At 33.5% G+C, this 57,671-nt stretch carries 53 protein-coding genes and 4 tRNA genes (1 of these 57 running past the window's edge); 24 read left to right on the forward strand and 33 right to left on the reverse strand.

The window, feature by feature from the left end; all coding sequences use genetic code 11:
* Positions 1 to 244 precede the first annotated feature (244 nt).
* The 4 genes from Q0K76_RS02705 to Q0K76_RS02720 form a co-directional block, all read right to left on the reverse strand.
* Positions 245 to 320, reverse strand: a tRNA-Gly gene (locus tag Q0K76_RS02705).
* 71 nt (positions 321 to 391) lie between these two features.
* Positions 392 to 649: a DUF1145 domain-containing protein gene (locus Q0K76_RS02710; RefSeq protein WP_294610890.1), complete on the reverse strand. Its 258-nt coding sequence runs from the start codon at positions 647 to 649 to the stop codon at positions 392 to 394.
* Positions 649 to 1,212: a 16S rRNA (guanine(966)-N(2))-methyltransferase RsmD gene (gene rsmD, locus Q0K76_RS02715; RefSeq protein WP_294610893.1), complete on the reverse strand. Its 564-nt coding sequence runs from the start codon at positions 1,210 to 1,212 to the stop codon at positions 649 to 651. The genes Q0K76_RS02710 and rsmD overlap by 1 nt, the downstream gene beginning before the upstream one ends.
* Positions 1,213 to 1,225: 13 nt before the next feature.
* A complete protein-coding gene (locus Q0K76_RS02720) occupies positions 1,226 to 3,808 on the reverse strand; it encodes a PBP1A family penicillin-binding protein (RefSeq protein WP_294610896.1) in 2,583 nt (860 codons plus the stop codon).
* A gap of 269 nt (positions 3,809 to 4,077) precedes the next feature.
* Between Q0K76_RS02720 and Q0K76_RS02725 the strand changes: the two genes are divergently transcribed.
* A complete protein-coding gene (locus Q0K76_RS02725; RefSeq protein ID WP_294610899.1) occupies positions 4,078 to 4,482 on the forward strand; it encodes a protein YgfX in 405 nt (134 codons plus the stop codon).
* Positions 4,483 to 4,530: 48 nt separating this feature from the next.
* On the opposite strand, the gene tusA is transcribed toward Q0K76_RS02725, so the two are convergent.
* The 6 genes from tusA to Q0K76_RS02755 form a co-directional block, all read right to left on the reverse strand.
* Complete coding sequence (gene tusA / locus Q0K76_RS02730; RefSeq protein WP_294610902.1) at positions 4,531 to 4,767, reverse strand: sulfurtransferase TusA; 237 nt, start codon at positions 4,765 to 4,767, stop codon at positions 4,531 to 4,533.
* A 20-nt stretch (positions 4,768 to 4,787) separates the two neighbouring features.
* A complete protein-coding gene (locus tag Q0K76_RS02735; protein WP_294610905.1) occupies positions 4,788 to 5,594 on the reverse strand; it encodes a Cof-type HAD-IIB family hydrolase in 807 nt (268 codons plus the stop codon).
* Between the two features lie 127 nt (positions 5,595 to 5,721).
* Positions 5,722 to 7,026, reverse strand: coding sequence for a hypothetical protein (locus tag Q0K76_RS02740; RefSeq protein ID WP_294610908.1), 1,305 nt, complete (start codon positions 7,024 to 7,026; stop codon positions 5,722 to 5,724).
* A gap of 13 nt (positions 7,027 to 7,039) precedes the next feature.
* On the reverse strand, positions 7,040 to 7,408 hold the full coding sequence (locus Q0K76_RS02745; RefSeq protein WP_294610911.1) for a hypothetical protein: 369 nt from the start codon (positions 7,406 to 7,408) through the stop codon (positions 7,040 to 7,042).
* Complete coding sequence (locus Q0K76_RS02750; protein WP_294610914.1) at positions 7,409 to 7,879, reverse strand: hypothetical protein; 471 nt, start codon at positions 7,877 to 7,879, stop codon at positions 7,409 to 7,411.
* Positions 7,869 to 8,819, reverse strand: coding sequence for a PilN domain-containing protein (locus Q0K76_RS02755; RefSeq protein ID WP_294610917.1), 951 nt, complete (start codon positions 8,817 to 8,819; stop codon positions 7,869 to 7,871). Before Q0K76_RS02755 ends, Q0K76_RS02750 begins: the two co-directional genes overlap by 11 nt.
* A gap of 203 nt (positions 8,820 to 9,022) precedes the next feature.
* On the opposite strand from Q0K76_RS02755, the gene Q0K76_RS02760 reads away from it, so the two are divergent.
* From Q0K76_RS02760 to Q0K76_RS02780, 5 genes are all read left to right on the forward strand, one after another.
* Positions 9,023 to 9,098, forward strand: a tRNA-Val gene (locus tag Q0K76_RS02760).
* Between the two features lie 35 nt (positions 9,099 to 9,133).
* A tRNA-Val gene (locus Q0K76_RS02765) sits at positions 9,134 to 9,209 on the forward strand.
* Positions 9,210 to 9,229: 20 nt separating this feature from the next.
* Positions 9,230 to 9,305 (forward strand) — tRNA-Lys (locus Q0K76_RS02770).
* A 441-nt stretch (positions 9,306 to 9,746) separates the two neighbouring features.
* Positions 9,747 to 12,713, forward strand: a complete 2,967-nt coding sequence (locus tag Q0K76_RS02775; RefSeq protein ID WP_294610920.1) for an autotransporter outer membrane beta-barrel domain-containing protein — start codon at positions 9,747 to 9,749, stop codon at positions 12,711 to 12,713.
* A gap of 473 nt (positions 12,714 to 13,186) precedes the next feature.
* On the forward strand, positions 13,187 to 13,813 hold the full coding sequence (locus Q0K76_RS02780) for a tetratricopeptide repeat protein (protein WP_294610923.1): 627 nt from the start codon (positions 13,187 to 13,189) through the stop codon (positions 13,811 to 13,813).
* A 33-nt stretch (positions 13,814 to 13,846) separates the two neighbouring features.
* On the opposite strand, the gene Q0K76_RS02785 is transcribed toward Q0K76_RS02780, so the two are convergent.
* The 3 genes from Q0K76_RS02785 to Q0K76_RS02795 all read right to left on the reverse strand — a co-directional run bounded on the left by Q0K76_RS02785 (position 13,847) and on the right by Q0K76_RS02795 (position 16,439).
* Positions 13,847 to 14,467 carry a LysE/ArgO family amino acid transporter gene (locus Q0K76_RS02785; RefSeq protein WP_294610926.1) on the reverse strand — a complete coding sequence of 207 codons (621 nt, stop codon included), beginning with the start codon at positions 14,465 to 14,467 and terminating at the stop codon, positions 13,847 to 13,849.
* Positions 14,468 to 14,563: 96 nt separating this feature from the next.
* Positions 14,564 to 15,907: an APC family permease gene (locus tag Q0K76_RS02790; RefSeq protein ID WP_294610929.1), complete on the reverse strand. Its 1,344-nt coding sequence runs from the start codon at positions 15,905 to 15,907 to the stop codon at positions 14,564 to 14,566.
* A gap of 118 nt (positions 15,908 to 16,025) precedes the next feature.
* Positions 16,026 to 16,439 (reverse strand): OsmC family protein, encoded by a 414-nt coding sequence (locus Q0K76_RS02795; protein WP_294610933.1) that lies wholly within the window; start codon positions 16,437 to 16,439, stop codon positions 16,026 to 16,028.
* Positions 16,440 to 16,720: 281 nt separating this feature from the next.
* Here Q0K76_RS02795 and Q0K76_RS02800 point away from each other — a divergent pair, with 281 nt between their 5' ends.
* A complete protein-coding gene (locus Q0K76_RS02800; protein WP_294610936.1) occupies positions 16,721 to 17,527 on the forward strand; it encodes a sulfite exporter TauE/SafE family protein in 807 nt (268 codons plus the stop codon).
* A gap of 110 nt (positions 17,528 to 17,637) precedes the next feature.
* Here the strand turns inward: Q0K76_RS02800 and mltB are convergent, their stop codons facing one another.
* A complete protein-coding gene (gene mltB, locus Q0K76_RS02805) occupies positions 17,638 to 18,708 on the reverse strand; it encodes a lytic murein transglycosylase B (RefSeq protein WP_294610939.1) in 1,071 nt (356 codons plus the stop codon).
* A 63-nt stretch (positions 18,709 to 18,771) separates the two neighbouring features.
* Positions 18,772 to 19,761, reverse strand: a complete 990-nt coding sequence (locus tag Q0K76_RS02810) for a 2-hydroxyacid dehydrogenase (RefSeq protein WP_363322384.1) — start codon at positions 19,759 to 19,761, stop codon at positions 18,772 to 18,774.
* A 287-nt stretch (positions 19,762 to 20,048) separates the two neighbouring features.
* Here Q0K76_RS02810 and Q0K76_RS02815 point away from each other — a divergent pair, with 287 nt between their 5' ends.
* From Q0K76_RS02815 to fdhF, 9 genes are all read left to right on the forward strand, one after another.
* Positions 20,049 to 21,311, forward strand: a complete 1,263-nt coding sequence (locus Q0K76_RS02815; RefSeq protein WP_294610945.1) for an AmpG family muropeptide MFS transporter — start codon at positions 20,049 to 20,051, stop codon at positions 21,309 to 21,311.
* Between the two features lie 8 nt (positions 21,312 to 21,319).
* Positions 21,320 to 21,982, forward strand: a complete 663-nt coding sequence (locus Q0K76_RS02820; protein WP_294610948.1) for an NAD(P)H-dependent oxidoreductase — start codon at positions 21,320 to 21,322, stop codon at positions 21,980 to 21,982.
* Between the two features lie 616 nt (positions 21,983 to 22,598).
* On the forward strand, positions 22,599 to 23,552 hold the full coding sequence (trxB, locus tag Q0K76_RS02825) for a thioredoxin-disulfide reductase (RefSeq protein WP_294610951.1): 954 nt from the start codon (positions 22,599 to 22,601) through the stop codon (positions 23,550 to 23,552).
* A gap of 15 nt (positions 23,553 to 23,567) precedes the next feature.
* A complete protein-coding gene (cydD, locus tag Q0K76_RS02830) occupies positions 23,568 to 25,283 on the forward strand; it encodes a cysteine/glutathione ABC transporter permease/ATP-binding protein CydD (RefSeq protein ID WP_294610954.1) in 1,716 nt (571 codons plus the stop codon).
* Positions 25,277 to 26,908: a cysteine/glutathione ABC transporter ATP-binding protein/permease CydC gene (gene cydC / locus Q0K76_RS02835; RefSeq protein ID WP_294610957.1), complete on the forward strand. Its 1,632-nt coding sequence runs from the start codon at positions 25,277 to 25,279 to the stop codon at positions 26,906 to 26,908. Before cydD ends, cydC begins: the two co-directional genes overlap by 7 nt.
* Before the next feature lie 621 nt (positions 26,909 to 27,529).
* Positions 27,530 to 28,180, forward strand: coding sequence for a hypothetical protein (locus tag Q0K76_RS02840; protein WP_294610960.1), 651 nt, complete (start codon positions 27,530 to 27,532; stop codon positions 28,178 to 28,180).
* A 480-nt stretch (positions 28,181 to 28,660) separates the two neighbouring features.
* Complete coding sequence (gene aegA / locus Q0K76_RS02845) at positions 28,661 to 30,724, forward strand: formate-dependent uric acid utilization protein AegA (RefSeq protein ID WP_294610962.1); 2,064 nt, start codon at positions 28,661 to 28,663, stop codon at positions 30,722 to 30,724.
* Complete coding sequence (locus Q0K76_RS02850) at positions 30,721 to 31,257, forward strand: 4Fe-4S dicluster domain-containing protein (protein WP_294610965.1); 537 nt, start codon at positions 30,721 to 30,723, stop codon at positions 31,255 to 31,257. Before aegA ends, Q0K76_RS02850 begins: the two co-directional genes overlap by 4 nt.
* A 90-nt stretch (positions 31,258 to 31,347) precedes the next feature.
* Positions 31,348 to 33,507: a formate dehydrogenase subunit alpha gene (gene fdhF, locus Q0K76_RS02855; RefSeq protein WP_294610967.1), complete on the forward strand. Its 2,160-nt coding sequence runs from the start codon at positions 31,348 to 31,350 to the stop codon at positions 33,505 to 33,507.
* A gap of 46 nt (positions 33,508 to 33,553) precedes the next feature.
* Here the strand turns inward: fdhF and mltG are convergent, their stop codons facing one another.
* Together mltG and alr are read right to left on the reverse strand one after the other, a co-directional pair.
* Complete coding sequence (gene mltG, locus Q0K76_RS02860) at positions 33,554 to 34,573, reverse strand: endolytic transglycosylase MltG (RefSeq protein ID WP_294610969.1); 1,020 nt, start codon at positions 34,571 to 34,573, stop codon at positions 33,554 to 33,556.
* A gap of 6 nt (positions 34,574 to 34,579) precedes the next feature.
* The gene (gene alr, locus Q0K76_RS02865; protein ID WP_294610971.1) at positions 34,580 to 35,665 is read right to left on the reverse strand and encodes an alanine racemase; all 1,086 of its coding nucleotides are present in this window, start codon (positions 35,663 to 35,665) and stop codon (positions 34,580 to 34,582) included.
* A 349-nt stretch (positions 35,666 to 36,014) separates the two neighbouring features.
* On the opposite strand from alr, the gene Q0K76_RS02870 reads away from it, so the two are divergent.
* Positions 36,015 to 36,416 (forward strand): hypothetical protein, encoded by a 402-nt coding sequence (locus tag Q0K76_RS02870; RefSeq protein ID WP_294610973.1) that lies wholly within the window; start codon positions 36,015 to 36,017, stop codon positions 36,414 to 36,416.
* A 292-nt stretch (positions 36,417 to 36,708) separates the two neighbouring features.
* On the opposite strand, the gene Q0K76_RS02875 is transcribed toward Q0K76_RS02870, so the two are convergent.
* Positions 36,709 to 37,038, reverse strand: a complete 330-nt coding sequence (locus tag Q0K76_RS02875; protein WP_294610975.1) for a nitrous oxide-stimulated promoter family protein — start codon at positions 37,036 to 37,038, stop codon at positions 36,709 to 36,711.
* A gap of 70 nt (positions 37,039 to 37,108) precedes the next feature.
* On the opposite strand from Q0K76_RS02875, the gene Q0K76_RS02880 reads away from it, so the two are divergent.
* The gene (locus Q0K76_RS02880; protein WP_294610977.1) at positions 37,109 to 37,942 is read left to right on the forward strand and encodes a shikimate 5-dehydrogenase; all 834 of its coding nucleotides are present in this window, start codon (positions 37,109 to 37,111) and stop codon (positions 37,940 to 37,942) included.
* 109 nt (positions 37,943 to 38,051) lie between these two features.
* Here the strand turns inward: Q0K76_RS02880 and fba are convergent, their stop codons facing one another.
* The 6 genes from fba to ycaO all read right to left on the reverse strand — a co-directional run bounded on the left by fba (position 38,052) and on the right by ycaO (position 44,408).
* Complete coding sequence (gene fba, locus Q0K76_RS02885) at positions 38,052 to 38,912, reverse strand: class II fructose-1,6-bisphosphate aldolase (RefSeq protein WP_294610979.1); 861 nt, start codon at positions 38,910 to 38,912, stop codon at positions 38,052 to 38,054.
* Between the two features lie 38 nt (positions 38,913 to 38,950).
* The gene (locus tag Q0K76_RS02890; RefSeq protein WP_294610982.1) at positions 38,951 to 39,910 is read right to left on the reverse strand and encodes a PfkB family carbohydrate kinase; all 960 of its coding nucleotides are present in this window, start codon (positions 39,908 to 39,910) and stop codon (positions 38,951 to 38,953) included.
* Between the two features lie 115 nt (positions 39,911 to 40,025).
* A complete protein-coding gene (locus Q0K76_RS02895; protein WP_294610985.1) occupies positions 40,026 to 41,408 on the reverse strand; it encodes a PTS ascorbate transporter subunit IIC in 1,383 nt (460 codons plus the stop codon).
* Positions 41,409 to 41,434: 26 nt separating this feature from the next.
* Positions 41,435 to 41,716 (reverse strand): PTS sugar transporter subunit IIB, encoded by a 282-nt coding sequence (locus Q0K76_RS02900; RefSeq protein ID WP_294610990.1) that lies wholly within the window; start codon positions 41,714 to 41,716, stop codon positions 41,435 to 41,437.
* 11 nt (positions 41,717 to 41,727) lie between these two features.
* Entirely contained in the window at positions 41,728 to 42,180 is a 453-nt protein-coding gene (locus Q0K76_RS02905; RefSeq protein ID WP_294610993.1) for a PTS sugar transporter subunit IIA, read from the reverse strand.
* Positions 42,181 to 42,641: 461 nt separating this feature from the next.
* Complete coding sequence (gene ycaO / locus Q0K76_RS02910) at positions 42,642 to 44,408, reverse strand: 30S ribosomal protein S12 methylthiotransferase accessory factor YcaO (protein ID WP_294610996.1); 1,767 nt, start codon at positions 44,406 to 44,408, stop codon at positions 42,642 to 42,644.
* Positions 44,409 to 44,535: 127 nt separating this feature from the next.
* On the opposite strand from ycaO, the gene Q0K76_RS02915 reads away from it, so the two are divergent.
* Positions 44,536 to 44,886 (forward strand): DUF4282 domain-containing protein, encoded by a 351-nt coding sequence (locus tag Q0K76_RS02915; protein ID WP_294610999.1) that lies wholly within the window; start codon positions 44,536 to 44,538, stop codon positions 44,884 to 44,886.
* Positions 44,887 to 44,980: 94 nt separating this feature from the next.
* Here the strand turns inward: Q0K76_RS02915 and tsaD are convergent, their stop codons facing one another.
* The 4 genes from tsaD to coaE are packed head-to-tail and all read right to left on the reverse strand — an operon-like array spanning position 44,981 to position 47,607.
* Entirely contained in the window at positions 44,981 to 46,006 is a 1,026-nt protein-coding gene (tsaD, locus tag Q0K76_RS02920) for a tRNA (adenosine(37)-N6)-threonylcarbamoyltransferase complex transferase subunit TsaD (protein ID WP_294611002.1), read from the reverse strand.
* A complete protein-coding gene (yacG, locus tag Q0K76_RS02925; protein WP_294611005.1) occupies positions 46,006 to 46,224 on the reverse strand; it encodes a DNA gyrase inhibitor YacG in 219 nt (72 codons plus the stop codon). The genes tsaD and yacG overlap by 1 nt, the downstream gene beginning before the upstream one ends.
* Positions 46,225 to 46,258: 34 nt before the next feature.
* A complete protein-coding gene (gene zapD / locus Q0K76_RS02930; RefSeq protein WP_294611008.1) occupies positions 46,259 to 46,996 on the reverse strand; it encodes a cell division protein ZapD in 738 nt (245 codons plus the stop codon).
* Positions 46,993 to 47,607 (reverse strand): dephospho-CoA kinase, encoded by a 615-nt coding sequence (gene coaE, locus Q0K76_RS02935; protein WP_294611011.1) that lies wholly within the window; start codon positions 47,605 to 47,607, stop codon positions 46,993 to 46,995. The genes zapD and coaE overlap by 4 nt, the downstream gene beginning before the upstream one ends.
* Positions 47,608 to 48,002: 395 nt before the next feature.
* Between coaE and lexA the strand changes: the two genes are divergently transcribed.
* Both lexA and Q0K76_RS02945 read left to right on the forward strand, forming a co-directional pair.
* Positions 48,003 to 48,629, forward strand: a complete 627-nt coding sequence (gene lexA, locus Q0K76_RS02940; RefSeq protein ID WP_294611013.1) for a transcriptional repressor LexA — start codon at positions 48,003 to 48,005, stop codon at positions 48,627 to 48,629.
* 51 nt (positions 48,630 to 48,680) lie between these two features.
* Positions 48,681 to 49,067, forward strand: coding sequence for a hypothetical protein (locus tag Q0K76_RS02945; protein WP_294611016.1), 387 nt, complete (start codon positions 48,681 to 48,683; stop codon positions 49,065 to 49,067).
* A 78-nt stretch (positions 49,068 to 49,145) separates the two neighbouring features.
* Here the strand turns inward: Q0K76_RS02945 and Q0K76_RS02950 are convergent, their stop codons facing one another.
* Genes Q0K76_RS02950 through Q0K76_RS02960 form a run of 3 tightly spaced genes read right to left on the reverse strand, consistent with a single transcriptional unit; the run spans position 49,146 to position 51,358 of the window.
* Positions 49,146 to 49,868: an ABC transporter permease gene (locus tag Q0K76_RS02950; protein ID WP_294611019.1), complete on the reverse strand. Its 723-nt coding sequence runs from the start codon at positions 49,866 to 49,868 to the stop codon at positions 49,146 to 49,148.
* 14 nt (positions 49,869 to 49,882) lie between these two features.
* On the reverse strand, positions 49,883 to 50,566 hold the full coding sequence (gene hisQ, locus Q0K76_RS02955) for a histidine ABC transporter permease HisQ (RefSeq protein ID WP_294611022.1): 684 nt from the start codon (positions 50,564 to 50,566) through the stop codon (positions 49,883 to 49,885).
* A gap of 3 nt (positions 50,567 to 50,569) precedes the next feature.
* On the reverse strand, positions 50,570 to 51,358 hold the full coding sequence (locus Q0K76_RS02960; RefSeq protein ID WP_294611024.1) for an ABC transporter substrate-binding protein: 789 nt from the start codon (positions 51,356 to 51,358) through the stop codon (positions 50,570 to 50,572).
* 329 nt (positions 51,359 to 51,687) lie between these two features.
* On the opposite strand from Q0K76_RS02960, the gene Q0K76_RS02965 reads away from it, so the two are divergent.
* Complete coding sequence (locus tag Q0K76_RS02965; protein WP_294611027.1) at positions 51,688 to 52,449, forward strand: DeoR/GlpR family DNA-binding transcription regulator; 762 nt, start codon at positions 51,688 to 51,690, stop codon at positions 52,447 to 52,449.
* 39 nt (positions 52,450 to 52,488) lie between these two features.
* Here the strand turns inward: Q0K76_RS02965 and Q0K76_RS02970 are convergent, their stop codons facing one another.
* Complete coding sequence (locus Q0K76_RS02970; RefSeq protein ID WP_294611030.1) at positions 52,489 to 53,292, reverse strand: HAD family hydrolase; 804 nt, start codon at positions 53,290 to 53,292, stop codon at positions 52,489 to 52,491.
* Between the two features lie 528 nt (positions 53,293 to 53,820).
* On the opposite strand from Q0K76_RS02970, the gene Q0K76_RS02975 reads away from it, so the two are divergent.
* Together Q0K76_RS02975 and Q0K76_RS02980 are read left to right on the forward strand one after the other, a co-directional pair.
* Complete coding sequence (locus Q0K76_RS02975) at positions 53,821 to 54,165, forward strand: hypothetical protein (RefSeq protein WP_294611033.1); 345 nt, start codon at positions 53,821 to 53,823, stop codon at positions 54,163 to 54,165.
* A gap of 415 nt (positions 54,166 to 54,580) precedes the next feature.
* Positions 54,581 to 55,180 (forward strand): hypothetical protein, encoded by a 600-nt coding sequence (locus tag Q0K76_RS02980; protein WP_294611036.1) that lies wholly within the window; start codon positions 54,581 to 54,583, stop codon positions 55,178 to 55,180.
* A 103-nt stretch (positions 55,181 to 55,283) separates the two neighbouring features.
* Here Q0K76_RS02980 and clpB read toward each other — a convergent pair whose 3' ends face one another.
* On the reverse strand, positions 55,284 to 57,671 hold the 3' portion of the coding sequence (gene clpB, locus Q0K76_RS02985; protein ID WP_294611039.1) for an ATP-dependent chaperone ClpB. 183 nt of this gene lie beyond the right edge of the window; only the last 2,388 of its 2,571 coding nucleotides appear in the window; the start codon falls outside the window, past its right edge — the gene reads right to left on this strand; the stop codon is at positions 55,284 to 55,286.

The following is a 57,671-nucleotide window of genomic DNA, read 5'->3' on the forward strand; positions in this document are numbered from 1 at the left end:
CTTTTTTACTGATTGTTAAAAGATATGCAAAATAACAAAAAGAGAAGACAATAAATAAAACAAAGAAATCCCCAAATGTATTAATTTTTGGAATAAATTCTCAGCAGATATAAGCAGAAATAAAATGAAAAAAATCAGTGAAATATAAATAAAAACAAAAAATTAAATTCGAGTCGAATTACTGAACTTGGTTTTTATAACGTAATTAATTGAATTTAAATGTTTTTTTGTTTATAACAAAATCTGGAGCGGGAAACGAGGTTCGAACTCGCGACCTCAACCTTGGCAAGGTTGCGCTCTACCAACTGAGCTATTCCCGCTTATTTGAAGGCTTCGAAATAAGTGGGAAGCATTATACAAAAAATTTTATATATGGCAACCATTTTTAACTTTATTTTCTATTTTTCCAACTAAGTGATTCAAATACTCCAAATAGAAATAAACGTAATACTTTAAATTTATCTTGTTCTTTCTCTTGAGATGTCATGGTTGAATGTAATATGCAAGCTTGTAATCCATGTATAATAACAAAGACAATTAAGCCAATATTCGCAACAATATTAGCTGGTCTTGGGTAGGGATGGATAAGGTTAAACAATAAAAATAACCAAATAAATGAATATAAAGCTTTACCAAATAATACAAACATTAAATATTTTCTCTTATAAAAAGATAACTATGCACTTGACCTGCTGTTATTTCTCGGTGTAACCGCCAGTTAGCTGGAACATATTCCATTACATTATGATCAATTTCAACTTCGATATAAATATGAGATGATGACTTAAGCCAGTTATTACTTTCAAGTAGACTTACGGTTTTGCTGACCAATCCCTGATAGAATGGAGGATCAATAAACACAATATCAAATTGTATTTTTGCAGGTTTACTGAGCCAAAGTAGCGTATCAGTTTGGTGAATATCAATAACATCACCGCCCACCAGCTGCTTATTTTTAATAAGTTGTTGGATGATTTGTTTGTCTTTTTCAAGTAGTTTTACATTTTTTGCTCCTCGTGACGCAGCTTCAAAACCTAATGACCCACTACCAGAAAAACAATCCAAGCAAAGACTATTATGCATAACAGGCATTAACCAGTTATATAGAGTTTCTCTAATTCTATCGGTCGTGGGGCGTAAACCTTGTTTATCTAACACTGACAGTTTACGACCACGCCATTTACCACCAATTATTCTAATTAAGCCATTCATTGTAAATCCACACTTAAAATAATTCCGAAGTATTACCTTCAGCATCTGTCACTTTGGTGCCTATTTCTCGTGTTGCATATTTTGTTGGCTCGGTACCTTTAATAAAATATTCAGACATTATTTGCGATCCAGATTGTGGTAAAAGCCCTGTTTTTTGATCAACTTTTACAGTGACGACGTTTTTCGGTCGAACATCTTGGATTGTTGGCACATCTTTTAATGCAATTTTCATATAATCAACCCAAACAGGATTGGCGGTAACCGCTCCTGCTTCAGCACGGATAGCACGACCTAATTCACGACTATGATCATCAAAGCCCATCCATACCGTTGTCACAATATTGGCTCCAAATCCAGAAAACCATACATCTTTAGAAGCATTAGTTGTTCCAGTTTTACCACCTACATCTTTTCGACCCAATGCTTTTACCCGCCAAGCTGTTCCTTGCCAATTTGATCCACCAAATACAGTTGATCGAAGACCGTCTTTCATAATGAACGCAATACCACTATTTAACGTATGTGGCGCAAATTTTGGTTTGATATCAATTGTTTCATTATTATTCATATCTGGCAAAATCAAGTTATCATCTGACTTAAGATTTGCTTGTTCTGGTTCTTCATTATCTAATTCACTGGTTACATCCTCTACATTATCTAAAGACACAGACGTAGTTCCACTTGTAACCACATCGTCATTACAATTATGACAAGCAATTAGTGGTTGATGCTGATAGATAATATTTTTACCATTATCATCTTCTATTTTTTCAATTAGATACGGGGTGATTAAATAACCACCATTGACTATCACTGAATAAGCTCTGGCAACTTGCAATGGTGTAAATGATGCAGAACCTAACGCCAATGATTCATTATGCGATATATTTTCTTTTGGAAATCCAAACCGTTCCAGGTAAGTTGCCGCGTAATCAATACCTACAGCTCGCAATGCTCTAACCATCATTACATTTTTTGACATACCTAAACCAATTCTTAAACGTAATGGTCCTGCATAACTAGGTGGTGAATTTTTAGGGCGCCAAACTTCACTACCAGTAGTTCGTACAATCGGTGCATCATTAAGTAATGTTGCCATAGTTAAACCTTGTTCCAACGTTGCTGTATAGATAAATGGTTTAATATTTGATCCTAATTGACGAAGAGCTTGCGTAGCGCGATTAAACTTACTTAAATTAAAATTATATCCACCAACTATTGCTTTAATAGCACCATTATCTGAATCAAGTGATATCAATGCCCCATTGACAGCAGGAAGCTGAGCTAACTCCCAATTATTACCTATTTTTTTAACCCGAATAAGTTGTCCTGCTTTTAATGTATCAGATACTTTTTTGGGAAACGCACCTTGCTGAGTATCACTAATAAATGGACGAGCCCATTTCATTCCTTGAAATGAAATAACAATGTTACTATTGTCCTGCAATACCGCTATTGCTTCTTTATCAGTGGCTTTAATTACCACCGCTGGGCACATACCACTATAGCAAATATACTTTTCTAAAGTTTGCTGAATTTTTTGGGCATTCCACGGTGATTGATTATTTTTCCATAATATTTTTTCCGCACCACGATAACCATGACGCATATCATAATCAATAATATGTTTTTGCACAGCTTCAGTTGCAGCAACTTGATTTACTTTCGAAATAGTTGTATAGACTTTATAACCATCAGTATATGCATTTTCCCCAAATTTGTTGTACATAACTTGACGTGCCATTTCAGCTACATATGGTGCCGAAAATTCAACTTTTGGTGCATGATAACTCACATTTAAAGGCTTAGTGATGGCTTCATCATATTGTTCTTGAGTAATATAAGATTGATCTAACATACGCCCTAAAACCCAATTACGTCGCGTTAAGGCACGATCAGGATGAGCAATTGGATTAAATGCAGAAGGTGCATTAGGTAAGCCGGCTAATAGTGCTGCTTCGTCAATAGTTAATTGATCTGGTGTTTTACCAAAAAAAGTATAAGCAGCAGCTGCTACACCATATGCTCTAGAGCCGAAATTTATCATATTAAGATAAAGAGTTATAATTTCATCTTTGGATAACTCTTTTTCCATGCGAATGGCCAAAATTATTTCTCTCACCTTACGAGCGATGCTTTTTTCAGGAGTTAGAAAGACATTTTTAGCTACTTGCTGAGTAATCGTACTTCCACCTTGAGAGAAACCTTTCTGTTTAAAGCCAACCCACATTGCTCGAACAATTCCGATAGGATCTATACCAAAATGCTCATGAAAACGTGAATCTTCAGTTGCTATAACTGCATTTACAACAATTGGTGGAATTTCATCATATTTAAGGGGGGTACGACGACGTTCACCAAAAATAGCAATTAACTCGCCTTCTTTACTTAATACTTGTAATGGGATTTGTAATCGCACATCCTTCAATGAAGCTACATCAGGTAAATCTTTTGAGTAATAAGCATAACCTGCAACACCAATGAATAACCCAGAAAGCAAGCAACCAATAAAAAATTTTAAACTATTAGTTAGCACATAACGTATGCAACTAATTAAAAATTTGAGAATTTTTTTTAACGCCTTAATAAATATCACAAATTATTCCTATATAATTTCTTAAAGACAAAAAGAAAAAGAAATAGGTTTTTCCTGTTCTCTTTCCTTCAAAGTTTTTAACATTATTCTTAGATTGCAGAAAATATACTAATTATTACATAGAGCATACTTAATATAAATTCTGTTCAGATATCTAAAAAATCTGCATTATTTAATTGTGTGTATTATCTCCCATCTTTATCATTATTTTAAGTAATTTTTAACACAATTATGAGATAATTAATTTTTAGCTTACCAAATTTATCATTATGTGGAGCACAAAACTCACTGTTTCTTATCGGCAATTATTTGTTACAAGTATTTTTTATTTATTATTAATCATTGTTAGTTGGGTATTATTAATTGACACTTCTTTAAATTCTTATACAACCTTGATTGTACTGTTATTAGTAATTGAATGGTGGCGAAGTTTTCGTTATTTTAAATCTATAAAAAGTGAATTTGCACTATTTCATCATATAAATCAGATTTATTGGCGTAAACAACGTTGGTATTTAATACGTAAACCATTACAGCTTCGTTATATTATCATTTTAAACTTAAAATCACGCCGTAATGGTAAAAGATGCACACTTTTTTTAATGATTGATAATATTCAACCTCACGACTGGCGAACATTAAACTATTATTTACAACAAATCGAATTAATTTGACTGAAACATATATTAGTCCTGAAACTTCTTGTAAAATTGAGAATTCAATTAATGTGATTTCTCTATCCAATATTGAAAAGGCTTGGATTCAATTTGTGATGCAACTAACTTATGATCCATATGTCGACAGAAGCTTGGTATATCACGAACGGTCGCTAAATCATCGGCTATGACATAAAGAATTTGTCCGATAGCAAGTTCTCTTATCGTTTTTCGGACTAGCATAATGGGTTCAGGACAACGCAATCCAAGTGTGTTAAGTTCTTTATCTGCAATCATATTCATTTTATTATTACTGGTATAATTTATAATAAAAGATTACTTAAATAATGTGTCACAGCGTCATCCGCATTTGATCCAATTACTTCAAGCTCTGGAAGTCGTTCACGTAATTCCAAACTTGCATTTTGCATTAAACAGCCCTTACCAGCCATACTTAGCATCTCAAAATCATTCATACCATCACCAAATGCAATGCAATCTTGTAAATTAAGATCCAATTTGTCGACGATTTTTTTTAATGCACTACCTTTAGAAACATTTTCAGCCATCACTTCTAGACAATTTAATGTAGAAAACGCAACACTAATTTTATTACCAAATTGTTGTTCAAGACTATTTTTTAACTTAACTAAATGTGGATAAAGAGTATTATCTGTTGTGGTGAAAAAAATCTTAGCTATATTATCTGTTTCAAACTTGAGAGGATTAAATAGCTGATAAGAAAAAAGAGTATGTTTGTGAAATTCAAGTGAAAATGAATCTTCTTTGTTGACAAACCAACCATCACCCCGATAAATATGAGTATAAACCTTTGGATCATTGATGCATGTTTGAGCGATTTGACTAACAAGTGTTGGATCGATACTTTGGCTAAAAATCAATTTGCCCGTACTATCATGCACTCTCGCACCATTTGAAGTTATCATATAAGCATCAATTTCCATATTTTCGCGCATTTGGGCAACATCAATATGATGACGTCCAGTTGCAAAAACAAATTGAATATCTTTTTGTCGTAATGCCTGTAAAATTTGTTTGGTATAAGATGATAATTTATGGTCTGAATTTAATAAAGTACCATCTAAATCGGAAGCCACAACACGAAACATAATTTTCTCTATTCTATAATTAGTTATAATAACAATGATTTAAAAATGATTTAAAATAATACTTAACATCAAGTTTTAGTATATGAGTAAACCACTAAATTATAACATAATACAACTCACTTGTTATTTACTCAACTAGTTGTGGCGTAATAAAAATCACTAATTCTCGTTTTTGTTGTTTTTTACCTGTATTTTTAAAGAAATTACCAATAACAGGGACCTCACTCACTCCAGACACTTTATTGTTATTTTTACTATTTACTTGTTGAAAAATCCCCCCTAAAACAATGGTTTCGCCACTTTTAACTTTTACTTGTGTTTTAATTTCTTGAGTGTCAATAGCTAATGCTTCACCACCATCACCTCGCTTAATTGAACGTCCCGCAGTGTTTTGCGTGATATATAGATCTAAAATCATCTGATTATCTGCCAATATTTTGGGGGTCACTTCCAATCCCAAAACCGCTTGCTTGAATTCAATTGAAGTAGCGCCGTTATTACCATTTGAAACTTCATAAGGTATTTCACTACCTTGTTTTATAGAAGCCATATTTTGATTAGCGGTTAGTAAGTTAGGACTTGCGATAATTTGAAGTTTATTTTCTGATTCTAATGCTGATAACTCTAAATTAAGTAAACTACCAGAAAGCTTCGCCAAATTAAATCCAGCAGTTGCTGTGGAATTAGTAACCGCTAATCCTACATCAAATTTATCCAAAAGTTGAGAGGAATGACCTGAATATCCCCATTTAATTCCTAGTTCAGACATGCTTTCATCACTCATAGTCACAATATGAGCGGATATATGTACTTGTGGCATTGGTTTATCCATTATTTTAACTAATTTTTTAATGCCATCAAATTGTTGAGTTAAATCAGTAATAATAAGTGAATTAGTCCGTTTATCTATAACTGCCTTACCGCATTCTGACAACAATCCCTGTTGCTGTATTGCTTCCTGTAAGGTTGTTAAATCAACATGACTAATTGTTAATGATAAAGAATCTAGTGACTGTTTCAGTTCCTGTTCTTTTTTTGCCAACAGCTGTTTTTGATAAGCTATCTCTGGATCGATAGCTTTAGAAACGAATAAGATATTATCTTCAATTTTAGCTTGTAAATTAGCCGAATTCAAAATGATATTGAGAGCTTTATGCCACTCAACTTGTTGTAGTTTAATCGTCTGTTTAATGGATAAATCATCAGTCATGATTAAATTCATCTGCTTACTATCCGCTAAAGCTTGTAAAATAATAGCTATATCCGTTTGATAGAATGCCATTGAGATCAACTGATTAGTTTCAGTGGTATCACTTATTTTTTCTTGGTTTGCTAAACCAATACTGTTATTAGCAAAGAGACTTCCCAAAAGCAGTATGACTAAATATTTAGTAACCATAGTTGTGTTAAGTTTTTGCAATCTATTTCGCATGTTAGGTCCTATATTACTTATTTAATTGCATAGTCCATAGCACCACATCATGACAATAATCTGCCAAATTGGCTTGCCATACAATTTTGTCGGCAACTAAAGTTTGGATTTGCCAGGGAAATAAAACATTGGGAATAACTCCAGCAGTTATTGCTAACCACTGATTATCTGAACTTAACCATAGCTGCTCATAACTCGTATCACTATTTTTTATCAATCCTTTGAACTGCCAAACTTGTATTTGTTTCAATAGGTTAGTTGCTTGTTCATCACATGGCATCTGATAAGATGGTGTAAATGGGTCTCTAACTAAAGCCATCCCAGTATTCATGTACAACCCACTAAAAATTAACAGTACTACCATCACCAATTGTGGTTTCACTTAACCTCCATTTTTAAACAGCAAAGTAAAAGCTATTTGTAATTTTGACTCATGTTTAGTGATCACTAAATGCTGGAAATCGAGATAATAATAATCATCATTAAACGATGTCATCAAAGCCATAAGATCGGCAAACTCGCCATTAAGCTCAATGTCCCAATTTACGGTATTATCAATGTCATTATGTTTAAAAGTACGTAAAATCAAGTGGTGTTGTGCTAAAGCTTGCGCTAACTCTTTTTCAGAAATCGTACTTAATAAATGGTTTTTACTAGACTTATAGCGATTTATTTTTGTTTGTAATTGGTCAATTTTATTCAGATTTTCATCATATTGTTGTATTTGCTGATCTGCTTGTTGTTTAATATCGTCAATGACCAGCAAATAACCAATTCCAAACATTAAGGACAACACCAGAGAGCAAAGTAAATATTGTTGCCAGATAGGACGATTTAAAAAATCACTGTTCATTTAGTTCAATATCCATTTCAAATAATAGATCATTCTTGCTTGAAGAAATTGACTTAACTTGACTTTTGGTTATGTTTTTTTGTTGTTGTAAAGCTTCATTAAAATTGATAATTTCAACATAGCTTAAACTATGTCCTTGTAGCGTAATTTTCTGTGGTACATATACAAATGATTCAAGCCAAATTACAGTTGGTAACTGTTGAGAAATCAATAATAATGATTGTTGAATTTGTTTTTGACTTATTGAGGGATTGGGTAAGTAGAAGGATAACTCCCTAGCTAATTCTTGTTGGATCTCTTGTTTAACGCTTAATTGTAAAGAATAATATGCTAACTTATTATGGGTTTGTATCCATAAATAACAAAACAAACACCCCATAATGCCCATTAAACAGGTAACTATGATAATCAATTGCCGCAGGTGTTGTTTTTGTTTTATTTGTCGCCAAGGTAAAAAATTGACTTTATTGTTTTCAATAACACTACCAATAAATATCAACGATAAATCATACTTTTTACATAAGTCATTCCATGTATCAATAATATGTCGTTCACATATTGACACCATAATTTGCTTAGGTTGTTCAGGTGGATAAACAAAATCATAGAAAACATTTTTTGTAGGTAATTGAAACAATTTATAGATCGAAGCCTCAATAAATAGCTCTATTTCGGTCAATGTTAACTTTGCATCTGGTAAAGTTAACATTTGAACTTGAATATAGGTTTTATCAAGATTTAACTCAAACTCAGAATGTTGGGGAATATTTTTTTTTAAATCACTAATAAACATCTCGATATCTGTCATATCTTGATAGTGGTATTCAATCATGCTTTCATTGTCAATCACATTAGGTTGCTTTACTGATTTTAGTACTTGGTAACGTAACATTTTGGGTTCAATACAAATCACAACACGATATTTTTTTATCAGAATCATTGTAAATTAATTTTTTATTTATCTTGTAAACATGACTTAATCATAGCCACAAATCTAAAAATAAAAATCGGCAAAGCGACGTTTTGAGAAACATTACCCAAAAAATGTTTAAATTTACACCTAACAAGTCCAATTTTATAGAAATATGAAAAAAAAGGTTGACTGAAATAAGACGTGCCTTATAATGCACATCCACACGGTAAGGGTGATTAGCTCAGTTGGGAGAGCACCTCCCTTACAAGGAGGGGGTCACTGGTTCGAACCCGGTATCACCCACCAATCTTTACCGTGACGTTTCTATATTGAAACACTTGGGGTGATTAGCTCAGTTGGGAGAGCACCTCCCTTACAAGGAGGGGGTCACTGGTTCGAACCCGGTATCACCCACCAATTTTAATTGTCTTATATATGGGTTGTTAGCTCAGTCGGTAGAGCAGCGGACTTTTAATCCGTTTGTCGAGCGTTCGAATCGCTCACGACCCACCACTTTTCTTCATTAAATTTCTATATTCCATCTAAAAATAGCGTATTGAAAAAGCCTTTATTCGATGAATTTGTTTGGAACAATTTTATAGACGTCTCCCTAAGGTTTATTTCATATGAGTAGCACATGCTGTGCAAATAATCGCTCACCATTCTCCTTTTTTGTATCCGTCTTTAATTAAAGAAATATATACTTGTTTGTTTAATAATAATTAAACAAAATTGTAATGAATATGACCTATAACTTATTAAATATATTGAAAATATTAAACAAAGTAAAAATTAATCGTTAAAATTGATAATTAACAAAATTTTAATAGCTACCTCCTATTTTACTTGCAATTATTAATCGTTTATTCTTAGCACCGAAAATAGCTGGATTTTTTCACTGAAATAAAAAAACATATAAACTTTTGCTAGTTATCAAAAAATAAGGGAAATGGAATGAAAAAAATCTATAAACATCTTAAAAATAGAAAAACAGGAAATACTGTTCTATTTACTGCAATTATGGCTTTATCCAGTTCTACCATAGCGAATGATATTGTGGTTGATAATTCCTCTGATATTACTACAACAGCTAACGCTACATCGGCAATAAAGGAAACGTCAGCTACAACTGATAATATAAACATTACTAATTCCGGCGTTTTAAATACTTCAGGAGATGATTCAGACGGGATACATGCATCTACTCAGGGTAGTGTATCGATAACTAACACAGGAGACATTAATACAACTGGAAACCGTTCAAATGCCATTTATGCTATTGGGCAAGGCGCTGTATCGGTAAATGATACTAATCATAGCAGTTTATCTTCATCGATCTCAGGAATTTATCTTAAAAGTTCAGCAGGTTTTAATATAAATAGTAACTCTTCAATTAACATTAATGCAGATAACAGATCTGGTTCATTATATGGAATCTATAGCCAGTATACTGGATATCCAAATACACCAACAAGTAATTACAATATTAATTATGACGGTTCTTCTGGTTCAGGTATAACCATTAATGCGGGTAATGGAACTTATGAAAGTATATTTGGGATTTATGCACTTGAGCCAATGGAAATAATGTTAACCAATTATGAAGCAAAGACAAATGTGATTGGTAATATCTCATTAAATACAACTAATGATACGGTTATGACTAAATATTTACGTGGAATTTATTTGGATCATAGAAATTATGATAGTTATTTATCTTACAGTAATGGAACAATAGCTATTAATGCAAACCATCAATATATACGAAATGATTCAAATCCAATAATGGGCATTATTAACTATTCAGCACTTGGTAATGCTTCTACCCATTTAAATTCTAATGCAAGCATTGTTATTAATGACAATTCAGTAACAACCATGGGACATAATACTGCCCCAACAGCTATAATGACATATATAGCGAGCTCATCAAACCCATCTAGTGAAAAAAATGTAGAAGTTGTTAATAATGGAAAAATCATTATTAAAAGCGCTAATAACTCTGCACGTGGTATCAGAGTGTATGAAGGTAATCCATCTAATTCAACATTATCTCAAAAACAAACCATGAAAATTGTCAATAATGGAGACATAGATATTTCAAGTAAAGATGCTCTAACATATGGTATTAGAATGGCGTCGTATGGTGAAAGTGCTAATGGAACAATTACTAATAATGGTAATTTAAGATTAAATACTTCAACTGATATAGGTTCTGCTTCATCAGCTATTGTTTTACAAAAAACTGACACAAATTCAAAAGCTTCATTTACCATCAATAATAACGGTACGATTACCACAACTAACGGTAAAGCTATTGAAATTGACATAGCTGACTCTGTTGGTACTACTGTTGATATAAATAATAGTGGAATATTAAATGGTTATGTTAAATCAAACACGGCACTAGAAAAATTAACAATTAATAACTCTGGTTTTTGGAACTTGGAAGATACTTACGGTGTTAGTTCAGGTACGATTGGTGAAATAATCACTACATTAGGTTCTAGTACAAATTATGCAACAGTAAATAACACTGGTGTAATATCAGTTAATTCAGCTATGACAGACGCTATTATTGATTACGCAAATGTATCTAATCGAGGTATTATTGATTTGGGCACTGATTCAGCAAAAACTTCACTTACTATCAATGGTAACTATGCTGGAGATGGTGGTACTATCGTGATGGGTACAAATTTGCAGAAACAAATAAGTGATTTACTTTCTATTATAGGAGATTCAATTGGTTCAAGCTATTTGTCTATCCATAATACAGGCGGTAAAGGAATTTCAACATCTAATTTAACAAAAGGGATTAAAGTTGTTGATGTTGAAGGAGCTAGTTCAGGTTCATTCGCTTTAGCCTCAAATTTAAAATCAGGTGCTTATGAATACCGTTTATACAAACATGCGGATGGTAATTGGTATTTAACTAATTTAGATGGTAAAGGTACTGATGCAACTGGTTTTAGTGGTGGTAACTCTGGAAAAGCTTTAATTAATATTACAACTGGCGGGGTTTTTAGTAATCAACAAGCAGCATTAAGTATGTTTAGTGATAGTGGAAGCCATGCCGCTCGCGGTAGCGCTATTCGCTCGGCGAATGATAAATCAGTATGGGGTTATTACCACTTTGATAAGTTAAATTATGATACTTTAAACGGTCAAATGGGAACAACGATAAAATCTTCGGAAATTGTGTTAGGTACTGATTTGTATAGTACTAATTTATTCAATTCAGGTATTTACGGTAGCTATGGTCATGCATCAGTAAATAATAAATCACATAAGACTAACTCTAAAACAACCGGTGGAGTTACTGGTTATGGTGTCGGTGTTTATGCCGATTGGCAACAGAGTGTAATGGACGGCGGTTTATCTGTTGAATCTTGGGCACAATATAGTTGGTTTAAAAATAACGTAAAAGATAAACGAGAAAGCCATAAATCACGTTATGACAGTTCAGCATTTAAACTTAATTTTGGTACCGGTTATGGTTTTGTATTAGGTGGTAATGATTTTGCTAATTGGATACTAAAACCGCAAGCACAATTAAGCTATACTTGGTTAAGTACCGATGATTTTACTGATTCTAGCAAAATTCGTTATTCTGATGTAGATGGTGATGGCGCACAAATCAAGTTAGGTGCTCGTTTCTATGGCGCTAAAACAGAGGCTAATTTAGGAGCATATCCTTATGTTGAAGCTAATTGGATTTACAATAGCAATGAAGGATCAATGAAAACTGGCGGACAAAGAATTGATTCAGATATGGCAAAAAATCTTGGGGAAATTAAAGCTGGGATAAATGGAAAAATCACGACTAATTGGAACAGTTTTGCTGAATTTGATGCTCGTTTTGGTAAAAATGATTATCATAGTGTAGGTTTACAAATCGGCATAAATTATTTGTTCTAATCTTGCAATATTTAACTTCTATCAAGTTAGCTTTAATCACCAAGCTAACTTGATATTTTCTAGATTTTAAATTCTTGTCTCTATGTATGAAAAGGCAAGGTAATTGCTCAAGATAATAATAAAGCTCTGCATAATATGAAAAAAGCTGCAGATTTTGGACATGTTTTCAAAGAACATCTATATGCTCAAAAACGTCGAATTATTCAAAATTATATTAAAGCTCTACAATGGCATAAAAATAATTAGTAAGAGAGTGTTAATGCGCAGTATAACCTAGGTGCTTTTTAGTGTAACAATAAGCAGCTAATTAAGATAACGTTTTCTATACCAACGGATAATTCAAGTTAGTTTATAACAATAAGTTACAAAAAGCTTATAAACAGTATAAAGTGGTTTTAAATGTATTACATTTACATCGAGATTTATCCATCATATTTTTTAATATTGTAATAGCTAGTTAACCAAGTTAATAAATGAAAATGAAACTTACCATTGAAGAAATTTATAAAAAAGCTACTGAAAATAATGATGCTAATGCTCAATTTGATCTGGGATTAATGTATTATGAGGGAGTATATTTTACTCAAAATTATTATCTAGCAGCTCAATGGTTTGAAAAGGCAGCATTACAAGGTGATATTGGTGCTCAGCTTAATTTAGGATTTATGTACACCAATGGATATGGGGTGAAGCAAGATTATACATTAGCTAAGAAATATTTTGAAAAGGCTGCTTTACAAGGATCAAATGAGGCTGAATTCAATTTAGGTTTTATTTATCACAATGAGCTCGATTATGTTGAAAGCAAGAAATGGTATGAAAAAGCTGCCAACAATGGGCATGTTATTGCCCAAAATAACTTAGGCGATATGTATTATCAAGGTCATGGAGTTATTCAAGATTATACTAAAGCAATACAATGGTTTGAAAAAGCAGCAAATCAAGGTAATGTGAATGCACAAACTAATCTTGGCAATATGTATTACCAGGGGCTTGGCGTAAAAAAAGATATAGTTAAAGCACGAGAGTATTTTAAATTAGCCTGCGATAATCATTTCGAATTTGCTTGCAGAGCTTATGAAAAAATATCACTTGATTAACTAGTTAATAACATTACTTGCCCTTTAATCATTCTAAATAATAACATACAAAACTAATCGGTAAGCAATATAAAACATTACTAATCCAACCAAACCATCTAATATTATCCACATCCTTTTTTGCTTAAATAATGGCGTGAGTAATCTGGCTCCGTAACCAATGCCAAAAAACCAGATAAACGAAACACAAACCGCACCAATTAAAAAAGATAACTTTTGCTCATTGGTTAATGTACCAGCAATACCACCCACAATAACAACTGTATCTAAATACACATGCGGATTGAGCAATGTAACTGCTAATGTTGATAAAACCACTTTAATTAAATCATTATTTTGTGAATCTTCGGATGCAACTTGCATACTACTAGTACCTTGAAGAGCACTCCTAAAAGCACAAAATCCATACCAAATTAGAAAAAGCGCCCCTAATATTGCAAGAATACTGGTAATCAAAGGATTACTACTGATAAATGAACCAATTCCTAATACCCCTATTGTCATCAGAATGAAATCACAAACAAAACAGATTGCTGATACAAAAAAGATATGATTTTTTAGTAATCCTTGTTTGAGTACAAAAAGATTTTGCGCACCTATAGCAATAATTAAACTACCAGAAATCATTGCGCCACTGATTATTTCTGAAAACATCTTACTACAACACCGTAATTAAATTGAAAATTTTATCATATAATTAAGATACCAGAAAGAAGAAATAAACTCATAATGTCGGATCGATATAATAATTTATTTTTTCTCTAGCCAAAACAGCGGTGGTTTATTTTTGTTAAAAAATAGAATGATACTACCTATAATTAGCCAAACCAAACCAACAATTTTGGCATCATTATCGATATGCAATAATACAGGTAATAAGCCAACAATACCAAAAACAGGTATAACAATATCTAAAATCGAAGAAGCACCAATATTATTTCTCTTTTTGAGCTTAAAATAACCAATAACCGATACATGTAACATAATAAATGTTGCTAGGGCACCAACATCAACAAATGAAACTAAAGTTGCTAATCCTTGTGCTCTATTTGCAGCAAAAGCAGCTAGGCATAAATTAAAAGTCGCAGAAAATAAAATCGCCATAATAGGTACACCACTTTCTTTACCAACTTTGGCTAAAATTGAGGGTAAACGTTTATCCCTACCCATGCTAAATAATAAACGGCTCGCCGCAGCTTGCCCTACCATAGCAGAAAAAGAAGCGCCAATAGCTTTCATTAATCCTAACGCCCAACCCAACCAAGGATTCATTTCCTGATTTACTATATTATAAAAAGCTTTTCCCTGTAGTTCATTATGATCACGTAAATATTCTGGAGAGTAAGGATTAAGTAGTGCACCAATGTAAACTTGAATGATAAATAGACAACCAGCTAAAATTAAACAACCAAGAATTGCTTTACTGACTAAACTGGGTTTACCTCCATTTTCTTCAGCAAAAGTTGCAATTGCGTCAAACCCTAAAAATGATAAAACCGCAATAGATACTGCTGAAAAAAGATTTCCCCATGTGAATAATTCACCACCGATAAAAGGCTGTAACCAATCACGTTTAATACCATTAGTAACTAATATCCAAATGCCAACAAATAAAATTATAACTAGCACGATGATTTCAAATGCTAAAAACAGAAAAGTAATTTTTGCAGATTTTTTAAAACCAATAAAATTTAAAGTTGTGGTTATAACCACAGCAATAAAAGTCCATGCCCATACGGGTACACTCGATATTAAGGCATTAAGAAAGATGCCAGTAAACAAGTAAGCTACAGCAGGAATAAACATATAATCAAGTAATAAGAGCCAACCGACTAAAAAACCGGCATGTGGATGAATGCCAGCAGAACAATATGCATATACAGAACCTGCGTGTGGTATCACATTTGCCATTCTGGCATAGGAATACGCAGTAAAAGTCATCATTAATGTTGCTACAAAATAGACAGATGCTACTGCACCATCCGTCATTACATCTAACACACCAAATAAACCAACTGGAGCCGCAGGTCCGATAAAAAGCAAACCTAAGATCACCAGATCTCTAAATCGCATATTTTTGTTTAACTGCTGCATAATCATTCTCACATTAAAATCTAATAGCTAGATTAAAATATTAAATAATTACTAACAAACTTACTAATATTAAATAGTTATTAAAATATAACTATTTAATCTATAACATTGGTCGATATTATTCTCTTAGTTCATAGCTATAAACCATTTTCGCTGTTTTACTTAACATAATAGAAGCACTACAGTATTTTTCTGATGATAATTTTATCGCTTTTTCTACTACTTCATTATCAATATTTTTACCCGTAATAACGATATGAAAATGTATATCAGTATAAACTTTAGGAGAAGATGTAGCTTGATTTTTTTCAATATCTATCCAAAGATCGGTAACTTCTTTTTTGGCATTTTTTAAAATAGCCATAATATCATAAGCCATACAACCAGCTGCCCCATGAAGTAACAATTCCATAGGTCGCGCACCACGATTACGACCGCCGTGCTCGATACCGCCATCCATCATTAAAGTATGACCACTTGCTGTTTCACCAATAAAACCAAATTCATCGATCCATTTTAAACGATCTTTCATTACTAGCCCCTTTTTATATCAATTAAATTATAAAAATTATAAGTTATAGTATTTAATATATCACTTCTTTTTTGGTGATGTTTATATTAGAGTAATGTTGAGATTGTCAGTTCAATAAAAGTGTTCATCGTCATTTATCCAATACATTTAAATGACTTGTCATAATTGAAATAAACTAATGAAATCTAACGATAACTTCTTTAAATATACTTATTTAATGTTGAGATGACTGAATAAAAATAGAAGTTATAATTTAATATTGATTATTAAAAGGATTTACTATGATTCTGGAATATACCACTTTGATTGGTATTGGTGCTATTGTGGGGTTATTAGCCGGAATGTTTGGTGTTGGAGGTGGAGCATTAATTGTACCAGCATTAATTTTTACTTTAGGTCACTTTAATATTAATGGACCGTGGATAACCCACATCGCAATTGCTACCTCACTTGCAACCATTATTGGTACTAGTTTTTCTTCGAGCTGGAATCATAACAAAAACCATAATGTAGAATGGAGTATATTAAAACGAATGGTGCTAGGATGCCTTATTGGTACCATTGGTGGTTCCTACATCACCCCTTATATTTCAGGTGTGTGGTTAAAATGGTTTTTTACTCTTTTCCTTATCTATACAGGAAGTAAATTTATATTTAAAACCAATAATGTAACGAAAAAACCAACAACTATCACAACATCTTTACCAAGTAGCATTTATATACTTGTTGGTTCAGTAATTGGTTTATTTGCTGCATTGGTTGGTGTCGGTGGCGGCATTTTAGTGGTGCCATTTTTAAAAAAGTGTGGCATAGATATGCGCAAAGCTATTGGCACATCTGCTGCTTTCACTTTACCCGTAGCTATTGGTGGTACAATCGGTTATATGATTTCCGGATGGCAGATTAAAGAACTACCGCCATATTGTCTCGGGTTTGTTTATTTGCCTGCGGTATTTGCCATTATGATTGCCAGTATCCCAATGGCTAAAGTGGGCGTGCTAATTGGACAAAAATTACCACTTAATATATTAGTCAAATTTTTTGGCGGATTCTTATTATTAATTGCATTAAAATTAATAATTGCATAGTTGAATATTATCACGCAAATTAATATACAATTTTGATGATATTTATAATTAACATCCAAAAAGGATCGCTATCAACTGCGACCCTTAGATAGGCTGTTGTTTAATTTAAACTATCTTGCATTTTTTACTGCCAGTCCTAATTGCCAAACAGCCATTGCATAATAAGTACTGTGGTTATAACGCGTTATTACATAAAAATTCGGTAATCCATACCAATATTGATAGCAATCGCCCATATCCAGCCGTAATAAACTAACTTCTTTATGGCCTTCTAAGGAACTTTTCGGTTTTAACCCTGCCTTTGCTAACGTTTCAATTGGATATTTAGCACTAAAACCATTATCTAATAAAGGTGCTTGACCATCAGCCATAACTGCCACTTTTTGGTTTTGTTGCCAGCCATGGGATTTAAAATAGTTAGCCACGCTACCAATAGCATCAACCGGATCCCATAAATCGACATGACCATCATTATTGAAATCAACAGCATAATTTCTGAAAGCAGATGGCATAAATTGACCATATCCCATTGCACCAGCGAAAGAGCCAGTCAAACTGAACGGATCAATCCCCTCATCACGAGACATTATCAAAAAATTTTCTAGTTCAATTGAGAAGTATTGTGCTCGCCTAGGATAATTAAAGGCCAATGTCGATAAGGCATCAATGATCTTAGTTTTGCCCATAACTTTACCCCAGCCAGTCTCAACGCCAATAATACCGACAATAATCTCAGGTGGAACACCATACTGTTTATAAGCACGTTGTAACTCTTTTTGATATTTATTCCAAAAATCTACACCTTTTGGAATATTATTTGCAGTAATAAATTTATTTTTATAACGAATCCAAGCTCCATTCGGTTCAGTTGGTGACGCTGACGTTGGTGCTTGTTTATTCATTAAGTTAATGACCCAATCAAGGTTATTGGTTTGTTCAAAAATATTGATAAGTTGCTGGCGATTAAATCCGTGCTTTTTAACCATTTTATCAATAAACTTTTCTTTATCTACTGCCAATGGTTTATTGATTGTAGGTTGACGATGTTGCTTTTCAAGATAAACACCACCTTTGACATTTGGATGCCCATGGTGTTTTTCTGTTGGTGATAATGAAGATTGCTTGCTACTACAAGCTGCAAGCAATAACATCATACTGAATAAAATAATAATACGCTGCATAAATAATCCATATTACATATTATAATTAATTAAAAAATGGACAATATCATAAAGTATTTGCTGTTATTCAACAATATTATGACACTCTTTCCCTTCTTGTATTTGTTTAATATTACTTAATGTGGTTTCAGAGATATTCAATAACGCTTCTTGAGTTAAAAAAGCTTTATGACCTGTAAAAATAACATTATGACAAGATGACAAACGACGGAAAACATCATCTAAAATGACATCATTTGATTTATCCTCAAAAAACAGATCACGTTCATTTTCATAAACATCCATACCAAGTGAACCAATTTTACTTTGTTTTAGTGCCTCAATTGCGGCTGTAGCATCGAGTAAAGCACCACGACTGGTATTAATAATCATCACACCATCTTTCATTTTATTAAATGAATTTTTATTAAGTAAATGATAATTTTCTGATGTCATTGGACAATGCAAAGTAATAACGTCTGATTTAGCATAAAGCTCATCCAACTCAACATATTGGGCTCCTAATTCAACAACTGTATCATTTGGGTAGGGATCGTAAGCTAAAATATGCATACCAAAACCTTTTAAAATACGCATAACTGCTTGACCTATTTTGCCTGTTCCAATTACACCAGCAGTACGATTATGCATATTAAAGCCGGTTAAACCATCCAACGAAAAATTAGCATCACGGGTACGTTGATAGGCTTTATGTGTACGACGATTTAAAGTCATCATTAATGCCACAGCATGCTCAGCCACTGCTTCTGGAGAGTATGCGGGAACACGTACAACTTTTATACCTAATTTTTTGGCTTCAGTTAAATCTACATTATCAAAACCAGCACAACGCAATGCTAAAATTTTAATGCCAAAATGGGCTAATTTTTGCAGCACTTTTTTATCGACTTCATCATTAACAAACACACAAACTGCATCAAAATCTTGAGCTGTAACAACAGTTTTACAACTGAGTTTATGTTCATAATATTCGAGATCAAAACCAAATTTTTTATTAGCAATTTCTAGATGTTCTTTGTCATAATGCTTACTACTAAAAACAGCAACTTTAATTGATCCTTTCATTCCAAAATACCTCTTTTAGGGTGATTAATTAATATATTTATAAATTATTTATTCAATGGTAATTACTGAAACATATAGTATTCCTGAAACTTTTTAACAAAAATTCCAATAGGACATTTTTTAACAATCAACAACACTTTACCAAGCAACCTTGTTTTAGTTACTGGTAAATAAAAAAATTTGGTTAGAATAGTTATATTGGCTTGAATAATTAATTTTATTATAAGTATGTTATGATAGCACTTTGCTAAAAATCTAACTAATAATGTTGCATGATGAATCTTACGCAAAATACCATAATTAAAACTATCTTTACTACTAAAATGCTTATTTGTATTTTTACTGGTTTTGCTTCTGGATTACCTTTTTACCTTTTATTACAACTACTGCCTGCTTGGTTAGAAAGCGAAAGTATCAATATTAAAACTATTGGCGCATTTTCTTTAACCCAAATTCCATACATCTTGAAATTTGTTTGGGCTCCGTTTATGGACAATATCTCATTTTCTAAGCTTGGTCGACGACGTGGCTGGATGCTTATTTCACAAATATTATTGCTTTCGTTTATCTCTATATTAGGATTTTTCTCACCTTCATTGAGCATTTGGCTCATTGCTGCAATTTGCTTTATCATCGCTTTTTTTTCCGCCACTCAAGATATCGCACTTGATGCCTTTAGGCGAGAATTATTATTGGATAAAGAGTTAGGGCTAGGTAATAGTATTCATACCAATGCTTACCGTTTAGCTGGTTTGGTACCGGGATCATTATCATTAATATTATCCAATTATTTGCCTTGGGACAGTGTTTTTATCATTACCGCATTATTTATGATACCAGCAATTATCATGACAATGTTTGTTAAAGAACCGATGAATCAGGCTCCCAAAACGCACCATATTGAAGATATTATCATTGCCCCTTTTCGTGAATTTATTACTCGTAATGATATTAAAACAGCCATGATCATTTTAGCTTTTATCTTTTTATATAAATTGGGTGATAGTATGGCGACTTCATTGGCTACCCCTTTTTATTTACAAATGGGCTATAGCCGCTTAGATATTGGTTGGATTGCTAAAAATGCTTCTTTGTGGCCTAGTATTGTTGGTGCTTTGCTTGGTGGAATTTTAATGATCAAAATCGGTATTAATCGTGCACTTTGGTCTTTTGGTTTTGTCCAAGTTATCTCTATTTTAGGCTTTGCCTGGCTTTCTATTGAAGGACCTTTCACGAAAATTGGTGTATATCAGCAAATTTTATTAGCAATAGTGATAGGATTTGAAGCGCTAGGCGTTGGTCTTGGTTCAGCTGCTTTTGTGGCGTTTATTGCTAAAACAACTAATCCACTTTACACCGCAACTCAATTTGCTTTATTTACTAGTATTGCATCAGTACCAAGAACTTTAATTAATGCCACTACTGGGATTATGGTTGAATATTTAGGATGGACAACCTTTTTTGGTTTATGTACGCTTTTAGCTATTCCTGGTATGTTATTATTATTTAAAGTTGCCCCTCTAAACGAAAAATCTTAGGAGAAAGTATGGATAAATTAGAACAAGCATTCAATTTTCGACATGGATGTAAAAGATTTGATATTACCAAAAAAATTAGTGATACCGATATTAAATATATTTTGGAGGCAGGCAGACAATCGCCTTCCGCATTTGGACTTGAACCTTGGCATTTTGTTATAGTCGATAATGATAACATTAAGAGTGAACTGCGTGCAGTTTGTTATAATCAAGAACAAGTCACAAGTTGTTCTCATTTTATTATTGTGCTTTATCGAAAAGCCAACAACTTTACACTACAAAGTGAGTATCTACGCCAAACTATTGCTCGAACATTACCTGATGCAAATGATCAAACTGCTATCGATAATGCTTGCCAATCAATTATAAATTTTTATCATCAAGGATTAGCTAATGGCTTAACCATTGATCACTCATCTGAAATGCAAGATTATATAGCATGCACTAATATGCTTACCGCTGCGGCATATCGTGAGATTGATTCTTGCATAATTGGAGGGTTTAAACATGACGGCGTTGTTCAGATTTTGGAAAAATATATGCCAAAATTTAGTCGTGAGAGCTTTGGTGTTGGACTTTGCTTGGCTTTTGGCTATCGAGTCAATGAACCTAATTCACATATCCGTTGGCGCATAGCAGATATTACCACTTATTTAACAGAATCTAATTAAATTCATCAATAATATTCCGTCGACAACAATGACGACGGAATATTTTGATATAAAAGAACATCCTTTTACTTAATCAACCGATATAGCACTTTTGCATCTGATGAAGCACAATCCATTGTAAAAGCAATACCAGCCAAAACATTGCTTAATTGTGGATCACTGACATTGTGTTGTACTGAATTCAAGATTTCCTGTGCTCAATTAATTTTTCGAAGTATTGTCTCTATTTTTCTTTTGAAAGATTGTTCATTTTATCTTTTTTTTCGTTAGGATGTCACATAATCGATAATTTAAACAACATTATTGCTAAAGAAAATAATTCGTTAGCTATTCAAAAAAGTGTATTTTATACATTAAAAAGTAAAATTAAAACATAATTTAAATTAAAAAAGCACAAAATGACTTAAAATAATTGAAAACGAAAAGATAACCAAACTAAAACTAAATAAAAAAGCCTTATCGTAAATACCTATTACTGTAATAATCAATTTTTTTGCACGAATAAGTTTGATAATGTTAGACTTGATAATAATAACTAAATTTTGATTAAAATCTTGTTCATTAGCAATAAGTTAGTATTGTTACATTGCATATATACAGTTTGTAAGGATTTAATATGAAAATTAAACATGCACGTTTATTAATACTAGGCTCTGGTCCGGCTGGATATACGGCTGCAGTTTATGCAGCCAGAGCAAACCTTTCGCCAGTCCTCATCACAGGAATACAAGAAGGAGGACAACTTATTACTACTACAAATATCGAAAATTGGCCTGCTGGTGCACCAGATTTAACTGGTCCTGAACTAATGAATAAAATGAAAGAACATGCAGAAAGGTTTAATACCGAAATTATTTTAGATCAGATCGAGCGAGTTGATTTTAGTCATAAACCTTTTAAGCTCTATGGCAGTGAAACTCAATATAGTTGTGATGCGTTAATTATTGCCACGGGTGCTTCAGCCCAATATCTAGGTCTACCTTCTGAACAAGCATTTAAAAGCAAAGGAGTTTCAGCTTGCGCAACTTGTGATGGTTTTTTTTATCGCAACCAAAAAGTTGCTGTAGTGGGTGGTGGTAATACAGCTATTGAAGAAACGCTCTATTTGGCTAACATCGCGAGTGAAGTTCATCTAATTCATCGTCGTGATGTGTTCCGTGCTGAAAAAATATTAATGAATCGTTTAGCGGAAAAAATAGCGCAAGGCAAAGTAATTCTGCATACTCACCGGATTATTGATGAAGTGCTTGGTGATAATATGGGGGTAACCGGTGTTAGGTTACTAAGTACACAAGATCCCAATATTAGTGAAGAGCTTGCAATATTAGGGTTATTTATTGCCATCGGTCATAAACCCAATACCGCTATTTTTGAAGGTCAATTGGAATTAAATGACGGATATATTAAAGTGCAATCTGGCACGCAAGGTAATGCAACGCAAACTAGTATAGAGGGTATTTTTGCCGCAGGAGATGTGATGGACCATATTTATCGACAAGCGATCACTTCGGCGGGCACGGGTTGCATGGCTGCATTAGATGCAGAATACTATTTGGATAACCTAAAATAAAAAGTAATAATATCTATGTCATTAGATAAAAACCGTCAAACCTATTTACTTGGTTGGTTGAAGCAACATGCCAAGATCTATAAATCAGATTTGCATCTTTCTGCTTTAACTGGCTTTATAATAACAATTTTAATAATTCTGCAAGCCGCATTATTAGCAATCATTTTACAAAAATTAATCATTGAACAACTCGGTTTTTCCAAAATTCTAACTTACTTTTTTTCTTTAATTATCATATTAATATGTAGAGTTGGGTTAATTTACTTACGTGAAAAAATTAATTTCACTATGGGATGTAAAGTTCGCAAACTAATCCGGCACACGTTAATTAATCACATTGAATTACTTGGTCCTGCATCTTTAAATCAAAGCACTATTGGAGCCTGGAGTACTTTATTAATCGAACAAGTAGATAATCTCCAGAATTTTTATGCCCATTATTTACCACAGATGCGATTGGCAAGTATGGCGCCAATTTTAATTTGTATCGCAATCTTACCTTTCAACTGGGCGGCCGCATTAATTTTACTTTGTACTGCCCCCTTAATTCCTATTTTTATGATTTTAGTTGGTATGGGAGCAGCTGATATTAATCGACGTCACTTTAAAGCACTGGCTTATTTAAGTGGTCACTTTCTCGATCGTTTGAAAGGTATTAATACTATCCGATTGTTTAATCAAGGGGAAAAACAGGCACAAGAGATCCAGCGCGCTGCTGAGAATTTCCGGGTTAAAACGATGCAAGTATTAAAAATAGCATTTTTATCTTCAGCCGTTTTAGAATTTTTTACCTCAATTTCAATTGCCATTGTTGCGGTTTACTTTGGTTTTTCTTATTTGGGTGAGTTTCACTTTGGTGCATATAACAGTATTGTAACTTTGTTTGCTGGATTTTTTGCTTTAATTTTAGCACCTGAGTTTTTCCAACCTTTACGTGACTTAGGCACTTATTATCATGCCAAAGCCGAAGCGATCGCCGCTGCCGATAATATAGAAGCTTTTTTAAATAAAAAAACACCGCAACAATTTGCCACTACAAATGCCACCAAATTAAGGTTAGATGAACCATTACATACTATCGAAGTAAACAATCTTATTGTCTTGTCAATTGATAGCCAACCTATTGTTGGCCCCTTATCGTTTACACTGCAAACTCCGTTTAAATTAGCATTAATAGGGACCAGTGGTGAAGGTAAAACCTCATTAATGCATGTCTTACTTGGTTTTCTGCCTTATCAAGGTTCATTGAAGGTAAATGGTATTGAATTTAACCAATTGGATCTAACCGAATGGCAACGTCAGATTAGTTGGATTGGACAAATTCCTTACCTAATCAACAGTTCCGTACGTGAAAATATTTTACTTGGCAAACCAAATGCTACTAATGAAGAACTTTGGTCGGTGATTACTAAAACACAATTAACTGAAGTAATAACTAAGTTACCCAAAGGTCTTGATACGTTTGTGGGTGAAGATGCGGTGCGATTATCAGTTGGACAAGCACAACGTATCGCTTTAGCAAGGGCGATGTTAAAACCTTGTCAATTACTGATTCTCGATGAACCTACCGCAAGCTTAGATAAGCAAACTGTGCAAAACATAGATCAGCATCACATCGCATCTAATAGTATTACCATCACTCATCAAACTGACGATATACAGAAGTTTGACCAAATATGGCAATTGGTAAACGGGAAATTACATTGTGATATTAAGGAACATTTATGCTAGCCATTTTACGACCTTATATAGCGCTTTATAAACACTATTTTTGGCAGATTTTACTTGGCTTATTACTGTCAATTCTTACACTTTTTGCTAGCATTTTTTTATTATCATTATCAGGCTGGTTTTTAGCTTCTACCGCCGTTGTTGGTGTAGCTGGGTTATATACATTTAATTATATGTTACCCGCCGCTGGCGTGCGTGGTGCAGCCATCATGCGCACCACTGCTCGTTATTTAGAACGATTAGTAGATCATGATACAACGTTTAAAATTCTTGCTTATCTCAGAACTTTAGCTTTTCGAAAGATTTTACCACTCAGCTCCTATCAACTCGCTCAATATCAACGGGCTGATCTGCTAAATCGTTTTATTGTGGATATTGATGCATTAGATCATCTTTACTTAAAGCTATTTTCACCAATAGTAACAGCATTAATCATAATTGTGATGTTATTTGCTGGATTAAGCACCATTAATCTACCTATTGCACTAATCATTACTATCATACTTACGGTTACTTTACTGGCCATACCTATTATCTTCTATCAGGCTGGCAAGCAGTTAGGTGTAACACTAGCTCAACAACAAAATGAATATCGTTTGCAATTAATTAACTATCTACAAGGGCAAGCTGAGCTAACCCTTTTTAATGCTCAACACCGTTACCGAATTAAATTGGATGAATTAGAAGCAAATTGGCTTCACAATCAACAACGTCAATCTACATTAATGGCATTATCTAGCGCTGTCATATTACTAATTGTAGGATTTTTGACGTTGCTCGTTTTATGGTTAATTACTCAATATACTTTATCACCAATAGTGGCTTTATTTGTGTTTGTCTGTCTAGCTAATGCCGAAATTTTAACTCCGATTCCGGGGGCATTTATCTTTTTAGGACAGGTTTTAACTTCAGCTACTCGTACCACCGAGGTGTTTAATCAAACACCAGATATTAAATTTGTCACACAAGGGCAAATGATTGATTTAGCTTCGGCCAAGTTACAATTTAAGCAAATTAATTTTAGCTACCCCAAGCAACCATTTAGTGTATTAAGTAACTTTTCGTTAACCGTACAAAATGGTGAACATATTGGTTTAATTGGTAAAACTGGTTGTGGCAAATCAACATTATTAAGTCTAATTAATCGTACTTGGGAACCTAATTCCGGTAATATTTATTTTAATGATGTTTCAATTAAGCAACTTGACGAAAGAACGTTGCGACAAGCTATCGCCGTGGTACCGCAAATTATCACAATATTTAGTGATAGCCTAAGGCAGAATTTACTTATTGGTAATCAGCAAGCAACTGACCAACAATTAATTGAAGTGCTACATCAAGTAGGATTAGACAAATTACTAACCACCCAAATAGGCTTAGATTTACTGCTTGGGCAAGGTGGACGGCAACTTTCAGGCGGTGAAATTCGCCGTATCGGTATTGCCAGAGCATTACTGCATAACTCGCCATTAATCGTAATGGATGAACCAACCGAAAGCCTCGATCAACAAACGGAACAACAGATCATTGCCTTAATTAAGCAATCTTGTCAGGGAAAAACACTGATTATGGCTACTCACCGTTTAACCAATAATCCATTGTTTGATCGAATTATTTCACTTTAACAATCAAACGTTAGCTAAATTTACAAACTGACTTGAATTGAAAGATTAAGCACAAAGCTTAACTAAAATAATAGTGACACTAAAAAAGATTAGTCATTTATTTGTGTGTCATTATTGATTTATATGGCATAAAATGATTGGAAAGCAAATTAACTACACTCATGACTATTACTTAGTATGTAATACGTAACAAAAAGCGTAATTTAGGAGCCAATTTCCTCAAATAATTTTGATACTTAGCGATCAAAAAGGCCAATATTACTGTGCTGGTCTTAAACAATTATTAGGGTAAATGGATAACAATAAAGTATAAGCCAATTAGGCAATTGCTCAGATAATACGTTGGCTGAAAGTATTTTGATACCTTAAAATTAACATTATTAATCATTGTTATGACAAAACATGAGAGTAAACAAAAAAGTGACTTTTTACATCCATTCAACTCTATTATAATCGAATCCATCGTCAATTTACTAATGATGGATATTGCCATAAGCATATGATCAATTATTTTACCGAAATAACAAAATTATTGGGTTAGGCGGTTTAATATTTTGTAGAGGATCAATGTGTTAATAAAATGGTATAACGTTTCGCCTTATTTTGTTGCAGATAGGATATATGAAAATTAATCTATTAACGTTATTTAAAAATAGAAAAATTGATTATACAAAAATGTATATTCAGATTTATTTAAATAATTTAAAGTATTCCCGACGTAAACTTAAGCAGTTTTTTACTTTTTTACTCGATGAATCTGAAAAAAAAATAATAAAAAATAGCGCGCAATTGAAATTTTTTGATTTCACACCTGCACTTAATGCCATGCAATTTTCATCAGTAATAAGAGATTATGAATTGAAAGATTTATTCAGTTTAATTAAAACTCATGGTTATATATATCCTGCATTACACAGACATGGATACGATATTTATCAGTTAAAAAATAAAACCATCATAATGCATAGCGAGGTGTCTGACGTTACCGATCCTTTTAATACCGATTCAAATATGACGGATGTCTTTATTCATTTAATCACCAATGATCTATTATTATTAAAAACCATTAGTCTGCATAAATTTACCATGACGCCACCTTGGTTAATTTTTTCTGATATTACTTTTGGTCATCGGCATGGTCCATGGCGTCAAGATTGGGAACGTTTTTGGGAATCATTAAGTTATGATGAAAAAAAAGAATATCTGGTAAAAAATCCTCCCCACGAAAAATGGGATAAATGGTTATTTAATGGTTATAATCCAGATGTATAATATTGTATTTAATTTATTGTATTGCTAACTTTTTACCAATATTTGTTATTGCTGTTCAAATTTAACCTGACAGACTTTAATTACTCATTACTCTTTTTTATATCATCCGCAAAAATGCATCCATATAATTAATGATCAATCTTTAAGTTAATCATAAGTCTATTTATTAGGCAAACAAATCAATAAAAAACGTTTGATGTAAATCAAAATTTAACTTTTTTATTGCATAAAAATCAGCACGAAAAAAATAATGAAACATAAAATTAATACTGAAAAATAACTATTATTATTTTTTGATTATTTAAATATTACTAAATCTATTTATAATAGCACTTAGTTTGAGCTTTGATTATAAAAAATAATAATTACAAGAAGCAGTAATAGTACAAGAACAGCAATTTAAGTGGGAAAGCAAATTCTAATAAATTAATTGGCTTACCTACTATTTGTTGTGCTTGTTTTTTTATAATCGGAGTAAAAATGACACAATTTATTATTACCAATCCTCAAACTTGTATCGGCTGCCATGCCTGCGAAGTTGCCTGTGTATTAACCTATCACCAAGGTAAGCACCCTGATATAAAAGAGCAATTTCAACCTAGAATAAAAGTCCATAAAATCACTCAGGGTAGAAAAAAAGCATATACCGCATTAGCATGTCGGCAATGTGAAAATGCACCTTGTGTTAAATCATGCCCTACTAAGGCATTAATGCAAAGTAATGAAAAAGTTCATCTTAACAAATCACAATGTATAGGCTGTAAAGCCTGTGTTCTTGCTTGCCCTTTCGGTGCTATCCGTATGGTTGATGAATCAATAGAAGGGATTCTTGGTGTTGGTAATACTGAAGGTGTATTGAATAAAATTATTGCGCATAAATGCGATCTTTGTGATGAGCGTCGACATAGTCCAGCTTGTATAGATGCCTGTCCTACTGGATCAATTAAATTAGCTAGCTTGGATAAAATCAAACAACAACGACAACAAAAACTACAGCAAGCAGCTTTTGGAACTACTCCAGATCGCCTGATTATTAATAAACAATTCTCACCTTTTACCAGTGAAGAAACACCCTTTACAAAGTTAGTTAATATTCCTCGTGAAGATCCTGACAAAAAACCGCTTGATGAACGCAAACATACTTACAATGAAATTTATTATGGTTTTACTAAGCAACAGGCACAACTTCAATCTTCACGCTGTCTAAGTTGTGGACCCAATTCAATTTGCGAATGGACATGCCCGCTTCATAATCGCATTCCACATTGGATCAAATTAGCTAAAGAAGGTCGTATAATAGAAGCAGCAGAATTATCAAATAGTACTAATAGCCTACCTGAAATTACTGGTCGAGTTTGTCCACAAGATCGTTTATGTGAGGGTTCATGTACGCTAAAAAATGAAAATGATGCCGTGACAATTGGTAATATCGAACGATATGTTACCGAAACTGCATTTAATTTAGGTTGGCGTCCAGAAACGACTTGTGCCAAGATGACCGATAAAAAAGTGGCAATAATCGGTGCCGGACCTGCTGGGTTAGCTTGTGCTGATGTATTAGTGAGAAAGGGAATTAAACCGATAGTATTCGATCGTCATCCAGAAATCGGTGGCATGCTAACTTTTGGTATCCCCAATTTTAAACTTGAAAAAGAGATTATGATACGTCGCCGCGAGATTTTTTCTGCTATGGGAGTTGAATTTCAGCTCAATACCGAAATTGGCAAAGACATTGCCATGACCGAATTGCTGAATAACTATGATGCAATTTTTACTGGTATTGGAACTTATGCATCATTAAAAGCTCGATTAGAAAATGAAGATGCACAAGGTGTGTATCAAGCATTGGATTTTTTAACCGCTAATACTAAACATATAATGGGATTACCTGAACTTGCATCTCAACCCTATATCAACACTAAAGATAAACGTATAGTCGTGCTTGGCGGTGGTGATACTGCGATGGATTGTCTGCGTACAGCCATTCGACAAGGTGCAACTAGTGTAACTTGCGCTTATCGGCGAGATGAGAACAATATGCCCGGTTCCAAAAAAGAAGTCAAAAATGCCCGTGAAGAAGGTGCGCAATTCATGTTTATGATGCAACCAATTAAAATTGAAGTTAATGAATCAGGGCAAGTCATTGGCATTCGCATGGTTAAAACTGAACTTGGCGATCCTGATGCGAAAGGACGTCGCAGTCCTCAACCAATTGCAGGTTCTGAATTTGTGCTGGAAGCAGATATGGTCATTATAGCTTTTGGATTTGCTCCTCATGATATCTCGTGGTTACAAGCAGAAGGTGTGCAAATAAATCGCCGAGGCACCATTGCCGCCATTCCAATACCCAGTCAAAAACTAGCTTGCCAAACTGATAATCCGAAAATTTTTGCTGGTGGTGATATTGTGCGAGGAGCTGACTTAGTCGTTACCGCTATTGCAGATGGGCGAATGGCAGCAAAAAGTATGATGCAATATCTTAATATCGACAATAGTACTATGGATGATACTAACGAATCACAAATAGAGGTGAAAGCATCATGACTAATCGTTTTATTATTGCTGATGCTAACAAATGTATTGGCTGTAAAACCTGTGAATTAGCTTGCGTCATGTCACATTCAGATGGCAAGGATATTATTCTCAACAATTTTCAACCGCGTTTAAAAGTTATCACAGGAATGACCGTCACCGTACCCGTTATGTGCCGTCAATGTGATAATGCACCGTGTGCCAATGCGTGCCCAACTAATGCCATTATTCGTAAGGCAAATAGCATCCAAATTATCCAAGAACGTTGCATAGGTTGTAAAACGTGTGTGATTGCGTGTCCTTTTGGTGCTATGAATGTTGTTACATCCGAAAAAATAAATAACCAATCAACTGGTAATGAAGGTTATCAAACACAAGCAATTAAGTGCGACTTATGTATCGATAATCCAACTGGCCCTGCTTGCGTTAATGTTTGTCCAACCGATACTTTATCAATAGTAGAACCACGTAATATTGATAAATTAATCCAAGATAAACAAAAACGTACAGCATTAGAAGAAATAAATTTATTTATACAACTTTAGACGTAATTGCGAGTTTTTTATAACAGGTTTATAGTAAAACTAAAATAATAAAAAACTTTATATCATCAATATTCTTGGAGGATATAGACAATGGAGCATAATACTAAAAAAGCATTAACTGTTTGCCCATATTGCGCATCAGGATGTAAAATTAATTTAGTCGTTGAAAATAATAAAATCATTGCCGCAGAAGGTGCAAATGGCATAACTAACCAAGGTGAACTTTGTTTAAAAGGTTATTATGGTTGGGATTTTTTAAATGATACCAAAATTTTAACACCACGCCTTAAAACCCCAATGATTCGCCGACAAAAAGGTGGCGATTTTGAAGCAGTAAGTTGGGATGAAGCAATAAATTATGTTGCCAATCGTTTAGCTGACATTAAATCTAAATATGGTCCTGATTCAATCATGCTAACCGGTTCATCCCGTGGAACCGGTAATGAAACCAATTATGTAATGCAAAAATTTGCGCGCGCAGTAATTGGTACCAATAATATTGATAATTGCGCGCGTGTTTGTCACGGGCCATCTGTTGCTGCATTGCAAGTGACGTTGGGTAATGGTGCAATGAGTAATTCAATCGTCGAAATTGAAGATACCAAATGTATATTAGTCTTTGGTTATAATGCTGCCGATTCTCACCCAATTGTTGCACGTCGAATTATAAAAGCGAAACAGAAAGGTGCAAAAATTATTGTTTGCGATCCGCGTTATATTGAAACCGCACGCATTGCAGATCTTTGGCTACCACTCAAAAATGGCAGTAACATGGCATTGGTCAATGCCTTCTTAAATGTACTGATCAACGAAAATCTTTATAAGCAAGATTACGTTGATAAATATACCGAAGGATTTGATCAACTCAAAGCTATCGTTGATAAATACACGCCTGAATATGTTGAAGGGATTACTGGATTAAGCGCTGCACAAATTCGTGAAGCCGCACATATGTATGGCAAATCATCTGCCGCGACAATTCTTTGGGGAATGGGCGTCACACAATGGGGACAATGTACTGACGTTATCAAAGGTTTATCCAGTATGGCATTAATCACAGGTAATTTAGGTCGTCCAAATGTTGGTGTAGGTCCCGTACGTGGGCAAAACAATGTCCAAGGTGCTTGTGACATGGGTGCAACACCTAAAGATTATCCAGGTTATCAGAAAGTAAATGATATTAATGTTCGAAATAAGTTTGCCAAGGCTTGGAATGTTGAATCGTTACCAGAAAATCCCGGTTGCACTATTACAGAAGTGCCTCATCGTATTTTAGAAGGAAAAATAAAGGGTTATTATATTTTAGGTGAAGATCCGTTACAAACTGATCCAGATTTGTCTGAATTACGCAAAGCATTTAAACAAGTTGATTTTTTAGTTGTACAAGATATTTTCATGACAAAAACAGCGGCCGAAGCAGATGTTATTCTTCCAGCCACATCATGGGGAGAGCATGAAGGTGTTTATTCCAGTGCCGACCGTGGTTTTCAACATTTCGAAAAAGCAATTGAACCTACTGGTGATGTTAAAGTCGATTGGGAGATTATCAGTTTAATTGCAACCAAATTGGGCTACCCAATGCATTATAACAACACCAAAGAAATTTGGGATGAACTTCGCATGCTTTGCGATCAGTATAAAGGTGCAACTTATGAAAAACTAGCGGGATTAGGCTATGTTCAATGGCCATGCCCGACTGAAGATCACCCTGGTTCACCTTATCTTTATAAAGACAATAAATTTGACCGACCAAATGGTAAAGGTTTACTTACTACTGCAGAATGGATCCCGCCAAAAGATAAAGTCAATGAAGATTATCCAATGATACTATGTACAGTACGAGAAGTGGGGCACTATTCTTGCCGTTCAATGACAGGGAATTGTCGTCCACTACAAGCATTAGCCGATGAACCGGGTTTTGTACAAATTCACCCTGATGATGCACATAGCTTGGATATTACTGACCAAGAATTAGTCTATGTTGAATCACGCCGCGGCAAAATTATTACACGTGCTAATATCAATCCAAGAGTCAACAAAGGTGCTGTTTATATGACGTATCAATGGTGGATTGGTGCCTGTAATGAATTGACATTAGATCATCTTGATCCGGTATCTAGAACACCTGAATATAAATATTCAGCAGTTAAAGTCAGTCATATTGAAGATCAAAAATGGGCTGAACAATATGTGAAAAATCTTTATAGTGAACTAAAAAATCGATTAAGATCACTAGCTGAAGTAGCTTAATATAAATTGATTACTGCATTATCTTAATGCAGTAATCAATTAAAATTTAATTTTTACCCTTTCGCTTACGATACTCATTAACCGCTTGTTGGTGCTTAGCATAGGTGTCTGAAAAGGTATGACCGCCGAAACCAGTGGCGACAAAATATAAATAATTAGTTTTAGCAGGATGCGCAGCAGCTTCTAGTGAAGCTAGACTTGGCATTGCAATTGGCGTCGGAGGTAAACCATAAATAACATAAGTGTTATAAGGATTATTAGTATCAGTTAAATGGGCACGTTTGATAGTTCCACTGAAATTATCCCCTAGACCATAAATAATCGTTGGATCAGTTTGTAACTTCATATTTAAACGTAAACGATTAATAAATACCGAAGCTACATTAGCTCTTTCTGAGCTTAATCCAGTTTCTTTTTCAATAATAGAGGCAAGAATTAATAATTCATAAGGAGATTGGTATGGAAGATCACTATCACGTTTATTCCAGATTTTTTGTAAATTACTTTTCATGGTTTTATGTGCACGCTTTAATATATCAATATCTGACGTATCAGCACTATAAAGATAAGTATTTGGGGATAACCAACCTTCAATAGAACCTTCAATTCCTAACAATTGAGCGAGCTCTTGATTTGTCTTTCCAGCTAACGTTTGCTGAACATAAGGCGTATTTTTAAGTACTTCTAACCAATCTTTAGCACGTTTACCTTCGACAAATTGAATTGAAAAACTATTTTCCTTGCCTGAAACCAATAATTTTAAAAATTCTTCAACTGTCATATGTGGTTGTAATAGATAAGTTCCTGCTTTAATGGAACTATAAGCAGGATCCAATTTATACAAATAAGGAAGCAAATAAGCCTTATCTATTAACTTACTTTCTTTAATTTGCGAAACTAATTGATGAAGTGATGTTCCTTTTTTTAGGATAAACATCTTATTATCATCCGTCACATGAATTGATTGCTTAGCAAATTGATGTAAAAAATAATAACTGATACTTACAGCACAACCACCGATTAGTAAAAAAGTAAGTAAAGTAAATAGAAAAATCTTTTTAATCATAACGATTTAATTTATATAGTGTATTTTTGCTCGTGTCGTTAAGCGCGTTAATAATTCATAGGCACTAATACCTGTATGGGTTGCAATTTCTTCGACGGGTAAACCTTTACCCCAAAAAATAACTTCATCACCGGGTTGGTCTTGACCGTCATTACCTAAATCAACCACAATCATATCCATTGAAACTCGCCCGACAATCGGAACTCGTCGCCCATTGATTAAAACCGGTGTATTTTCAGCAATACTACGTGGATAACCATCACCATACCCCATTGCCACCACACCTAATTTAGTATCCTTAGGGCTTGACCAAATTTGCCCATAACCAACAGCTTCGCCTTTTTTATGCTGCCGAACGGTAATCAATTCAGATTTAAACGTCATTGCCGGCTTTAATTCGCTAATAGGTTGTTTAAAAGGAGAAACACCATATAACGCTATTCCGGGACGAATAGCATCATAATGAGACAAAGGCCAAGCTAATATTCCACCTGAGGCTGCAATGGAACAGTTACCGATTAAGGTTTTTTCTTCAATTGATGCAATAAACTGTTCAAACAGTTGTATTTGTTTTGCTGTTTGTTCTAAAGTGAGTTCGTCTGCTGAACTAAAATGACTTATAAGATGAATGGGTTTACGCACAACAGGGCAACATGCTAAGCGATTGAATGCCGAAAGCGCTTCATCGATATTAAAACCTAAACGATGCATACCCGTATCAAGTTTAAACCATGCTGTAATTTGCTTTTCCATGGCAATATCATTTAAAGCATCAATTTGCCATTGACTATGAATAACAGTTTGTAAATTAAAATCAATCAAAATACCAATATCATCGTGTGGGAAAAACCCCTCTAATAATAAAATAGGCGTAATAATACCGATTTTCCGCAAAGCCAATGCCTCAGAAACTCGCGCTACACCAAAACCATCAACCTTATCACATAGTAACTCAGCTATTCCTAACATGCCATGCGAATAAGCATTGGCCTTAACAATAGCAACAATCTCCTTATCGGGGAAATTTTTTCTAAAATAATCAATATTATGGAGAATAGCTTTACGATCAATTTCTACTACAGCAATAGACATCTAATACAACCTAACTTTTATATCAATAGGTTATTGTAAAGATTGTTTATTATAATCACAATTAAAAAATGACCAATTTTTTTAGTTTCTATCTCGAAACAACATAAAATCCTATTAAATCAAGCTAAATTAATATCTATAACATATTGATATTATTTATTATAGCAACAATTCATGGAATTATTTCGAGATCAAATTTGGTTTGATTGATCATTGCGATATTAATTTTACTTGTATTGCCCTATCCTGTTTTAATCTGTATTGCTTAAATAAAATTAAAAACCAAAATAAATATTCATCTAAAAATCTCTAGGTGGCCTGAAGTCAACATCCTCTACAAGCTAGTGAGTTGGCAAAAAGCACTCAAATAACAGATTTACCATTACTGTTATCGCTAAACGATAAAACACTCACCTCACGAGATAAACGAGCAAAAGATGAACAAGACACTTTATGGTGGAAAGTTGCAGCACTTGACGCGAGAAACCGCCCAATTGTCGGTTGGGTGTCAAGCAAAGATGAGGGAGTAAAAAAGGTGAGTGTTTGGGATTGGTTTGATTTTTCCCAATTAACTGAAAATGCCAGCTTAGTTAAGTTTTATAAGGATGTGGAATTATCTGAAAAGCGAAATAAAGATAATCCGTCATTAGATAAATACCAACTAACTTTAAAGACAACGTTATCTATATTAGACAGACAATATCCGACCGACTCGCCAGAAAACAAAAAGTATGCCTATATAAAAAAATGAGTGACCACTTATATTTTTATTTATCAAGGTAATAAGACAAAATTAATAACAGTCTATTCTCCAGAGTAAGAATTAGAACGATGATTGGTATTAAGAATATATAATGCTAAACATCACTCAATTGTTACTTGTTTTTTCATGCTAAATTTTTATTATAAAAATTGAAAAACACAAAGGGGTAAATATTAAAAGGTTACTTTTTATTATGATTATTTTATTTAGAATTAGCTTATGCCAATCATTTAAAATTGGCGTAAATATCATGCAAATCCTTTTTTGATGGAATAAAAAACTATTTTTTTATAAGATTTTTATATAGATGTCTTAAAGCCATAATAGGATGATAAATCATCATTCTTGGTCCTGAAAATCGCATCACTTGTTTAATTTTCTGTTTATAATCCTTACGATAACAATGTTTACTACAACGTTCGCAGGTTGCTTTTTCCTCACCAAATCGACATAATGTAAGTCGTTGCATTGCATATAGTAATAGATCATTACAATCTTCACACAATTGGTTATGTGGCATATGATGCTTTTTATAGCAATATAGGTTGATCATGACCCGAACGGTAGCTTTTTCTTGTGTTATTTTCGGTCCCGTATTATTTGCAACCATAATGACATTCACACTAACTTAGAAAGTGATAAAATACTAATTATAATTATCATCACAAGGATCAATTATAATGGCAAGAATTATTAATAAGGATACCACTGTTTGTATGTCTTTGTCGGCCAGACCGAGTAATTTTGGTACACGTTTTCATAACTATTTGTATGAAAAACTGAATCTTAATTATATTTATAAGGCGTTTACAACAAATAACTTAAAAGATGCTATTTATGGGATTAAAGCATTAGCCATTCGAGGTTGCGCAATTTCGATGCCATATAAAGAAGCCTGTATTGAATTTATCGATGAATTGGATCATTCAGTGACATCAATTCAATCGGTTAACACTATTGTCAATACAGATCATTTTCTAAAGGCCTATAACACCGATTATATGGCTGTAGCAAACCTAATAAAATCAAATCAAATTATTAATACCACACCTTTTGTATTAAAAGGTAGTGGTGGTATGGCAAACGCGGTTATCGGTGCTTTTTATGATGCCGGATTTAAAAATGGTATTATAGCAGCCCGTAATCAACCAAAAGGAGAAGCTCTAGCTAAACGTTATAACTATAAATGGGTAAAAGATGAAAAAGATATTGAGCTAAATCAAGCGCAATTAATTATTAATGTTACCCCCATTGGCATGCTTGGAGGAATTGAAGCAAAAGAGTTAGCTTTCTCTGAATCGATAATAAATCAAGCCGATATTGTTTTTGATGTCGTAGCAATGCCAATTGAGACGCCAATGATTCAGTATGCTAGAAATTTAAATAAAAAAATCATTTCCGGTGCTGATGTTGCGGTACTGCAAGCTGTTGAACAATTTGTGTTATATACCGGCATAAGACCAGATGATGAATTGATAAAACAAGCTGCTAATTTTGCTAGACAAAATATTTAAGATATTTTTTTATTAAGGGATGATCTTTTATAGATCATCCTCAATTTCATAAGTTATTTTATTTAAAAGCTACTTTTCACTGAGCTTATCACATTAATAATTATAATTATCAATAACGGTTTATCGATCCAAATAGTCTCATTCGTTCTGAAATTTTTTCGGCAACTGGTTTTAATCCTTGATTAATCACTTTTCGTGGATCATTGATATCATGTTCTTTTTGTTGTGCAAATAAGTGGCCCACAGTTACACACCAGGTATACATATTTTCAGTATTAACATTAATTTTAGCTGTACCAAGGCGAATTGCATGTAACATATCTTCATCACAGATACCTGTTCCACCATGGAGTACTAAAGGAATATTGATTAAATTTGAAATATGTTGCATTTCGTTAAAACCTAATTTCGCTTTACCTTTATATAAACCATGAGTTGAACCTAAAGCTGCGGCTAAACAATCAACATCTGTCTCTTTGACTAATTTTAAGCAATGGTTTGGATCAGCATAAATTACCTGCGAGTTAACAATGCCGTCTTCGCTGCCAGCGATAGTACCTAATTCAGCTTCAACAGATACGCCACGTTTATGCGCGTAATCAACAATACGTTTAGTTATTTCCAAATTTTCTTCAAAAGGTAAATGAGAACCATCAAACATAACCGAACTAAAACCAGCTTTAATTGCCTCAAAACAAGACTCATAACTTTGTCCATGATCTAATTGCAATGCAATCGGTACATCAATATCCAAATAATCCATAGCATTTTTGACTATTGCATAAATAGTGTTAAATCCTAACATATGTTTAATTGTGCCACCCGACACACCTAAAATCGCTGGGGAACGATTCTCCTTTGCTGTTTTTAATACTGTTGCAACCCATTCAAGATTATTGATATTAAATTGCCCTACTGCATAATGTTGTTTATAAGCCTCATTAAGCATCTCTTTCATTGAAACTAACATAATTTACCCCTTTTATGCCTTTATATTATTTTTTATTATTACTTAAAATATTCAGTTAAATTTTTTTCAAATCTATGTATAGCCTTATTTACCTCTGATAGATTAGGCATCGCTTTGCGTACGCCTTTTCGTTCAATGGCAATAGCCGCAGATAAACTGGCAAATGAAATAATTTTTTCGATCTCCCACCCATAACTCACACCATAAGAAAACGCGCCATGAAAGATATCCCCTGCTCCTGTTGTATCCACTGATTGACAAAGAAGACTTGGGATAATGTTGACTTTCTTATTACAAAGATAAGCACAGCCCTTTTCACCCAGCGTGATAAAAGCAGAACCTTTAGAGATTGATTCTAATTTTTTGAGGGCTTCTTCTAACGATTTTTTAGTCGTGAATTCATCGAGTTTTGTATAAGCTAAAGCAAAATTTTCACTAGCGACCAAATAGTCTGTATATTTGGCAAGATAGACATTACTTTCACGTAATGAACCTGCATCCATGACAACTTTTACATTTGGTAATTTTTTAATGACATATTCACTTAATTCTGGTTCATGCCCGTCAATTAAAATAACTAAATCACGTTTATTTTCATTGAGATATTGAATAAACTGATTTAATTTGTTTTTCTCTATGCTAGTTAATAATGGAGGAGTATTTAATTTACGGGTGATGATAGTGCGTGAACCATTTTCTTTATTCACGGTTATAGCCGCTAATGGAGTTATCATTTCGTCAGAAAAAATAATTTGTTGTGTATTTACACCTACTTGTTCAAATTCAAAAACAATCTTATTACCGTATATATCATCATGTAAATGTCCGAGATGATAGACATCCTCGCCCCATAAGCCGAGTAAATACGCTGCGTTGGCACAAGGACCGCCACCACTTTCAATAAAATCATAAGCAAACAATTTGCTATTTTCTTTTGGAAAACTTGTTGTGAAGTAAAATTGATCATAACAAGCAAAACCAATTGTCAGTATTGTCATAATTAATCCTCAATTCATCATTCATTTTTTAAACAAAAGGATTCCATTGCCAACATAAGGTAATTAACTTAATACGTTTTGTTGATTGAGCTTGATTCAGCTCAATCTGAAATATTCACTTATTACCTGTTAATTCGTCATAATTTTTTGAATCACCAACCACTTTTATTGATTTAAAGCAAAATGGTATACAAAGAGCAATAATGAGAATCAAACAAATACAATAAATGGCTGTGTGTCCAAAATAGGTAAATAAATTTCCAATAATTATTCCCCAAACAGCAAAATCAAAGTCAGCAAATGTTGAATTTTGGAAACCTAAATTACCAAGTGTAGGAAGTAAAAGAGCGGGTAAAAAGGCAAGCAAAATACCGCCAATAAACGAAGCTATAATACAACCACGTTTTCCACCTAATTTATCAGCAAACACACCAGACGTACCACCACAGAAGAAATGCGGAACCATACCTGGGATGATTAATGCCATACCTAATCCACCAAGAATAAACATGCCAATTAAGCCACCAATAAATGAACAGATAAAGCCAACAACGACCGCGGTAGGACTAAAAGTAAAAAAGACGGCACAATCTACTGCGGGAATTGAATTTGGAATGATTTTTTGGCTAATGCCTTGGAAAGCAGGAACGAGATCCCCTAAAATTAAACGTACCCCGCTATATACAATGGCAACGCCAACTGCAAATTGTAAACCACTTAATATAGAGAAAATAATTGGATTTAATTCCGTGATAGTTTTCATATATTCACTACCTGCAACGAGACTACAAATTAGGTAAATGATTACCATAATAATACCCGTTGTTACTGTAGTGTCGCGTAAAAACCCCCATTTTTCAGAAATTTCAATATCTGCAAATGAACTTTCTTTATTACCAACTTTTTGTGCTATGAATGCTGATAAATAATATCCTAAAGAACCAAAATGTCCCATAGCAATACCACTATCATCGGTAACTTGTTTGGTATAGCATTGACCAATAGCCGGTGAAATTGCAGACCATGCGCCTAATAAAAAACCGCCAATAACAATTAATAACCAACCATTAAATTGGGCCGCTTGTAGAACAGCAGAAAATAGGCAAGCAAGGAAGAAGGAATGGTGACCAGTTAAAAAGATATACTTATATTTGGTAAAACGGGCTATAACTAAATTCATAATAAAACCAAATAACAAAATACTCATTGTTTCAACACCAAGCATTTGTTGAGCCACAGAAACTATAGCTTCATTATTAGGAATTACCCCGCGAATACTAAAACCTGCTTCAATAATATTACCTAACGGATTGAGATTAGTGATAATTACACCTGCACCAGCACTTAACATTAGGTAACCTAAAATAGGTTTTAAAGTGCCGGTTAAAAGTTTATTTAATGGAACGCGTAGCGAAACTAATCCGACAAAAGCAATGATCCCCATTAGGAAAGCAGGTTGGCTAAAAATATCGGTTAAAAATGAAAGTAATGATTGCATAATAAATATCTCCTTTAAAATATTTTCTAAATTTCAACCAATTGCTTCAATTTTTCTGTAATATCTTCCTCTATAATTTTTTTATTAACATAACTGCGAATAATGGCAACTTTAGCTTGATCTGGAAATTGTTTAGCTAGATCTTTAATTGTGACGTACAAATCCGCTTTTTCCCCTACTGCATTAGCAAAATCAATCGAGGCCACATCCGCTTTGATACCTAATGCATTACATAAATTTTTAACGTGATTAGCTGCCATTAATGAACTGCCTATACCATTACCACATACTGTACGAATTTTTAACATCATTAATCTCCTTAACTATTTTTAATAATAAAAGGTTCAATAAAATTAACTAAAGATTGTGGGGTCGCAGCTTGCTTAGCGACTGAAACTAAATCGTTTTCAATTAATGTTGCAATTAACTGAATAAGATCGATATGTGTGTCTAACTCATTTGCAACAATTGCTACTACAACCGTTACTGGATCAAAATCTTCATTACCAAATTCAATTGGATTGTTTAGGGTTACAATAGAAAAACCTGTCCCCTTTGCCCCATGTTCTGGTCTAGCATGGGGCATAGCAATCGCATTATCTAAAACAATATAAGCACCAAAATTTTGATAGACCTGTTTCATAGCAGAAATATAATCAACTGAACACAATTGAGCTTTAACTAACAATTTACCGGCCTCTACAATGGCTTGCTCTGCTGTGCGGCAATTGGCATTCAATGTTATTAATGAAGAATTAAAAATCATATTCATAACAATCACTCTTTACAAAACTATTGGAGGTAATTTTATTTTGAATAACAGAAGGTCTAAGTTATGTGATACATTTCACAAGAAATAAAATACCAAGTGATTTAAATCACAAATTATCAATATTATTGACTGATTTTTTTAAATTAAAAAAGAAGAAGAAAATTCAACCTATTGATTTATTGTTAAAATAAAAATAAGTAAATCAATACTTAAAGGGAACTGATAAGAAGAAATTATAAAAACTACGTTTTTTCTGTGATGAACTTCGCAAAAAACATCGTAAAAAGATCAAAAAATGATCAAATAAAGCCGTAGAGTGTGACACTATTTCTAAAGTAAGCAAAAGCGAATAAATAGACAAAATTTCATAACATAATTAACGCTGCAATTTTTGTTCTATTTTGATTATTGTAAGTAAAGAATAACTATGCCTGCTAAATGATAATAAGCAGGCTTTCTTTTTACTGCATTACCTTATGTAATTTGTTATATACAGACAACAATTTTTGATGCATAGTGAATTGTTCAAGATTGTGATTGTTGATATTACCATTAGCAGCTTTATCAGCTAGCCCAAAAAACTGTTTTTGTGCTATTGCATATTGCCACATTTCGTCAACACAAGCGGTTCCATACATTTTGTTAAAGGCATTTTGGTAATTAGCAAACTGTTTACTGCCACGTTCAATAATAAAATTGACTAAAGTTTGTAAACAGCGGTAGGCATGATTACGTTCTGATGTAAAAATGGACTCATTCATTTCAATGGTCCAATCAATCCATAATTTTGCTTGTTTTAAATCTTTACCAGCAAGTGCTAACATCGCTTTTAATTCACCAATACGTAAAGTTAGCCATGCATTATCATTGCCAGTTGCGATGCCTAGTAATTCACGCACTCGGGCAAAATCATCCAAACCATCATCATCTAACTGTTCAATTATGCTCAAATACTGTTTGGCTGAACGTTTTTTATATGGCAGCGATAATATAAGTTCACGTAAATGTATTGCCATGTTGTTATTGGCAATTAGTAGATCTTCTGGCGGATAAATTTCAGACATACCTACTGCTAAAATTCGGCAAGCATAAACACCTAAGTGTTCATAATCCATAATTAATACTTCAGTTTTGTTGTGGGCGAATATCGCCATTAAGTTGGCAAATTCTTGTTCAGTTGTACCCGAAAAATCCCAATCAACAAAATCATAATCGTTCTTTTCACTAAATAGATCCCATGAAATTAAACCACTCGAATCAATAAAATGTGTTTCTAAATTACTCAGATCCGCCACATCATCATTAGCAAAACTTGGGGGTGAAAATACATCAAGATCTTTTAAACTGCGACCTTGTAATAATTCGGTAACTGTTCGCTCAAGAGCCACTCCAAAATTAGGGTGTGCACCAAATGATGCATAGCTAGTGCCATTTTGTGGATTAAATAAAACCACACAAATAACAGGAAATTGCCCGCCCAATGAAGCATCAAAACAATAGATTGGGAATCCTTCGCTTTCAAGTGTTTGAATGGCGGTTAATACCGCCGGATAACGATTAAGCACATTGGTAGGAATGATTGGTAAGCTTATTGCTTCGGCAATAATTTTGTTCTTAGCATAACGTTCGAAAATTTCAGACAACGCTTGTACGCGAGCCTCATTACGAGTATTGCCAGCCGACATACCATTGGAGGCATAAAGATTAGCGATTAAATTAACCGGAATATAAACGATTTTTTGATCAGATTGTTGTTCGAAGGGTAAAGCACAAATTCCCCGTTCAATATTACTTGATTGTAGATCAATTAAATCGGTTGCACATAGCTCTTTATTTGGATCATAAAATTTTAGTAATTTTTTAGAGAGTAAACCTTTGGGTAATGAATCGTCTTGCGGTACTGGAAACCATTGTTCAGTTGGGTAATGAACAAAATCACCATTAGCAACATCTTTCCCTAAATAAAAATCGGCAAAAAAGTAATTAGTAGATAGTCGTTCAAAATATTCACCTAATGCAGATGCTAAAGCGGCTTTTTTACTAGCCCCTTTACCGTTAGCAAAACAGAGTGGACAGGTTGTATTTTGAATATGCACCGACCAGATATTAGGTACAGGATTTAACCATGATGCTTCTTTCACTTCTAAATTATATTTGGTTAATTGTGTTTGAAAGTAATCAATTGAATCTTCAAGGGCGGCATCTTTGCCGAGGATATAAGTTTTCATATCAAATCTCAAAAAAATTGTATATTATATAGCGCCTTTAACTCGTAGAGTTATGCATGTCTGAATGAATTCACTCATGTTTTAAAACTAATTAAATAACCTTAAAATTTATTAATAGGAATGTAAAATGAAAAACAATATTAATTTAAAAGATCTTTCATTTAAGGATTTTTTCTTTTTTAACAAATTATTAACACCCGTATTTATCACTATTGTTTTTTGGGTTGCTATAGCTATAGTTATAATTAGTGGATTATCCATTATCTTAGGTAGCTTTGCATTATTCAATTATAGCTTTTCTGCGGGTATGATTGTTTTATTTGGAGGAATCTTAACCATCATTGGTGGACTAGTCTCAACCCGTATTGTATTTGAACTCATTTGCATCTTATTTAATATCAATCGTAATATTGAAAAATTAGCATCAGAATCAACAGCTACAAAAGAAGCAATCAATAATAACACTGATAATCAATAATAAAGCATTATTTGTTAATTAATATTGATAGCTAAAATAATCAAGTGGGAATTGACTCCCACTTTTAAACTCATTCAGCATTTTCTGTTTTACTTTAACAATAAACTAATTCATTTAACGACCATCTTGGCCTAACATTGATCGCCAATTCAGTTGAAGAATGTTCCTTTAAGTGTATCATTCCAGCATAAGCAATCATTGCCCCATTATCGGTACAAAACTTTAATCTTGGATAATAGATTTGCCCTTTACGCTGCTTCATTAATTGAGCTAATCGATTACGCAGGGTTTTATTGGCACTTACTCCACCAGCAATAACTAATCGATTAAATCCTGTTTGATCAAGTGCTCTACGTGATTTAATCATTAAGGTATCAACCAGAGCATCTTCAAAAGCTCTTGCTATATCGGCTTTAGTTTGTGTATCGATGCCGTCATTTAATGTATTTTGATGGATTATGTTAGCTGCTGCGGTTTTAAGCCCAGAAAAACTAAAATCAAGACCAGGACGATCGGTCATAGGTCGAGGGAAATGGAAGCGAGAGGTATCACCTTGCTGAGCTAATTTAGCTAATTTTGCCCCGCCTGGGTAATCAAGTCCAAGCAATTTGGCTGTTTTATCAAAGGCTTCCCCAGCAGCATCATCAATTGATTCACCAATTAATTGATATTGACCAATCCCAGTCACGCTGATTAATTGTGTATGCCCACCAGAAACAAGTAAAGCAACAAAAGGAAATTCAGGAGGATTATCCTCAAGCATTGGCGCAAGTAAGTGCCCTTCCATATGATGCACGCCGATTGCCGGTACATTCCAAGCATAAGCCAGAGAACGCCCAATTGAAGCACCGACCATCAAAGCACCAATTAATCCAGGACCAGCGGTATAAGCCACCCCATCAATATCCGTTGATGTCAATTTAGCTTCTTTTAATGCTGCTTGTATTAAAGGTACCGTTTTACGTATATGATCGCGCGAAGCTAATTCAGGAACAACGCCACCATAATCAGCATGTAATTTAATTTGGGAATATAGTTGGTTAGCGATTAAGCCATTTTGGTCATCATATATAGCAACCCCAGTTTCATCACAAGATGTTTCAATGCCGAGAACTTTCATTAATGCTTACCTGTATACTCTGCTAAATCTTGTTCACTCCAAAGATCTTGTTCACTTAAGTCTTTATCTGGTATACGGTGTTCTTCTGTTGCCCAATCACCTAAATCTATAAGCTGACAGCGTTTACTACAGAACGGACGATATGGGCTTTTTTCAGACCATTCAACTTCGATTTGACAAGTTGGGCATTTAACCAATGTAACGGTAGATTTATTCATGTTTACGCTTTTCTATCTCCTGTTTCTCTATTTATTAACAACATGCTAATTCAAATTCAATGGAGTCAAGATTAATTCCTTCATTGGTATCAAGGGGTAAAAACCGAATATTATAACGGGACATATGCCCCGAAACTTGCGGATAAACATTTTTATCTAAAGGTATTCTAATACGAATCAAATTTACATCACCAGTGGTATCCTGAGAAAAGTTATTATTATAAATAAATCTTTTAAATTCACCTAATTGCCTAATCAGTTGTAAACAAGTCGTCAATGATTCATCAAGTAAAGATAAATGTTGTAACCAACTATGCACCTGTTGATTTCTTATTGCTTGTGGTTGCTTTAACCATAAATGAAAAAAAGGTAAATCAAAACTACAACAACCACCAGGGATCATTAAACGCTGACGAATAGCCGTAATAAAACGATCATCTTTTAAGAATTGTCCTAAACGAGGCGTTTCACTAAATTTAGTCAAAAATGAGTCAAGTTTGATTAGTATATTATTTAATAACTCTTTATCCACACCATCAATATTTATCCATGACAATAGCTTTTGCTTTTGAGATTCAATTTCTTTGATTAAGTCACTTTTAACATCATTACGTTCAATAATCTCTAATAATTCGGATAGCGCATGAAAGAAAAGTAAAGCATTATTTTGATCAAAACGACAATGCATATTCAGTTGTTTTAATAAAAATTCAATACGTAACCAAGCTCGAATTTTTTCATTTAGAGGATGTTCAAAAACAATTTTATTCATACTAATCCATTCTTATGTTTGGTGTTATTAATATACTGGTAATGTAGTTTATTTACTTGTGATGTTAATGATACCAAATCACCATTATTATTTATAATATCGTCAGCATATGAGAGTCGCTTAGAAGAAGATACTTGTGACCGTATCATCTTTTTTGCTAAATGTTCATCAATACCGTCCCTTTGAATTAGGCGCTTTAATTGTAATTCCATAGGAGAATCAATCATTAACACACGATCGGCAAGATAATGTAAATTATTTTCGATTAATAATGGCACAACCCAAAGAACATAGCACGTTTGTTGCATTGCTATTTGACGCTCAGTCTCTTGTTGAATGATTGGATGTAATAAGCTATTTAACCATAACCTTTCATGATCATTATTAAAAATAATTTCGCGTAATTGTGAACGATCAAGCTCACCATTTGGTAATAATATTTCTTGACTAAAATGTTTGACGATTAAATTAAACGCATCTGTACCTGATTGAACAATTTGGCGAGCAATAATGTCTGCGTCAATAACGGGAACACCTAACTTTGCAAATAGGTTCGCAATAGTACTTTTACCAGAGGCTATTCCACCGCTAAGTGCGACAACATAAGGCATGAGACAATTTCCAATTAAACTCAATTTCTTAAAAATTATATCACACAATTAATTATGATTATAGATTGCAATATTGTGTTAATCAAACCTTAAAAGGTTCTTTATTTAGTGTGAAAAAATTATTTAACGAACTCAATAGCCTCAAAATTAACAAATTAACTCGTAAAAAATATGTCAAAAATAAGGATGTTTTTTCAAAGAACAATCAAAGATACTTTTAAAATAATCTTTTTTATATTTTATGATGTTTAATTATTTGACGATTATTAGACAAATTACACTCAATCAAGCTATTGAGTGGTTCATATTTGAAAATAAATCAATAAAACAGTTGGTTTTATAGTATTGGCTGTATATAATTACATGTATCTGTATATATAAACAGGGTAACCATTATGCGACCTTTAACTCAACGCCAGCAACAAATCTATGATTTAATAAAAGATAATATCCAAACAACTGGTATGCCACCTACTCGGGCTGAAATAGCTAAAAAACTTGGGTTTCGTTCAGCCAATGCAGCAGAAGAGCATCTAAAAGCCTTAGCTAAAAAAGGAGCTATTGAAATGATTGCTGGTTCTTCTCGGGGGATCCGTTTACTGCTAGAGAATCAAATTGAACAAAATGAATTTAATGGCATTCCACTAATTGGACAAGTTGCTGCTGGTTCACCTATTTTGGCTCAAGAACATATAGAAAATTATTACCAAGTGGATCCGTCAATGTTCAAACCTCATGCAGACTTTCTACTAAGAGTTCAAGGGATGTCAATGAAAAATATTGGTATATTAGATGGTGATTTGCTGGCGGTACATAAAACTCAAGATGTTAAAAATGGACAAGTTGTGGTGGCTCGTATTGATGATGAAGTGACTGTTAAACGATTATCCCAAAAAGGTAAGCATGTGCATTTATTAGCTGAAAATGAAGAATTTTCGCCAATTAAAGTTGATTTAGAACAACAAAATTTTGCCATCGAAGGAATTGCTGTCGGTATTATCCGTAATGGATCATGGATGTAACTAAAAAGTTGGTATAGAATAACCACATATTGTTACCTAGGAGAAAGTAATATGTGGTTATTTTGGTTATTTGAATTTTTAGGTTTTATCGCGGTTCTTTTACTCATTGTTACTTATTGTCATTTTAGTAAACGAGGATTTTGGTCTTTTATTTGGAAATATTTGAAATGGGTTGCATTAGTTATTGTTATTGTATGGCTATTAATTGCTATACTTTGTCGACATCATCTATTTAGTGCTACTCATTGCTATTTTCGTGGAGTAAGTATGCATGCTAATACCAAATATTCCATCTATCTAAGTGAATGTCAGGTTGAAACACGAAGTGGGAGTTATGTGCCAATTGATAGAGCTAGAGCATTACCAGGTTCCAGAGACCATGATTCTGATAATGATAATGGTAATGAGTATGAAAATAATGAAGATCTGCCAGAATAATTGAACTTATAAATTAGATCAGGTAATAAGTATTTTTAAATTGCCTGATCCATATTTTAAAGTCCAAAATGATTTTTATTATTGGTTCTTTTTATTTGAAGTTTGGATATAAGCTAGTAAATGATTTTCTAACTTTCTGAAACCTAAAATAAGCGTAAAGCTTACACATAAATAAATCACAGCTGCAATACCAAAAGCATGGAATGGTTGGTAAGTTTCGGCATAAATATCTTGAGCAATTTTCATTAAGTCAGGTACTGTGGCCGTAAATGCTAATGCTGTCGAGTGTAACATAAAAATAACTTCATTACTGTATGCAGGTAAAGCTATACGAAATGCTCTTGGTAAAATAATATACCGATATAATTGCACACGATTAAAACCTAATGCAGTTGCTGCCTCAATTTCGCCATTTGGAACATTTCGAATAGCTCCCGCAAAAAACTCTGTTGTATAAGCACAAGTATTTAGGGTAAATGCTAATATTGTGCAATTTAAACCATTACGAAAAAATTCATTAAGAAAATAACTATCTTTTACTATACTTAAGGTATAAATACCGGTATAGATAATTAATAGCTGTACATAAAGTGGTGTGCCACGAAAAATATAAGTATAAAGCCAAATTGGGAATTTGATTAGTTTATTTTGCGAGTTACGCCCAACCGCTAAAACAAGAGATAACACTCCGCCCAAAGTAACACATAACACTAAGATCCAAAGTGTAATAGCAAGCCCGGTTATATTATAACCATCACTCCACAATAAGGCTTTCCAATAATCTTGAAGAATCTCTATCATTATAATAATCTTTTTTATAATTTTACTTTGGTAATTCCGATCGAATAATGCTTTTCAAGCCACCATAAAACAATATTCGAAATCGAGGTAAAAAATAAATAAAATGCACCAGCAATTAATGCTAATAAAAGTGGAGAATAAGTTGCCTCACCGACTATTTTTGTTGCTCTAACTAGATCTGACAAGCCTAATAGTGAAACTAACGCCGTTGCCTTTAACACTACTAACCAATTGTTAGTAATACCAGGTAGAGCAAACCGCATCATCAAAGGGAACATCACATAACGAAAGACTTGACCTTTACTTAAACCAAGAGCAAAAGCAGCTTCTAATGTCGTTTTGGGTACAGCTAAATAGGCGCCACGAAAAGTTTCGGTAAAATAAGCGCCATAAATAAACCCTAAGGTAATAATACCCGCTACTAATGGATTAATTTCGATAAAACCAATACTAAAAAAATCAGTAATACTATTTAGTAATAACTGTAAACCATAAAAAATTAATAGCATCAATACTAAGTCAGGTACACCACGAATAAATGACGTATATGCCTGACAAAGCAAAGAAATAACTTTAAATCGAGACAATTTACCTATAGCACAGAATATACCCAAAACAATCGCCAACATTAATGAGGCAATTGCTAAGCTAATCGTTATTATTGCACCTTGGTAAATTAATGGGATATAACCTTGCATTAATTATTCATTACTACTATAAATATTGAATTCAAAATATTTGTCATTGATTTTTTTATAAGTACCATCAGCTAAAATTTCAGCCAATGCCTTATTAAAGGCTTCACGAAGTTCATTATCACCCTTTCGAAATCCAAGCCCTGTACCAACACCAAAATATTTTTTGTCAGATAAAGCCGCTCCAGCAAAAGCAAAATCTTTACCTTGTGGTTGTTTTAGAAAAGACTCACTCGCAGTAACTTCATCTTGTAAAACAGCATCTAAACGACCCGCTATTAAGTCAGAAAATACTTGTAGTTGATTTTGGTAAGGTACGATGATAACGCCATTTGGTCGCCAAACTTCATTGACAAAATACTCTTGTGTTGTACCTTGTTCAACACCAACTCGTTTCCCTTTTAAGGATTCAACGGTTGGTAATAAATTTGAATTACTTTTAGCAACTAATCGAGAGTTTACAGCAAAAGTAGGATCTGAAAATGCAATTTGTTTTTCACGTTTCTCGGTGATACTAAATGATGATGAAATCATATCAATTTTACGAGATAAAAGTGATGGAACTAAAGCATTAAAATCAGTTGTGGCAAAATTACACTTAATATTTACTTTTTCACAAAGTGCTTTGGTTAATTCAATATTAAATCCGGTAATTTCACCATTAGCATCAATATAATCAAATGGTGCATAAGATGTATCTGATCCAATCTTAATTGATTCAGGTAATTGAGCTTGTCCTACTAATGGAACACTTAACAAGCTAACGATAGATAAAGTTATCAAAAATTTTTTCATGATTAATTCCTTTCATATTTTATCAGTTGCATACTATACCTTGTTCTTGATTAAGTTAATAATAAAAAAAAATTATAAATGGCAAAAATACTATATAAATGCTATGTCTATTACCTGTTACTTATACTTTAATCACAAAGTGACTTACTATGATTTAATTTACATCTACAACAAAAATAAAACCAATAATTAATTTTTTAATCATTGTTGATGCCAAAAATATTATTTATGACTTAGCCAATCGCTTAAATTTATTCTTCTTTGATATTTAACCTTGATAACGGTATTATCACTAATAACAAAATTCCATACCAATTAAAAGGTTTATGATGATTGATTATGATGCATTCCCCGAACAACGGCAGGCTTATATTGAGCAAATACTTATTGAAAAAGGCAGAGTGGTGAGTGCCGATTTAGTAAGTTTATTAAGTGTTTCTGAACATACTATTCGCCGTGATTTACAAAAACTAGCTCGTCAAGGAATTTGCAAGCGAGTTTATGGTGGAGCCGTTAGCCAATTAAAACAATCTGCAACCTTTGAAACAAGAATGACACAGTGCGTAGCTGAAAAATCAACGGTTGCCAAAAAGTGTGCTCAATTAATAAAAACAAATTCTTGTATCTTTATAGATGCCGGTTCCACTTATCTGGCAATGGCAAGCTATATACCTCATGAAATGGAATTAACCATCGTTACCAATTCTCCACAAATTGCTTCTTTACTTAGTAGTCGTACGCATGGCGAGCTAATTTTATTAGGTGGAAAAGTTAATCCACAAACAGGTAGCACAATGGGCAGTGATACGGTGAATCAAATACGTAATATGGTGTTTGATCAAACCTTTATTGGTGTTTGCGGGCTTGATCCGCAAGCTGGTTTAAGTGCCGTATACTATGAAGATGCGTGTTTTAAAAAAGAGGTTATTACCCAAAGCAATGAGGTGATAGCTGCCGTTATTGCCGATAAAATGTCACAAGTTGCACGCTATAAAGTAGCAACTTGTGAAGATATTGATATTGTAGTTGTCAGCCGTGAAACAAATATTCAAGGCTTTGAAAATCTCAATATGCATATTGAGGTTGTTTGATACCCTCAATATTTGGCTAGCTAAATTAATTATTATTATCTATTTTGCCTGTAATGCCAGTATTTGTCGAATGGTATTAGATACCGCATTATCATCATTATAACCGGTAATAAAATTAGCTACAGCTTTGGTTTGGTCAAAGGCATTTCGCATTGCAAAGCTATATTCTGCTTGTTCGAGCAATTCAATATCATTATAACCATCACCAAATGCCATAGTTTCATGAGGTGTGACCTTAAGTAGTTGTTGTAATTTTTTGATGGTATTACCTTTGTGAACATCATAATCGGTGATATCTATCCATGCATCTTCAGAAACGACCATATAAACATCTTTTTCATAATCAGTTAAGCAAGACCGCGTTTTAGGGCACTGGCCAGTTTCATCATAAACAGTGATTTTTATAAAATCATCGCTAACTGAATTAAGATCATTAACCTCAATAATTGTTGTATAAGATCCACGTACTTTTTGTTTTAAATGAGTTGGTAAATTAGATTTAATTACTGCCCCTTTTTCGGTACAGGCAATAATGACATGGTCAGTACTTGCTTGTTCCAATGTTTTTATAATACGTCTACCTAATTCATTATTGATAAATGATCGATAAATAAATTCACCATTATATTTAATAGTTGTTGCACTATCACCGACGATCCAGATTTTTTCGCTATATTTTCCAAATAGTTCTTCAACCCGGTCACATTGTTTACCCGTGCAAGCTGCAAAATGCACGCCTTGTGCAGCCATGAGTTCATAAACCTGATTGAATAATCGTCGGTCATAATCACCTTGGCTGTTTAAAAATGAGCCGTCTAAATCCGTAATAATTAATTTAATCATTATATTGCTCCTTGATAAATAAAATATAAAATCAGCATGCACTATTATGCTCGATTATGATTTATTGTGCAATATTAAAAGTGCAGTTAGCTTTTGGTCTTAATAATAAAGTAATCTGAAACAGCATCTGATTGAGCAATTGAATATCCAAAAAATAAAACTGCCTTAATTGAAGCATCTAACACAACAATGAATGAAGCAAAAAAGGAAAATCGGTGTATGGACGAACTTTGATTAAAGGATGCATACAATAATAGCTATGCCATCTCAGAGTCCGTGTACTAGAAGCTTATCCAATAAGATTACAACCACATCCTGATAATAATGGGTATGGAAGATATTTTTTTGATCGTTGGTGACTGTCAAGCGTATCCAAGAAGCGCCTCTAATAGGTGCATTAATATGTCAAATTCTACTTATTATTATTAAAAGTTGCTTTCGATTATTTCTGAATGTATTATTCATGCCACATACCACTAGGCGAAACATATAAATTAGTATAGATAAAGAAGGAAGCGAGGTAGTGAGATGAAAAAAATACTAATAACAACAATATCAATGATTTTTTTCCCCTACTCATTAATGGCAAAACCACTTGACTGCCATAGTTGGCCGATGAGCATGGCCGAAGTGTGGATGAAAAATGCAGGAATAGTTGATATTGTTAATTTAGATGAATCGAAGACAGAAATAAAATTATTAGCGTCAGAGAAAAAGGAAAAGGACTTATATACACAAGTTTATCATTTTATTTTTCATGATAAACAGGGTAATACATATCAAATAATAACAAAAAATGATGCTTCATCTGAAGAATGTTCAATGAGTGAAGTAAATAGTTATTTAATATCAAAAAGTAATATTAATTATTAAAAAAGATAAACAGATAAACAGATAAACTCGTTTATTAAATCATAAATGTTAGTAATAGTTGAAGTTAGTATTATTCTAAATAAATCATTAAATTCAACTAAGATAGTAGAAAAAAGTTTCACTAACGATGCTATTTGATCATTATTATTAACATATAGTTGATTATTTTAACAAAAATAAACGGGTCAACATTCATAGAATGCTTTCAATATCTTTAGATTTTCTCAAATTATTCCTTTATGAATCGAAATATTTCATTATGCTCATTTATGATCTGTTGCGACAATATCAAGGAAGTACAATTATTTTCTACTCTAAATAATAAAACAAAGTTTGTATCAAAAATAATATTAAATTAAACTATTGATTAGCCATATTAATTAAAACATTTATGAAATTAAGGAGAATTCTATATATGTCTGATAAACCCAAAATGTCCCTTACAAAAAAAGTACTAATTGCGTTTGCGGTTTTAGTTGTTATTGCTGCGTTTGCTGGCAGAAATGGTGAAAGCAAAAAACAATCTGAAAAAGCACCTGAACCAGCAATTGAATATCCAGAAAATGAAACTGCCTTAATTGAAGCATCTAAAAAAGCAATGAATAAAGCCAAAAAAGCAGAAAATGATATGCAAAAAGGTAGTGCATTAAATGAAAGAAATAATACTATTTGTTCAAGTATTGGTTCCTTTACCGTTACTGACTGGGTTGGTACTATTTCAAAAATAGACTCTAATTCTGATGGTTATGGTGTATTAAAAATTGAACTCGCTAAAAATATTTATGTTCAAACATGGAATAATTCACTTTCTGATACATTTGACCATACTTTGATTAAACCATCTACAACACTATTTGAAACAGTTTCAAATTTAAAGAAAGGTCAAAAAGTGAAATTTTCTGGTAAATTCTTCAAAGATGATGATACATGCATATCTGAAGGAAGTTTAAGTTTAGACGGTAAACTTAAAGAACCAGAGTATATCTTTAGATTTTCTCAAGTTACGCCTTTATAAATAAGATTATAAAGTCATTTTTATAACTATAAAAAAGCCTGAAAACGTATATTTTCAGGCTTTTTTGTTTACTAAACTTGATTAGTTGTAACCAATATTAATCTTATTGTTTAGCAACTATTTGGTCACCATCTAATTCTAGCTCAATTGGTTTACCCGGTATTAATGCACCAGATAAAATTTGTTGTGCTAATGGGTTTTCGATTTCGTGTTGTATTGCTCTTTTTAGTGGTCTTGCACCATAAATTGGATCAAAACCAACTTCAGCAAGATGCCCAAGTGCAGCATCAGAAACCGATACAGTATAACCATGTTCCGCAAGTCGTTTTTCCACACGTTGTAACTGAATTTTCGCAATTGCTTTAATATTGTCTCGACCTAATGGATGGAACACCACTGTTTCATCAATTCGGTTGATAAATTCAGGTCTAAAGTGTTGGGTAACAACGGTCATTACTAATGATTTCATTTCACTATAAGTTAAATCAACTTTGCCTTGAATTAAGTCTGAACCCAAGTTTGAAGTCATGATAATAACTGTATTTCTGAAATCAACAGTGCGACCTTGACCATCAGTTAAACGTCCATCATCGAGCACTTGTAGCAAAATATTAAACACATCCGGATGTGCTTTTTCAACTTCATCAAGTAATACTACAGAATATGGACGACGTCTTACTGCTTCAGTTAAATAACCACCTTCTTCATAACCAACATATCCTGGAGGTGCACCAATTAAACGAGCCACTGAATGTTTTTCCATAAATTCTGACATATCGATACGAATCATGGCATCTTCACTATCAAACATAAAATTAGCTAGTGATTTACATAGTTCAGTTTTACCCACCCCAGTTGGACCTAAGAATAAGAACGAACCGATTGGTTTGTTCGGATCTGAAAGTCCCGCACGACTACGACGAATAGCATTGGCTACCGCAACCACCGCTTCATCTTGCCCAATAACGCGTTGATGTAATGATTCTTCCATATGCAATAACTTGTCTTTTTCCCCTTCTAGCATTTTCGAAACAGGGATACCAGTTGCTTTAGAAAGGACTTCGGCGATCTCTTCATCAGTTACTTTATTACGTAGTAACTTCATGGTTTTACCTTCCAACTGAGTAGCTTGCGCTAACTGTTTTTCGAGCTCTGGAATACGACCATATTGCAATTCAGACATCTTGTTCAAATCACCCGCACGGCGAGCTTGTTCAATTTCAATGCGTGCTTTATCTAAATCCGCTTTAATATGCTGAGTACCAGATACCGCCGCTTTTTCAGATTTCCACTCTTCATTAAGAGACGCAAATTCTTTCTCTTTTTCATCCAACTCATTATTTAACATTTCTAAACGTTTTTTACTGGCATCATCAGATTCTTTCTTTAATGCCTGTTGTTCCAATTTTAATTGGATGATACGTCGTTCTAAGCGATCTAGAGATTCTGGTTTGGAATCCATTTGCATACGAATACTTGACGCAGCTTCATCAATTAAATCGATCGCTTTATCCGGTAGCATACGATCAGAAATGTAACGATGTGATAACGTTGCAGCGGCAACTATTGCTGGGTCAGTAATTTGTACATGATGATGGATTTCATAACGTTCTTTAAGTCCACGTAAAATCGCAATAGTGTCTTCAACTGTTGGTTCAGCAACATAAACTTTTTGGAATCGACGTTCTAATGCCGCGTCTTTTTCAATATATTGACGGTATTCATCAAGGGTAGTTGCCCCAACGCAATGTAATTCACCTCGAGCTAATGCTGGTTTTAACATATTACCGGCATCCATAGCCCCATCACTTTTACCTGCACCAACCATGGTGTGAATTTCATCAATAAATAGAATGACTCGACCTTCTTCTTTAGCCAAATCTTTCAAAACCGCTTTTAAACGTTCTTCAAATTCACCACGATATTTTGCCCCCGCAATTAAGGCTCCCATATCTAATGATAAAACACGTTTATTGCGTAATCCTTCCGGTACTTCGCCATTAACTATTCGTTGGGCTAACCCTTCAACTATAGCTGTTTTACCAACACCCGGTTCACCAATAAGTACTGGATTATTTTTAGTACGGCGTTGTAACACTTGTACAGTACGGCGGATTTCTTCATCACGCCCAATAACAGGATCTAACTTACCTTGTTCGGCACGTTCGGTTAAATCAATGGTATATTTTTTTAATGCATCACGTTGATCTTCTGCATTGGCATCATTCACGTTATCACTCCCTCTCACTTGATTAACAGCTTGGGTAAAACGCGCTGTGGTTACCCCTGCTTTTTTCAAAAGTTCACTTAGCGCACCTTTTTCTTCAAGTGCTGCTAAAATAAATAACTCAGACGAAATATAACTATCATTATTTTTTTGGGCTAATTTGTCGCACAAATTCATAATACGAACAAATTGTTGTGAAGGAATAATGTCCCCACCGATTCCTTGTACTTGCGGTAATTTATTAATTGCTTGTGTTAATTCTTG

This window comes from uncultured Gilliamella sp. (assembly GCA_945271295.1).
Lineage (GTDB): Bacteria > Pseudomonadota > Gammaproteobacteria > Enterobacterales > Orbaceae > Gilliamella.

Coding starts and splice junctions, on each gene's coding strand:
- Q0K76_RS02710 (WP_294610890.1), bottom strand. CDS start 649: ATGTTTGTATTATTTGGTAAAGCTTTATATTCATTTATTTGGTTATTT.
- rsmD (WP_294610893.1), bottom strand. CDS start 1,212: ATGAATGGCTTAATTAGAATAATTGGTGGTAAATGGCGTGGTCGTAAA.
- Q0K76_RS02725 (WP_294610899.1), top strand. CDS start 4,078: ATGTGGAGCACAAAACTCACTGTTTCTTATCGGCAATTATTTGTTACA.
- tusA (WP_294610902.1), bottom strand. CDS start 4,767: ATGAATATGATTGCAGATAAAGAACTTAACACACTTGGATTGCGTTGT.
- Q0K76_RS02735 (WP_294610905.1), bottom strand. CDS start 5,594: ATGTTTCGTGTTGTGGCTTCCGATTTAGATGGTACTTTATTAAATTCA.
- Q0K76_RS02740 (WP_294610908.1), bottom strand. CDS start 7,026: ATGCGAAATAGATTGCAAAAACTTAACACAACTATGGTTACTAAATAT.
- Q0K76_RS02750 (WP_294610914.1), bottom strand. CDS start 7,879: ATGAACAGTGATTTTTTAAATCGTCCTATCTGGCAACAATATTTACTT.
- Q0K76_RS02755 (WP_294610917.1), bottom strand. CDS start 8,819: ATGATTCTGATAAAAAAATATCGTGTTGTGATTTGTATTGAACCCAAA.
- Q0K76_RS02775 (WP_294610920.1), top strand. CDS start 9,747: ATGAAAAAAATCTATAAACATCTTAAAAATAGAAAAACAGGAAATACT.
- Q0K76_RS02780 (WP_294610923.1), top strand. CDS start 13,187: ATGAAAATGAAACTTACCATTGAAGAAATTTATAAAAAAGCTACTGAA.
- Q0K76_RS02785 (WP_294610926.1), bottom strand. CDS start 14,467: ATGTTTTCAGAAATAATCAGTGGCGCAATGATTTCTGGTAGTTTAATT.
- Q0K76_RS02790 (WP_294610929.1), bottom strand. CDS start 15,907: ATGCAGCAGTTAAACAAAAATATGCGATTTAGAGATCTGGTGATCTTA.
- Q0K76_RS02795 (WP_294610933.1), bottom strand. CDS start 16,439: ATGAAAGATCGTTTAAAATGGATCGATGAATTTGGTTTTATTGGTGAA.
- Q0K76_RS02800 (WP_294610936.1), top strand. CDS start 16,721: ATGATTCTGGAATATACCACTTTGATTGGTATTGGTGCTATTGTGGGG.
- mltB (WP_294610939.1), bottom strand. CDS start 18,708: ATGCAGCGTATTATTATTTTATTCAGTATGATGTTATTGCTTGCAGCT.
- Q0K76_RS02815 (WP_294610945.1), top strand. CDS start 20,049: ATGAATCTTACGCAAAATACCATAATTAAAACTATCTTTACTACTAAA.
- Q0K76_RS02820 (WP_294610948.1), top strand. CDS start 21,320: ATGGATAAATTAGAACAAGCATTCAATTTTCGACATGGATGTAAAAGA.
- trxB (WP_294610951.1), top strand. CDS start 22,599: ATGAAAATTAAACATGCACGTTTATTAATACTAGGCTCTGGTCCGGCT.
- cydD (WP_294610954.1), top strand. CDS start 23,568: ATGTCATTAGATAAAAACCGTCAAACCTATTTACTTGGTTGGTTGAAG.
- cydC (WP_294610957.1), top strand. CDS start 25,277: ATGCTAGCCATTTTACGACCTTATATAGCGCTTTATAAACACTATTTT.
- Q0K76_RS02840 (WP_294610960.1), top strand. CDS start 27,530: ATGAAAATTAATCTATTAACGTTATTTAAAAATAGAAAAATTGATTAT.
- aegA (WP_294610962.1), top strand. CDS start 28,661: ATGACACAATTTATTATTACCAATCCTCAAACTTGTATCGGCTGCCAT.
- Q0K76_RS02850 (WP_294610965.1), top strand. CDS start 30,721: ATGACTAATCGTTTTATTATTGCTGATGCTAACAAATGTATTGGCTGT.
- fdhF (WP_294610967.1), top strand. CDS start 31,348: ATGGAGCATAATACTAAAAAAGCATTAACTGTTTGCCCATATTGCGCA.
- mltG (WP_294610969.1), bottom strand. CDS start 34,573: ATGATTAAAAAGATTTTTCTATTTACTTTACTTACTTTTTTACTAATC.
- alr (WP_294610971.1), bottom strand. CDS start 35,665: ATGTCTATTGCTGTAGTAGAAATTGATCGTAAAGCTATTCTCCATAAT.
- Q0K76_RS02875 (WP_294610975.1), bottom strand. CDS start 37,038: ATGGTTGCAAATAATACGGGACCGAAAATAACACAAGAAAAAGCTACC.
- Q0K76_RS02880 (WP_294610977.1), top strand. CDS start 37,109: ATGGCAAGAATTATTAATAAGGATACCACTGTTTGTATGTCTTTGTCG.
- fba (WP_294610979.1), bottom strand. CDS start 38,912: ATGTTAGTTTCAATGAAAGAGATGCTTAATGAGGCTTATAAACAACAT.
- Q0K76_RS02890 (WP_294610982.1), bottom strand. CDS start 39,910: ATGACAATACTGACAATTGGTTTTGCTTGTTATGATCAATTTTACTTC.
- Q0K76_RS02895 (WP_294610985.1), bottom strand. CDS start 41,408: ATGCAATCATTACTTTCATTTTTAACCGATATTTTTAGCCAACCTGCT.
- Q0K76_RS02900 (WP_294610990.1), bottom strand. CDS start 41,716: ATGTTAAAAATTCGTACAGTATGTGGTAATGGTATAGGCAGTTCATTA.
- Q0K76_RS02905 (WP_294610993.1), bottom strand. CDS start 42,180: ATGAATATGATTTTTAATTCTTCATTAATAACATTGAATGCCAATTGC.
- ycaO (WP_294610996.1), bottom strand. CDS start 44,408: ATGAAAACTTATATCCTCGGCAAAGATGCCGCCCTTGAAGATTCAATT.
- Q0K76_RS02915 (WP_294610999.1), top strand. CDS start 44,536: ATGAAAAACAATATTAATTTAAAAGATCTTTCATTTAAGGATTTTTTC.
- tsaD (WP_294611002.1), bottom strand. CDS start 46,006: ATGAAAGTTCTCGGCATTGAAACATCTTGTGATGAAACTGGGGTTGCT.
- yacG (WP_294611005.1), bottom strand. CDS start 46,224: ATGAATAAATCTACCGTTACATTGGTTAAATGCCCAACTTGTCAAATC.
- zapD (WP_294611008.1), bottom strand. CDS start 46,996: ATGAATAAAATTGTTTTTGAACATCCTCTAAATGAAAAAATTCGAGCT.
- coaE (WP_294611011.1), bottom strand. CDS start 47,607: ATGCCTTATGTTGTCGCACTTAGCGGTGGAATAGCCTCTGGTAAAAGT.
- lexA (WP_294611013.1), top strand. CDS start 48,003: ATGCGACCTTTAACTCAACGCCAGCAACAAATCTATGATTTAATAAAA.
- Q0K76_RS02945 (WP_294611016.1), top strand. CDS start 48,681: ATGTGGTTATTTTGGTTATTTGAATTTTTAGGTTTTATCGCGGTTCTT.
- Q0K76_RS02950 (WP_294611019.1), bottom strand. CDS start 49,868: ATGATAGAGATTCTTCAAGATTATTGGAAAGCCTTATTGTGGAGTGAT.
- hisQ (WP_294611022.1), bottom strand. CDS start 50,566: ATGCAAGGTTATATCCCATTAATTTACCAAGGTGCAATAATAACGATT.
- Q0K76_RS02960 (WP_294611024.1), bottom strand. CDS start 51,358: ATGAAAAAATTTTTGATAACTTTATCTATCGTTAGCTTGTTAAGTGTT.
- Q0K76_RS02965 (WP_294611027.1), top strand. CDS start 51,688: ATGATTGATTATGATGCATTCCCCGAACAACGGCAGGCTTATATTGAG.
- Q0K76_RS02970 (WP_294611030.1), bottom strand. CDS start 53,292: ATGATTAAATTAATTATTACGGATTTAGACGGCTCATTTTTAAACAGC.
- Q0K76_RS02975 (WP_294611033.1), top strand. CDS start 53,821: ATGAAAAAAATACTAATAACAACAATATCAATGATTTTTTTCCCCTAC.
- Q0K76_RS02980 (WP_294611036.1), top strand. CDS start 54,581: ATGTCTGATAAACCCAAAATGTCCCTTACAAAAAAAGTACTAATTGCG.